Origin of the sequence: Sulfitobacter sp. CW3, from assembly GCF_019392245.1 — a bacterium.
In the GTDB taxonomy this organism is placed as follows: domain Bacteria; phylum Pseudomonadota; class Alphaproteobacteria; order Rhodobacterales; family Rhodobacteraceae; genus Sulfitobacter.
The window spans coordinates 345,535-403,205 of sequence record NZ_JAHXRL010000001.1 but is presented as its reverse complement, the minus strand read 5'-3'; the positions used below and the strand labels follow the sequence as shown (position 1 = coordinate 403,205).

General features: G+C 57.1%; 47 protein-coding genes and 1 tRNA gene (2 of these 48 only partly in view). 36 read left to right on the top strand and 12 right to left on the bottom strand.

Annotated elements, in window-relative coordinates:
- Positions 1–713: the 5' end (the start) of a methyl-accepting chemotaxis protein gene (locus KZZ06_RS01735; RefSeq protein ID WP_257884186.1), read on the bottom strand. 1,867 nt of this gene lie to the left of the window's left edge; 713 of the gene's 2,580 nt are visible here — the first part of the coding sequence; its start codon is at positions 711–713; the stop codon falls past the left edge of the window.
- The gene (locus KZZ06_RS01730) at positions 694–1,272 is read right to left on the bottom strand and encodes a hypothetical protein (protein WP_219578296.1); all 579 of its coding nucleotides are present in this window, start codon (positions 1,270–1,272) and stop codon (positions 694–696) included. Before KZZ06_RS01730 ends, KZZ06_RS01735 begins: the two co-directional genes overlap by 20 nt.
- 322 nt (positions 1,273–1,594) lie before the next feature.
- Here KZZ06_RS01730 and KZZ06_RS01725 point away from each other — a divergent pair, with 322 nt between their 5' ends.
- Genes KZZ06_RS01725 through KZZ06_RS01715 form a run of 3 tightly spaced genes read left to right on the top strand, consistent with a single transcriptional unit; the run spans position 1,595 to position 4,774 of the window.
- Entirely contained in the window at positions 1,595–2,851 is a 1,257-nt protein-coding gene (locus KZZ06_RS01725; protein ID WP_219578295.1) for an efflux RND transporter periplasmic adaptor subunit, read from the top strand.
- A 1-nt stretch (position 2,852) separates the two neighbouring features.
- Complete coding sequence (locus KZZ06_RS01720) at positions 2,853–3,569, top strand: ABC transporter ATP-binding protein (RefSeq protein ID WP_308339990.1); 717 nt, start codon at positions 2,853–2,855, stop codon at positions 3,567–3,569.
- Positions 3,566–4,774 carry an ABC transporter permease gene (locus KZZ06_RS01715; RefSeq protein ID WP_219578294.1) on the top strand — a complete coding sequence of 403 codons (1,209 nt, stop codon included), beginning with the start codon at positions 3,566–3,568 and terminating at the stop codon, positions 4,772–4,774. Before KZZ06_RS01720 ends, KZZ06_RS01715 begins: the two co-directional genes overlap by 4 nt.
- A 31-nt stretch (positions 4,775–4,805) precedes the next feature.
- Here KZZ06_RS01715 and KZZ06_RS01710 read toward each other — a convergent pair whose 3' ends face one another.
- Both KZZ06_RS01710 and KZZ06_RS01705 read right to left on the bottom strand, forming a co-directional pair.
- Positions 4,806–6,851, bottom strand: a complete 2,046-nt coding sequence (locus tag KZZ06_RS01710; RefSeq protein ID WP_257884151.1) for an ATP-binding protein — start codon at positions 6,849–6,851, stop codon at positions 4,806–4,808.
- Between the two features lie 512 nt (positions 6,852–7,363).
- The gene (locus KZZ06_RS01705) at positions 7,364–8,692 is read right to left on the bottom strand and encodes an ATP-binding protein (RefSeq protein ID WP_219578292.1); all 1,329 of its coding nucleotides are present in this window, start codon (positions 8,690–8,692) and stop codon (positions 7,364–7,366) included.
- Between the two features lie 45 nt (positions 8,693–8,737).
- Here KZZ06_RS01705 and KZZ06_RS01700 point away from each other — a divergent pair, with 45 nt between their 5' ends.
- Entirely contained in the window at positions 8,738–9,649 is a 912-nt protein-coding gene (locus tag KZZ06_RS01700; protein ID WP_219578291.1) for an MBL fold metallo-hydrolase, read from the top strand.
- An 81-nt stretch (positions 9,650–9,730) separates the two neighbouring features.
- A tRNA-Asn gene (locus tag KZZ06_RS01695) sits at positions 9,731–9,805 on the top strand.
- 505 nt (positions 9,806–10,310) lie between these two features.
- Here KZZ06_RS01695 and KZZ06_RS01690 read toward each other — a convergent pair.
- Positions 10,311–11,033, bottom strand: coding sequence for a hypothetical protein (locus tag KZZ06_RS01690; RefSeq protein ID WP_219578290.1), 723 nt, complete (start codon positions 11,031–11,033; stop codon positions 10,311–10,313).
- Positions 11,034–11,472: 439 nt separating this feature from the next.
- Here KZZ06_RS01690 and KZZ06_RS01685 point away from each other — a divergent pair, with 439 nt between their 5' ends.
- The 10 genes from KZZ06_RS01685 to cysG all read left to right on the top strand — a co-directional run bounded on the left by KZZ06_RS01685 (position 11,473) and on the right by cysG (position 25,316).
- Positions 11,473–12,057, top strand: a complete 585-nt coding sequence (locus KZZ06_RS01685; protein WP_219578633.1) for an ANTAR domain-containing protein — start codon at positions 11,473–11,475, stop codon at positions 12,055–12,057.
- Entirely contained in the window at positions 12,054–13,244 is a 1,191-nt protein-coding gene (locus KZZ06_RS01680; protein ID WP_219578289.1) for a CmpA/NrtA family ABC transporter substrate-binding protein, read from the top strand. The genes KZZ06_RS01685 and KZZ06_RS01680 overlap by 4 nt, the downstream gene beginning before the upstream one ends.
- Before the next feature lie 220 nt (positions 13,245–13,464).
- A complete protein-coding gene (locus KZZ06_RS01675; RefSeq protein ID WP_219578288.1) occupies positions 13,465–14,832 on the top strand; it encodes a CmpA/NrtA family ABC transporter substrate-binding protein in 1,368 nt (455 codons plus the stop codon).
- A 70-nt stretch (positions 14,833–14,902) separates the two neighbouring features.
- A complete protein-coding gene (locus KZZ06_RS01670) occupies positions 14,903–15,976 on the top strand; it encodes an ABC transporter permease (RefSeq protein WP_219578287.1) in 1,074 nt (357 codons plus the stop codon).
- A 6-nt stretch (positions 15,977–15,982) separates the two neighbouring features.
- Positions 15,983–17,668 (top strand): ABC transporter ATP-binding protein, encoded by a 1,686-nt coding sequence (locus tag KZZ06_RS01665; protein ID WP_219578286.1) that lies wholly within the window; start codon positions 15,983–15,985, stop codon positions 17,666–17,668.
- A complete protein-coding gene (gene nirB, locus KZZ06_RS01660) occupies positions 17,668–20,097 on the top strand; it encodes a nitrite reductase large subunit NirB (RefSeq protein ID WP_219578285.1) in 2,430 nt (809 codons plus the stop codon). The genes KZZ06_RS01665 and nirB overlap by 1 nt, the downstream gene beginning before the upstream one ends.
- A complete protein-coding gene (gene nirD, locus KZZ06_RS01655; protein ID WP_219578284.1) occupies positions 20,094–20,429 on the top strand; it encodes a nitrite reductase small subunit NirD in 336 nt (111 codons plus the stop codon). Before nirB ends, nirD begins: the two co-directional genes overlap by 4 nt.
- A complete protein-coding gene (locus KZZ06_RS01650; protein WP_219578283.1) occupies positions 20,426–23,005 on the top strand; it encodes a nitrate reductase in 2,580 nt (859 codons plus the stop codon). Before nirD ends, KZZ06_RS01650 begins: the two co-directional genes overlap by 4 nt.
- Entirely contained in the window at positions 23,002–23,943 is a 942-nt protein-coding gene (locus KZZ06_RS01645) for a glycosyl transferase family protein (RefSeq protein ID WP_219578282.1), read from the top strand. The genes KZZ06_RS01650 and KZZ06_RS01645 overlap by 4 nt, the downstream gene beginning before the upstream one ends.
- Positions 23,940–25,316 (top strand): siroheme synthase CysG, encoded by a 1,377-nt coding sequence (gene cysG / locus KZZ06_RS01640; protein WP_219578281.1) that lies wholly within the window; start codon positions 23,940–23,942, stop codon positions 25,314–25,316. Before KZZ06_RS01645 ends, cysG begins: the two co-directional genes overlap by 4 nt.
- 115 nt (positions 25,317–25,431) lie before the next feature.
- On the opposite strand, the gene KZZ06_RS01635 is transcribed toward cysG, so the two are convergent.
- The gene (locus KZZ06_RS01635; protein ID WP_219578280.1) at positions 25,432–26,496 is read right to left on the bottom strand and encodes an alpha/beta fold hydrolase; all 1,065 of its coding nucleotides are present in this window, start codon (positions 26,494–26,496) and stop codon (positions 25,432–25,434) included.
- 145 nt (positions 26,497–26,641) lie between these two features.
- On the opposite strand from KZZ06_RS01635, the gene KZZ06_RS01630 reads away from it, so the two are divergent.
- Positions 26,642–27,655 carry an AraC family transcriptional regulator gene (locus tag KZZ06_RS01630; RefSeq protein WP_219578279.1) on the top strand — a complete coding sequence of 338 codons (1,014 nt, stop codon included), beginning with the start codon at positions 26,642–26,644 and terminating at the stop codon, positions 27,653–27,655.
- 110 nt (positions 27,656–27,765) lie between these two features.
- On the opposite strand, the gene KZZ06_RS01625 is transcribed toward KZZ06_RS01630, so the two are convergent.
- Positions 27,766–29,505, bottom strand: coding sequence for a histidine kinase N-terminal 7TM domain-containing protein (locus KZZ06_RS01625; protein WP_219578278.1), 1,740 nt, complete (start codon positions 29,503–29,505; stop codon positions 27,766–27,768).
- A 777-nt stretch (positions 29,506–30,282) separates the two neighbouring features.
- Between KZZ06_RS01625 and KZZ06_RS01620 the strand changes: the two genes are divergently transcribed.
- The 4 genes from KZZ06_RS01620 to KZZ06_RS01605 all read left to right on the top strand — a co-directional run bounded on the left by KZZ06_RS01620 (position 30,283) and on the right by KZZ06_RS01605 (position 38,123).
- On the top strand, positions 30,283–33,255 hold the full coding sequence (locus tag KZZ06_RS01620; RefSeq protein WP_219578277.1) for an Ig-like domain-containing protein: 2,973 nt from the start codon (positions 30,283–30,285) through the stop codon (positions 33,253–33,255).
- A gap of 136 nt (positions 33,256–33,391) precedes the next feature.
- Positions 33,392–34,786, top strand: a complete 1,395-nt coding sequence (locus tag KZZ06_RS01615) for a TolC family protein (RefSeq protein WP_219578276.1) — start codon at positions 33,392–33,394, stop codon at positions 34,784–34,786.
- Positions 34,783–36,939, top strand: a complete 2,157-nt coding sequence (locus tag KZZ06_RS01610; protein WP_219578275.1) for a type I secretion system permease/ATPase — start codon at positions 34,783–34,785, stop codon at positions 36,937–36,939. Before KZZ06_RS01615 ends, KZZ06_RS01610 begins: the two co-directional genes overlap by 4 nt.
- Entirely contained in the window at positions 36,936–38,123 is a 1,188-nt protein-coding gene (locus KZZ06_RS01605) for an HlyD family efflux transporter periplasmic adaptor subunit (RefSeq protein ID WP_219578274.1), read from the top strand. Before KZZ06_RS01610 ends, KZZ06_RS01605 begins: the two co-directional genes overlap by 4 nt.
- A 78-nt stretch (positions 38,124–38,201) precedes the next feature.
- On the opposite strand, the gene KZZ06_RS01600 is transcribed toward KZZ06_RS01605, so the two are convergent.
- Positions 38,202–38,597, bottom strand: coding sequence for a cupin domain-containing protein (locus tag KZZ06_RS01600; protein ID WP_219578273.1), 396 nt, complete (start codon positions 38,595–38,597; stop codon positions 38,202–38,204).
- A gap of 346 nt (positions 38,598–38,943) precedes the next feature.
- Here KZZ06_RS01600 and KZZ06_RS01595 point away from each other — a divergent pair, with 346 nt between their 5' ends.
- The 10 genes from KZZ06_RS01595 to bcmE all read left to right on the top strand — a co-directional run bounded on the left by KZZ06_RS01595 (position 38,944) and on the right by bcmE (position 45,961).
- A complete protein-coding gene (locus KZZ06_RS01595) occupies positions 38,944–39,120 on the top strand; it encodes a hypothetical protein (protein ID WP_219578272.1) in 177 nt (58 codons plus the stop codon).
- A complete protein-coding gene (locus tag KZZ06_RS01590) occupies positions 39,120–39,431 on the top strand; it encodes a hypothetical protein (protein ID WP_219578271.1) in 312 nt (103 codons plus the stop codon). The genes KZZ06_RS01595 and KZZ06_RS01590 overlap by 1 nt, the downstream gene beginning before the upstream one ends.
- 79 nt (positions 39,432–39,510) lie before the next feature.
- Positions 39,511–40,173, top strand: a complete 663-nt coding sequence (locus KZZ06_RS01585) for a ZIP family metal transporter (protein WP_219578270.1) — start codon at positions 39,511–39,513, stop codon at positions 40,171–40,173.
- A 125-nt stretch (positions 40,174–40,298) separates the two neighbouring features.
- Entirely contained in the window at positions 40,299–40,658 is a 360-nt protein-coding gene (locus tag KZZ06_RS01580) for a carboxymuconolactone decarboxylase family protein (protein WP_308339989.1), read from the top strand.
- A gap of 40 nt (positions 40,659–40,698) precedes the next feature.
- On the top strand, positions 40,699–41,667 hold the full coding sequence (locus tag KZZ06_RS01575; RefSeq protein WP_257884150.1) for a thiamine pyrophosphate-dependent dehydrogenase E1 component subunit alpha: 969 nt from the start codon (positions 40,699–40,701) through the stop codon (positions 41,665–41,667).
- A 22-nt stretch (positions 41,668–41,689) separates the two neighbouring features.
- The gene (locus tag KZZ06_RS01570) at positions 41,690–42,700 is read left to right on the top strand and encodes an alpha-ketoacid dehydrogenase subunit beta (RefSeq protein ID WP_219578267.1); all 1,011 of its coding nucleotides are present in this window, start codon (positions 41,690–41,692) and stop codon (positions 42,698–42,700) included.
- Positions 42,700–43,011: a biotin/lipoyl-containing protein gene (locus tag KZZ06_RS01565; RefSeq protein ID WP_219578266.1), complete on the top strand. Its 312-nt coding sequence runs from the start codon at positions 42,700–42,702 to the stop codon at positions 43,009–43,011. The genes KZZ06_RS01570 and KZZ06_RS01565 overlap by 1 nt, the downstream gene beginning before the upstream one ends.
- 33 nt (positions 43,012–43,044) lie before the next feature.
- Positions 43,045–43,356 (top strand): DUF6506 family protein, encoded by a 312-nt coding sequence (locus tag KZZ06_RS01560; protein ID WP_219578265.1) that lies wholly within the window; start codon positions 43,045–43,047, stop codon positions 43,354–43,356.
- Between the two features lie 41 nt (positions 43,357–43,397).
- Positions 43,398–44,156, top strand: a complete 759-nt coding sequence (locus tag KZZ06_RS01555; protein WP_219578264.1) for a 2-oxo acid dehydrogenase subunit E2 — start codon at positions 43,398–43,400, stop codon at positions 44,154–44,156.
- 293 nt (positions 44,157–44,449) lie between these two features.
- Positions 44,450–45,961: a thiamine pyridinylase gene (gene bcmE / locus KZZ06_RS01550; RefSeq protein WP_219578263.1), complete on the top strand. Its 1,512-nt coding sequence runs from the start codon at positions 44,450–44,452 to the stop codon at positions 45,959–45,961.
- 176 nt (positions 45,962–46,137) lie between these two features.
- Here the strand turns inward: bcmE and KZZ06_RS01545 are convergent, their stop codons facing one another.
- On the bottom strand, positions 46,138–46,905 hold the full coding sequence (locus tag KZZ06_RS01545; protein ID WP_219578262.1) for a DeoR/GlpR family DNA-binding transcription regulator: 768 nt from the start codon (positions 46,903–46,905) through the stop codon (positions 46,138–46,140).
- A 169-nt stretch (positions 46,906–47,074) separates the two neighbouring features.
- On the opposite strand from KZZ06_RS01545, the gene KZZ06_RS01540 reads away from it, so the two are divergent.
- The 6 genes from KZZ06_RS01540 to KZZ06_RS01515 are packed head-to-tail and all read left to right on the top strand — an operon-like array spanning position 47,075 to position 52,848.
- The gene (locus KZZ06_RS01540) at positions 47,075–48,043 is read left to right on the top strand and encodes an ABC transporter substrate-binding protein (protein ID WP_219578261.1); all 969 of its coding nucleotides are present in this window, start codon (positions 47,075–47,077) and stop codon (positions 48,041–48,043) included.
- Positions 48,043–49,746, top strand: coding sequence for an iron ABC transporter permease (locus KZZ06_RS01535; RefSeq protein WP_219578260.1), 1,704 nt, complete (start codon positions 48,043–48,045; stop codon positions 49,744–49,746). The genes KZZ06_RS01540 and KZZ06_RS01535 overlap by 1 nt, the downstream gene beginning before the upstream one ends.
- Entirely contained in the window at positions 49,734–50,777 is a 1,044-nt protein-coding gene (locus KZZ06_RS01530; protein WP_219578259.1) for an ABC transporter ATP-binding protein, read from the top strand. Before KZZ06_RS01535 ends, KZZ06_RS01530 begins: the two co-directional genes overlap by 13 nt.
- Before the next feature lie 51 nt (positions 50,778–50,828).
- Positions 50,829–51,845 (top strand): MBL fold metallo-hydrolase, encoded by a 1,017-nt coding sequence (locus KZZ06_RS01525; RefSeq protein ID WP_257884149.1) that lies wholly within the window; start codon positions 50,829–50,831, stop codon positions 51,843–51,845.
- On the top strand, positions 51,842–52,387 hold the full coding sequence (locus KZZ06_RS01520; RefSeq protein ID WP_219578257.1) for a histidine phosphatase family protein: 546 nt from the start codon (positions 51,842–51,844) through the stop codon (positions 52,385–52,387). Before KZZ06_RS01525 ends, KZZ06_RS01520 begins: the two co-directional genes overlap by 4 nt.
- Positions 52,384–52,848 (top strand): HAD family acid phosphatase, encoded by a 465-nt coding sequence (locus tag KZZ06_RS01515; RefSeq protein WP_219578256.1) that lies wholly within the window; start codon positions 52,384–52,386, stop codon positions 52,846–52,848. The genes KZZ06_RS01520 and KZZ06_RS01515 overlap by 4 nt, the downstream gene beginning before the upstream one ends.
- 552 nt (positions 52,849–53,400) lie before the next feature.
- Here KZZ06_RS01515 and KZZ06_RS01510 read toward each other — a convergent pair.
- The 3 genes in view from KZZ06_RS01510 to fhuB are tightly spaced (at most 31 nt apart) and all read right to left on the bottom strand, a layout consistent with a single transcriptional unit that may run on beyond the window.
- On the bottom strand, positions 53,401–55,098 hold the full coding sequence (locus KZZ06_RS01510) for an ABC transporter ATP-binding protein (RefSeq protein ID WP_219578255.1): 1,698 nt from the start codon (positions 55,096–55,098) through the stop codon (positions 53,401–53,403).
- Between the two features lie 31 nt (positions 55,099–55,129).
- Complete coding sequence (locus KZZ06_RS01505) at positions 55,130–55,894, bottom strand: ABC transporter ATP-binding protein (RefSeq protein ID WP_219578254.1); 765 nt, start codon at positions 55,892–55,894, stop codon at positions 55,130–55,132.
- A protein-coding gene (gene fhuB / locus KZZ06_RS01500; RefSeq protein ID WP_219578253.1) for a Fe(3+)-hydroxamate ABC transporter permease FhuB crosses the window boundary here: on the bottom strand, positions 55,891–57,671 show its 3' portion. Its footprint extends 187 nt past the window's final position; 1,781 of the gene's 1,968 nt are visible here — the last part of the coding sequence; the start codon falls outside the window, past its right edge — the gene reads right to left on this strand; the stop codon is at positions 55,891–55,893. Before fhuB ends, KZZ06_RS01505 begins: the two co-directional genes overlap by 4 nt.

The following is a 57,671-nucleotide window of genomic DNA, read 5'->3' as shown; positions in this document are numbered from 1 at the left end:
TGGCGGGCTGCGCTCACAACCTCTGCCTTGAAATCACCGTGCCGCAAAGCCTCGACCGTTTTGGTTAACGCGGACATTGGCCTGAGAATAATACCGTGGAATGCCAAAAACGTCGCGACGACTGCGATCAGTCCGATAATACCGGTGGCAATCAAGGATTTGAGCTGGGTGTCAGCCAGAAAATCAACCAGCGGATCAGCCGACCACCGCATTGCAAAAGCGCCGACATTTCGCGTCTTTCCAAATAAAAGCGGGAAAGCGATCTCTTGGGTTTGCTTTGAAACCAACCGGGTTTCTGCACCAATTGCACTGCGCGCGAAATCGGCCAAGGCCGCATCTGTGTCGGAGCCATATTCAGCGACGGTTGTGCCATCGGTGCGCACCACCACATAGCTGATAAACGAACCTCCAGTGCCCTCTTCGAATTGACTGAACAAGTCGTTGATATCGCCGTATTTCTGATAAACGACCGGCGCGGGCAACGCAGAGGCCAGTAATTGGCCGCGATCTTCGGCTTGGGTTCCCATGGTTTCATGAGCGAGATGACCAAGCGACGCCGTTTGCAAAATGAGCAACGGCAGCACCACAATTGAAATAGAAAGCACAGCGGCAAGGGCAAACTTGGTCGCAATTGAATGCAGGATACTCACGCGTTTTGGCATCGACATTTTCTTACTCTCACAAACTCGGGAACTAAGGGAATGCGGCGGCATCAACGCCGAAAGTCACTGCGCCGACTGGGGTCCGCATGATCGGGTCAACCAAGGTAGCCGAGATTTGCCGCTGGTAGGTATTGGCAGATTCATCAAATTCGATTTCTCCTTGATGAATTGCCCAAGCCCCTTTTGGGAACGTCTCAAGGAACTTGGCTTCGTCCCCTTGCCAGTAATCGGTGGTGACGTTGCTGATGGCAGCGTTCGATCCTGTGGCATCCATCACAATAATTTCGGTAATCCGGCCTTCGGATTCAGCGACCACTGTACGCAGATAGGCCGAAGCCGCTGTTGCGCTGATGAGGCCGATCAGTTCAGGATCGCTGGTTCCAATTTCTGCGCGCCACAGCTCGTCTTGGGAGAGTATTTCACGCTCGTCCAAATTCATGTTGCGGTAGTTGCTTTTCGCAAGTGCAGCCCAGATCGTCCCTTCGTGTTCAAGGTTAACGATCTGTTTCAGAACATATACCAAAGCATTTTCTTCGGCAGTGTTGGCAGCAAACGCAGCCCCACCGACAAAACCAAAGATCAACGTGAACGCGCGCAGTACAGTCAGCACTAGAAAGGCCTCTTGTTGGTCGACCGACCCAATTGCCGGCCACCCCCTTTAAGAGGAAAAGTCTTTGTAAGCTGTTAAGCCCCGCCACAAGTTCTTGCCGATTTTAAACATTACGCCCCTGATCATTAACGCCTGACACTGACGGTTTTCATATGATCCAGCCCCGCGGCGACGCCAATATGCGCTTGTGGGGTCTATCACCAATCCAGACCATATTTGATGGATCGACCGCCGTGAAATCTGCGCCCGGCTTGATATGCATCAAGGCGGCACGATAGGGCACGGTGTTACGAAGCCTAGGTCCCCTCATCGGAGCGTAACTATGGCCGACAAGCAAAGTGAAATCGAAGCGACACTGGGGGTTGGTGACAGTCGGCATCCGATCCCGCGCTGGATTTACTACATCGCGATTTTGCTCGTCCTTGGGGGTGGCCTATATTGGTGGAACACCGAGGCCGCGACACGGCGCGCCGTTACCTATCAGACCGAGGCCGTGACCCGCGCCGATTTGCAGGTCACAGTTACCGCGACAGGCTCCATTGAACCCACGAACCTGGTCGAGATTTCATCGGAACTGTCCGGGACGATGGAAAAGGTGCTGGTTGATTACAACGATACCGTGGCGGCCGGGCAAATTTTGGCGCAGCTCGACACGACCCAGCTTGAAGCGCAACTGGCTGTGCAAAAGGCATCCCACGCCGTGGCCGAAGCGCAGGTTGCCAATGCCAAAGCAAGTCTGTTGGAAGCTGAATTGAATTACGACACGGTCCGAAAGCTGGATGAACGCGGCGTTACCACACGCACAAACATGAACGCAGCCGAGGCAAAGCTGGCCCGCGCAAAGGCCGATTTGGCCAGCGCAAATGCGAATATGGATTTGACCAAGGCCCAGCTTGATGCGCAACAGGCCGAGCTGGACAAAGCCTGCATCTGTTCGCCAATCAAGGGGCTGGTGCTGCGCCGCGATGTCGATGAAGGGCAGATCGTGGCCGCGATGCTATCCGCGCCTGTCTTGTTCACCATCGCCGAGGATTCGACCAAGATGGAGCTTCAGGTTGACGTATCCGAGGCTGATATCGGCCGTGTCGCACCGGGTGAACTGGCACGCTTTACCGTCGATGCCTATGACGATCAGACCTTTCCGGCGGTCATTTCCATGGTCCGCTATGCCTCTGAAACCATTGACGGGCTGGTCACTTACAAGGCGATCCTGTCCATCGATAATGCGGCCCTGATGCTGCGCCCCGGCATGACTGCGACGGCTGATATCACGGTCGCAGAACATAAAGACGCGCTTGTGGTGCCCAACGCTGCGCTGCGTTTTGCGCCGCCGCAAGTGGTCGAAGACACCGACGACGACAACACCCAAGGCGGCGGCCTGCTTGGCCTGCTTATTCCATCCCGTGACGATGCGAATGCCAACACGGGGTCGACCCGCACCGTTTGGGTGCTGCGCGACGGTGCCGCCATCGAAGTGCCTGTCGAAAAGGGTGATACCGATGGCCAGATGACCCACATCCTGTCAGGCGACATCGTCGAGGGTGATATGGTGATCGTCGACATGAACGAGGGATCGTGACGTGGTCGATGCCGCACCGTTGATCGAATTCCGCGAAGTTGCAAAAATCTATGGCAAAGGCGAGGCCGAAGTCCGCGCCTTGGACGGGGCCAGTTTCAAGATAGAAACCGGAGAATTTGTCGCGATCATGGGCCCTTCGGGGTCGGGCAAATCCACCGCGATGAACCTGATAGGGTGCCTCGACAGCCCTACGTCGGGGGAATACCTGTTCCACGGTGTGCCGGTCGCCAGCCTTGACCGCGAGCAGCGCGCCCTGCTGCGCCGGAACTATCTTGGGTTTGTGTTTCAGGGCTACAACCTGCTGGCTCGGGCCTCGGCGCTGGAAAACGTGGAACTGCCCCTGATCTACAAGGGCGTTGGCCGCGCCGAACGCAAGCAGCGCGCGCTGGACGCGCTCAGCAAGGTCGGCCTGAAGGGGCGCGAGCACCATACGCCCTCTGAACTGTCGGGCGGGCAGCAACAACGTGTGGCCATCGCGCGGGCGCTGATCGGCAATCCGGATGTGATCCTTGCCGATGAACCCACAGGCAATCTTGATACGAAAATGTCACGTGAAATCATGGATTTACTGTGCGGTCTTAATGATAACGAGGGGATGACAATCATCATGGTCACCCACGAAGAAGACATGGCCGAATATGCGCATCGTTTGATCTGGATGGTCGATGGCAAGGTCGAACGAGACGGAAAGCCGACCGGCGGAGGTGGCAAACGATGATCTGGGAAACCATACGGCTGGCAGTTCAAGCGATCTTTCGCAACACAATGCGGTCGGTTTTGACCGTGCTGGGGATCGTTATCGGGGTCGCCGCTGTGATCGCAATGGTCACGGTCGGCGAAGGATCATCAAGCCAGGTCACGGCGGATGTTGAAAAGCTGGGCACCAACATTTTGATGGTCATGCCCGGCGGCATGGATCAGGGACCGGGCACACAATCGGTCGCCAAAGCGTTCAAACTGAAAGATGTAGAAGCGATTATTGACCAGATTGGCAGCGTCGACACCGCTGCCCCCTATGCGCAAACATCGATGACAGCGATCTTTGGACCCGAAAGCACGACGACGCAGGTCGTCGGCACCGACAACCGATACCTTGACGCGGTGGATTGGCCACTGGTGATGGGGCGGCAGTTCCTAAGCACCGAGGAAACCTCGGGCAGAGCGGTCTGTATCATTGGTGAAACCGTGCGCCAGAAACTCTTCGGCAACACCAACCCCGTCGGTGAAACCATCCGCCTCAGCTCGCTAACCTGCGAGGTCGTAGGCCTGCTGGAAGCCAAAGGCGCGTCGTCTTTTGGCACGGATCAGGACGATGTGATTGGCCTGCCGATAAAAACATTCCAGCGGCGTATTTCCGGAAACAGCGACGTCGCGATGATGTTTGTGTCGGTGCAGGATGGGAAATCAACCGACCGCGCCAAGACCGACATCGAAGCGCTGATGCGCGAACGCCGCCGCATCAGCGAAGGCGAGGATGATGATTTCACAGTCATGGACATGAAGCAGATCGCCGCGATGCTGTCGGGGATCACCAATGTGCTGACCGGCCTTTTGTCGGCGGTGGCGGCGGTCAGTCTGCTGGTCGGTGGCATCGGCATCATGAATATCATGCTGGTGTCCGTCACCGAACGTACCCGCGAAATCGGCATTCGCCTGGCCGTGGGTGCGCAATCAGGCCAAGTGTTGATGCAGTTTTTGGTCGAGGCCATCGTTCTGTCGGTGATCGGTGGCCTGATCGGCATCGTTCTTGGTCTGATGCTGGCCATCTTTGCGTCGAACCTGATGGCGATCCCCTTTGCCCCCAACCCCGCTGTTGTGGGTGGCGCGTTCCTGTTTTCGGCGGTGGTCGGGGTGATCTTTGGCTATTTCCCCGCGCGCCGTGCGGCACGGCTCGACCCGATCGAAGCGTTGCGGCACCAGTAACCGCGATCAACGACCGTATCAGCCGCGCGACTTACGCGACGTTTTCGATGGTGATGCTCGTTTCTCCGGCGCTTTTGGTCCCCTCTGCCACGCCTTCGCTGCTTGGCATTTTCAGGGTAAACGTGCTGCCATGACCGATCTTGCTGGTCAGCGACAACGTACCGCCATGCAGTGCCGCCAGTTGTTCCGAAATCGCCAACCCAAGGCCAAGACCGCCGCTTTTGCGCGACATTGATCCGTCAACCTGTTGAAAACGTTGAAATACCCGCTCAAGGTTCTCCTCAGAGATGCCATGACCCGTATCTGTCACATTAAAGACGACCTGCCCGTCTTCTTTGGACATCGCCAGATGGATGGAGCCTTTGTCGGTGAACTTGATCGCGTTGTTGATCAGGTTGTACAGAATTTGCTTGAGCCTGACCTTGTCGGCGATTGCCTCCGCGGTGCTGTCACCTGAATAGGTCAGCTTTAACCCTTTGGCTTTGGCATTGGGTTGCAGATCCTCAACAACAGAGAACGCCAGTTCATCCAGCTTCAAAAGCTGCATATCCAGTTCCAGCTTGCCACGGGCGACTTTTGTCCAGTCCAGCAGATCTTCGACCAGCCGGATCATGTGCTGTGCGGAATCTGCAATCCCCGCCCCCTGCTCCGAGATGAAGTCTTGATATTTTTTGACCGCGCCGGAGATTTCAGCGCTTGGCGTGCCGTCGGCAGCTATCACCGTAGCAAGCTGCTTGGATTGGGGCAGCCGGTCACTGTTACGCATAAACGTCGCGCGGCCAAAAATCACCGTCAAAGGGGTGCGCAGTTCATGCGACACGTTGTTCAGGAAATCGGTCTTTTCGCGGTCTGCCGCCTCTGCGGCGTCTTGCGCGTGCTTTTCAGTACTGACGTCCGTCCAGATGCCGACAGTATACCCGTGTGGCGTCTTGGCCTCGGTGACCTTTAACCAAAGCTCCTCACCGACTTGTTGAATAAAGGATTCACCAGGGTTGCGAAATTTGTCCATCCGCGATGCAATCCATGCCGTTTTTTCCTCGGCATCAAGCGGCGTTGGCTGATGGGCCGCGGCGATGCGTGCCAGTTCATCCATTTTCATTCCGGGGACAACAAGATCGGCAATATCGGAATGGTAATCGAGATATTTTTCATTCACGATCATCAACCGTTCTTTGTCGTCGAAGGCAATAAATCCTTCGCTGATACAGCCGACGGCTTCGGACAGCAGCGCATGCGCATTATCCTTTTTCACCGCAAGCCTGCGATAGGCCAACAACACGACCAACAACACCATGGCCGAGAACAGTGAAAAACCCACCAAATAGCTGCTTTGCGGTGAATAAGAAGGCCAGCCATCGGTGGGCCGAGCCTTTGCCTGCCATCTGTTGCCCAGCATACTGAATTCAACAACGACGGGTTCGAAACGCCACGAAATGTCGCCGTTACCAGCCGACGCCGCAGGCAATCCGGAGGCTGGGATCTCTTTCAGCTCGAACAGATATTTTGATGCATCGCCAAAATCGTGGCGTTCCGCGCTTAACAAGCTGTCCGCCTCGACCACGATCGAAATGATTCCCCAAAAACGATCCAGATCCCGATCCGAGCGGGGCAAAAACACAGGGTAACGCAGGATATAGCCTGCCTTGCCGCCCAGCAGCGAAACAGGCCCGTCGACGACGGCGCTTTGCCCGCGATATGCCCGTGCGACACTGGCCATTTGCTCGGGCACTTGCCAGTATTTCAGGCCGATCGCTGTTTTATCGTCGCCCTGCGGAAAACTGTGGGTGACCTGCAGCCCCGGTGCCAGTGCAACAGCAACAATTGCTGGGGCTTCCTTTTGAAATTCCTCGACCGCCCGGACGATTTTCGCATCAACAACCCCGCCTGACGTGCTGAGTATGATTTCAATTTTCTTAGCGATCAGAACCGTCTCAAAAAAGCGCAACTGAACTTGCTCGGCTGTCGCATACAGCCCGTTTTCAACGTCACGCTTTACGGTTGCTAGATGATTATCACGGTCCAGCTTGATGATCGTATAGCCAATGCCAGACACGCCGCCGATAACAATGACGGCCATCAAAAGAAATGATTTTGACGATAGATAATTTCTGATTCTGCTGATCATATTTTTAGAATTCCCCCGAAGAAACTATGAACACGTAGTCGTCTTGTCTGATGAGCTGACGATCTATTTTTTGTTCCGTAGTCTCCCTCGTTTCACCATCATTGAGGCACGAGCCAAATTGTGGGCGCATTTGTGGCGATTTTCGGACCAGGTCGATAATGCGCATCTCAGTACATTTAACAATCTGTTTTATCGGTATTTTTGCTGTCCCGGCAGATTATCTCCATTGGGTGCTTTTCCCATCCGCGTCTGCACGCGGCGTGAAAAGCACCCCTTGCGTAGCATTGAGAAGCAACTTGGTTAATATTGCAACCAGAACACGAAACGTGCAGATGTCTAGGACAGCTTAAAATCTGCAACCGATGGTGAATTTATAGCATCCAACTGGTCCAACCCCGAAACACATTCAGGCGTTTGGCACCGTTAGCGCGGGACGGATTATTGATATCGAACCTAAGAATCGCCTAGCGCGCGATGACAATGTCAGCCCGCAGGCCGCCCAACCGTTCGGACACACCCAACCGCAACACGCCGCCATGGGCGCGGGTAATGTCGGTCGCGATGGCAAGGCCCAGACCAACGCCGCCTCCGCCTTTGTTCTGGCTTCGGGCGGGGTCCAGTCGCGAAAACGGGCGCACGGCCTCTAGGCGGCGTTCTTCGGGGATGCCGGGGCCATCGTCCTCGACGCGGATGCGCAACGTTTTATCGGTTAACATCACCGAAACTTCGGCTTGGGTTCCATAGCGGACGGCGTTCGAGATCAGGTTATCAACCGCCCGCAAGATCGCCCCCTTGCGCAAACGCACCGTGCCTTCCCCATCCCCTTCCGAGGGTAGCAGCGTCACGTTGCGCCCTGCCCGCTGGGCCTCGGCCACGGCGTTTTTCAACAAGACATGCGGGTCCAGTTTTTCAAATTCGCCCTCGGCGGCCCCTTTGGCGAAATCAAGGAACTCATCCAACATCCGCTGCATATCGCTGACGTCCTGCAACAAGGGGCCGACCTCATCGTCGTCCATCATCGACAGACTTAACCGCATACGTGTCAGGGGGGTGCGTAGATCGTGGCTGACACCCGATAGCATCAATGTACGTTGCTCAATGTGCCGCTCGATCCGGGCGCGCATATCGACAAATGCACTGCCTGCGGCCCGTACTTCGACCGCACCGGCAGGGGTATAGGGGATGTGACGGCCACGCCCGAATGCTTCGGCGGCGCGGGCCAAACGTTTGATCGGGCGCAATTGATTACGCAGATAAACGAACGAAATCAACGTCATCAAAAAACCAAAGGTAAAGGTATAGACGAATAGCTGATGCGGATTCGCCGCTGAAATGCGCCGCCGGTCAAAGCTGATCTTGATCGGGCCACGATCTGTATCGGTGAACAAATGCACCGTCCCCGGGTCGGTCAGATCAAGCGCCAGAAAGCCGGGCAAACGGGCGTTGAACAGCTTGATCATCACACGGCCCGAATAATCATACCATGACAGGCTGTTCTTGTCGGGCAATCCATCTGGCGATACCGACATCACCCCCATCATCAAAGGGGCCAACCGTTCTGTGACCATCGGTGCAATGTCGTCGGGCGACGCTGCATCCTCTGTCACGTCCAACACCAATGCCACCTCGCGCAGCACGGTTTCGGTCATCTGGGTTGTAACCCCTTCATAGTTGCGCTGCGCAAAGATCACCGTCACCACCAGCTGCAAAATCACAACCGGCAACAGCAGGATCAAGGCCGCGCGCCCGTAAATGCCTCGGGGCATATATCGTTTGAGCCAGGTAAAGAACATGTTGTAGACCTTAGCCAGACACCTGCCCCTACGAAAGGCCAAACAATGCTGCCCCCCGATGACTTTGACCCGCCCGTAGGCCTTGCGCAGGATTTGGAACCCGGTTTGCGTAGAATCGTGGCGGACAACCCCTCGCCCATGACCTATCGCGGCACAAACACCTATCTGCTTGGCAACCGCGGCCTTGCGGTCATCGATCCCGGTCCGGCATCGTCGACGCATCTGGATGCGATTCTGGCCGCCGTCGGTTCAGACCAACACATCAGCCATATCATCGTCACCCATACCCACCTCGATCACTCCCCCCTCGCGCGCGATCTGTCCCAAGCAAGCGGCGCACCGATCATTGCATTTGGCGATGCGGCTGCGGGGCGCTCGTCCGTCATGACGCAGCTGGCCAAAGGCGCACAGATCGGCGGCGGCGAGGGCATTGACGAAGATTTCCGCGCCGACCAGATCGTGCAGGACGGCGACCATATCAAAGGCGACAGTTGGTCATTAGAGGTCATCCACACCCCCGGCCATATCGGTAACCACATCAGCCTTGGCTGGCAGGATGCCTGCTTTACCGCCGATCATGTAATGGGCTGGGCTAGCTCGCTTGTGTCGCCGCCCGATGGCGACCTGACCGATTTCATGACCTCGTGCGCGCGGTTGCAAGAACGGAAGTGGCGGGCATTTTATCCTGGCCACGGTGCCACGATAGACGATCCAAAAGACCGTTTGGCATGGCTCGTCGCGCACCGCCAATCCAGAGAGGCGGATATTTTATCGGCCCTTGCCTCTGGCCCGGCAACCGCACATGCGCTTGCGGCACAGATCTATACACAGACACCACCCGCACTTCTGGGGGCGGCCACCCGAAACGTTCTGGCACACCTCGTTGATCTTACTGGAAAAAACCAAGTTGCGCCTGTGGATACCCTATCCGTTGACGCCGAATTTCGGCTGATCTGAAATCAATTTCGAAAAAGCTGTAAAAAACTTCCCTAACCCACTGGACGGCACAAAATACCACTGCTATATCGCCCAGACCGTTCCGACGTAGCTCAGCGGTAGAGCAGTTGACTGTTAATCAATTGGTCGTAGGTTCGATCCCTACCGTCGGAGCCATAAAAAGCCACTAAGCTCAATAGCTTGGTGGCTTTTTTGCTTTTAGCGATCCGCGCGATGGCCAATGAGCTGCAACGACTTCACCTCCGTGGAGATCATTAGAGGCTATTCCAAAAACCCCAAGCATACACGCACAACAGACGGGCCAACTCAGTGACCGTCTCTAAGCAGTTTCACGGCCTCCAACGCGACTGTGGCTCTGAGGTCTAGATGATGCTGCTTGAGCTTCGGCATCTCTGATCTCCATCATGTTAAAAATCAGCAGACAATAAGCTGCAGCGACCGCCAGAGTTCAAACTTTGGCGGTCGCTCGCTGATTGCCCAACCGCCTGCGTTGTTCCGTTTCAGCTCTTTTGCTTCATCGGCAACCGGCGACAGCATGCCGTTGTTTGTGCGCCTTCCTGTCAGGTTGCAAAACATCCCGATGCATCGTTTGCCTGAGCCTAGCAGCGGACCTCTTCTGCGGCAGAAGAACAACGGTGCTGGCTCCGGCGTGATCTGGTGCCTAAAGCGCGGGGATCACACGCTCGGTCAGACTGTCGCTAACGAAGGCCCCGCGCATCGACACAGATCCGATCCTCCAATCCATCGAGCTTTCGGCAAGCTCACTGCTGGGAAAAAGCGTTTGCAGATGAAGGTTGGCTCCATGGCGATCCAGTACAGCATGAACCATGCCAATATCGACAACCGTAACGACCCCCGTGCGCACCGCGGGGATGACCTGCCGCCGCTTAATCGTTTTGATATATGCGCCGGTCTTACTATTGGTGACAACGAAATCGACGAGAGTTTCACTGGCCGGGGTGACGTGGATGTTGGATTCCTGCATCGTCAGGTTGCCGGTCATGTGGCTCAAGGCCTTTAGATTTAAATAGTGAACCGCGATGCGGCGCACCCCAAGATCAAGATTGTTCAGTGCGGCTTGACCGATCCGGGAATTTAGCATCTCGCACAGCAGCATGGACATGTCGCCCTTGCCCAGCCAAACAGAGCTAACATTGCCCGCAGCATCAAGGAACCTGTCGCGAAAATCAGCCGTAGTTACACCGTTGCCCAAGGCACCGGGCGCGCTTGACAACAAGTGCCGTCCAATCGCATGCGCGCCTTTCGAGGGGTCCTCACCGGCGGCGGCCGGGGTTTGCAGGCGCCCATCGCGCACCAGATGATCCTCTGACCTGTTGATTAGTTTTATGGTGTCTGACGGGAACCATTCGCGTTTCAAAGCCATCTCAATCTCCATATCGGGCGGAACCCGCCTCTGTATCGACCGCACGACCCACTGGCGCATGACGCAACGGCATATTCTCGCAATGAGTGTGCAGGCTCCGTGCCATTATGGCAATGCCGAAGACATCCCCACTTGTGAAAAACCAGCCAAGCGCAGTTTCAGTCGCCCTTGTGGATCGGGCGCACAAGCTTCCGAGTTCCAGACATCAGGTCGTGAGCGCGCTGCACCCAAACACATGACTGCTTGTCGGTGTCGGCAGACGCACAAACCCCGCTCGCGTTTAGCGCCTTGTTTAGGCGCTCAGAGCGGCTTTGCGATTTGCCTGAATTTTACCCAGCACCCCGGATTATGCCCGCATTTTAAGCAAGTCATCAAACGATCACGTCGCCGCCGCCATCCCGCTATTGAGAATTGCATGTTCGCAGCAGCAGTAATGACGGTGCACAAAAATCTCAAAATTCTGGTTGTCGAACCTGACCAATCCAAAGCGAAAGACATCATTGATGCGCTTGTCGAGAGCGGGTGGTCCGAAGTGATCGTCATCGCGACTGTCACGCAGCTTGACCGCACGCTTCAACAGCAAAATCCCGACATCATTTTGATCGATCTTGCCAATCCTGACAGGGACACGCTTGAACATATTAGTGTCGTCTCCCAAGCGAAAGAGCGGCCAGTCGCAATGTTTGTGGACCGAACGGACGAGGCCATGACGCAGGCGGCCATCGCCGCGGGTTTAAGCGCTTATGTGGTGAACGGATTGCAAATGGACCGGATTAAACCGGTTCTCGAAACTGCAATCGCGCGCTTTCGGCTTCTGTCGAAAATGCAGTCGGAACTGGACGCGGCCAAGCTTGCCTTGTCAGACCGCAAGACAATTGACCGCGCCAAAGGACTGCTGATGCGGGCGCGCGGGCTGTCAGAGGATGAAGCGTATAAATTGATGCGCAAAACGGCCATGGATCAAGGCCGGAAAGTGATAGATGTCGCTACTTCATTGGTGACTGCGGCGGATCTTTTGCAATGACAAAAAGACATGTCGAATGCGGATATCTACCACTTGTGGACAGCGCGCCCCTGATCATCGCCAAGGAATTGCAATTTGCCGCCGAAGAAGGATTGGACCTTTCATTGGTGCGCCAGCCCTCTTGGTCGGCATTACGAGACATGCTCGCCCTCGGGCATCTGGATTTTGCGCATATGTTGTCTCCGATGCCGGTTGCAATGTCATTGGGATTAGGCGGCATGCCAGCCCAGATTGATGCGCTGATGGTCTTGTCGGTTAATGGAACGGTGATCGGAGTTTCCGCTGACCTGAATGCGAAGATGCAAGCAACGGGCTGGCGCAATACATTCGATAACCCCAGAAAAACAGCAACGGCCCTTTTCGCGTCGCGCAGCAAACCCTTGCGGGTTGGCGTTCCGTTTCCCTTTTCAATGCACCGGTTGCTGCTGGATTACTGGCTGACACGCGACCCTGGCTTTCAATCTGATCATGTTGAGATCATTACCGTGCCACCGCCCCAGATGGCAGCGGCCGTGCAGGCCGGCACGTTGGATATCTTCTGCGTAGGAGAACCTTGGGGCAGTGTTGCCGTGCAACAAAGCGAGGCAGTTCTTATTTTGCCGGGCAATGCGATATGGCAATTCGCCCCCGAAAAGGTACTGGGCGCACGGCACGATTGGGTAGACGAAAACCCCGACATCTGCCGCGCGATGATCCGCGCCGTTTACAAGGCGACGACCTGGCTAGAGCAACCACAAAATGCCCCGCTTGCCATCGAAATACTAACCCGCAGCCAGCATCTTGGGTTGCCCGATCACGCGATTGACCCCGCTTTGACTGGCGACATGACGCTAAAACTCGGCGATGCGCCGAAACAGATCGAGCGTTTTGTGAGGTTTCATGGCGGGGCGGCAAACTTCCCTTGGCGCAGCCAGGCAAGCTGGATCGCGCAATATTTAGCAAGCCTGCATAACCTTGATCCAAAAGATGCTGATACCGTCGCGCGACGGTGTTTTCGCAGTGATCTTTACCGCAGTGCGATTGCAGCCCTTGGCGCTGATCTGCCCGGCGCGTCTGAGAAAGTTGAGGGGGCTTTGGCCCAACCGACGGCAGTTGCGTCCACCCGAGGCGAAATGATTCTGGGGCCTGATACATTTTTTGATGGCGCGGTTTTCGACAACCACCGCTTATTTCCGCCCAAAAAATAGGCGTTTTCTGCATTGCAGCAAAAATTACTGCATGCGCGAATGATTGATGTAGCGCGGTGCGGGTGATTGGGGCACTCTGGAAACAAGGCAAAGATGCCTACTCGGCCAGCAACGATGCCAGCCAAAGATTTCAAGAGCAAAGCCGCTCGATTGTTCATGCATCCTCCTCCCGCATGGATCAATCGTGCGGTTTTTTTCGTTCCAACGGGGAAAAACACAAATGAACACGATCAAATGGCTTCTCGCCTCTTCAGTCTTCTGTGCCAGCCCGGTCATGGCCGAAATGCTGGACCTAGAAAAAGACGAACTGACTTTTGGGTTTATCAAACTCACCGATATGGCCCCCTTGGCGGTGGCCTATGAAAATGGCTACTTCGAAGATGAAGGCCTTTTTGTAACGCTCGAAGCACAAGCAAACTGGAAAGTTTTGCTGGACGGTGTCATCGACGGCCAACTTGACGGCGCGCATATGCTTGCGGGGCAACCGCTTGCCGCGACCATCGGGTACGGCACCCAAGCACATATTATCACACCCTTCTCGATGGACCTGAACGGCAACGCGATCACCGTGTCCAATGACATCTGGGAACAGATGAAGCCACACGTCCCCCTGATGGACGATGGCCGCCCCCAGCACCCGATCAGTGCAGCGGCACTTGCCCCTGTTGTTGAAAGCTACAAAGACAAGGGCATCCCGTTCAACATGGGCATGGTTTTCCCCGTGTCGACGCATAACTACGAATTGCGCTACTGGCTTGCCGCCGGCGGGTTGCAGCCCGGCTACTATTCTCCGGCAGACGTCAGCGGCCAGATTGGCGCAGATGTATACCTAAGCGTAACACCACCGCCCCAGATGCCCTCCACAATGGAAGCCGGCACCATCTTTGGCTATTGCGTAGGCGAGCCATGGAACCAGCAAGCCGTGTTCAAAGGCATTGGCGTGCCGGTGGTCACCGACTACGAGCTTTGGAAGAACAACCCAGAAAAAGTCTTCGGTCTCTCGGCCGAGTTTGCCGAAGCTAACCCGAACACAACCAAGGCCGTGACCAAGGCGCTGATCCGCGCCGCGATCTGGCTGGACGAAAACGACAACGCCAACCGCGAAGCTGCCGTCGAAATTCTGGCGCGCTCTGAATATGTTGGTGCGGATTTTGACGTGATCGCCAACTCTATGACGGGCACATTCGAATACGAAAAAGGCGACGTCCGCGACGTGCCCGATTTCAACGTGTTCTTCCGCTATAACGCAACATATCCGTTTTACTCCGACGCGATCTGGTATCTGTCCCAGATGCGCCGCTGGGGTCAAATCGCTGAACCGCAAACCGATGAATGGTTCATTGAGACCGCGAAATCCGTCTATCGCCCCGACATCTATCTAGAAGCAGCACGGCTTCTGGTTGACGAAGGCATGGCAGACGCGGCGGACTTCCCGTGGGACAGCGATGGCTTCAAGGCAGCGACACCCGCCGAGGATGTTATTGACGGCATCGCCTATGATGGCCGCACACCCAACGCCTATCTTGAGAGCCTGCCAATCGGCCTCAAGGGCACTCAGGTGATCTCGGGATCTAAAATCCAGAACTAAAGCCCTTGCCCGCTGCATGAACTGTGGCGGGCACACTCACTGCAAACCCCTTCTTATCACAGGTTGCGAAATGACTGTCATTGACCCAGATACACTCGAATCCGAAGCCCGGCGCGCCCGCCTTTTCACGCGGATCAACAAAGCTGACGCATGGTTCCAAGTCTTGGGTCTGGCGTGGCTGACCCCGATGCTGAAAGCCGTCGCAGGCGACAATCCCAAGGCACAAATGTCAGAGATCTGGCGGCTGCTTGGCGTACCGCTTTTGGCAATCGCCATTTTTATCGGCGCTTGGGCCACATTGGCCCCCACGGTACAGACATCGCTAGGTGCCATCCCCGGCCCCGTCCAGGTCTGGGAACAAGCCATCAGCCTGAATGCCGACGCGGTGCGCGAACGCGAAAAAGAAGCAGCCTTTTACGAACGCCAAGACGCACGTAACGCCAAGCTGGTTGCCAGCGGTAAGGCCGACAAGGTCAAAGAGCGTGTCTATACCGGCAAGCCCACCTATTACCAACAAATCTGGACATCGATCAAAACGGTTTTCTTCGGCTTCTTGATCGGATCCTTGATCGCCATTCCATTGGGGATTTTGGCCGGTCTATCCGCCACAGCCAACGCCGCAATCAACCCGATTATCCAGATTTTCAAACCCGTCAGCCCACTCGCATGGCTGCCCATCGTCACCATGGTTGTATCCGCAGTCTATGCGACCAACGACGGCATGTTCACCAAGTCCTTCCTTGTATCAGCGATCACCGTAACGCTCTGCTCGCTCTGGCCGACGCTGATCAACACGGCACTTGGCGTGTCCTCGATCGACAAGGATTTGGTCAGCGTTTCCAAAGTTCTCAAGATGAGCACCTATTCCAAAATCACCAAGCTGGTTCTGCCATCCGCCCTGCCCCTGATCTTTACCGGTCTACGCCTCTCCTTGGGTGTTGGCTGGATGGTTCTGATTGCCGCCGAAATGCTGGCGCAGAACCCCGGTCTTGGCAAATTCGTCTGGGATGAATTTCAGAACGGATCGTCACAATCGCTCGCGAAAATCATGGTTGCGGTCTTTACCATCGGCATCATCGGCTTCTTGCTGGATCGCGTGATGTACGCCCTGCAATCCATGTTCACCTTTACAGAGAACCGGTAGGCCAACATGAGCATTCTCAAGTTCGAAAACGTCTCTAAAAGCTTTGGCCAAGGTGCCAGCCACATTGATGTCCTCAAGGACATCAACCTCGAGATCAAAGACGGTGAGTTCGTAGCCATTCTGGGGTTCTCCGGCACCGGAAAATCCACGCTGATGAACCTGATCGCGGGTCTTGAAATGCCGGAAACGGGCCGCGTCACCTTCAAGGGTGCGCCCATCACCGGTCCGGGCCCTGAACGCGGCTTGGTCTTTCAAAGCTATTCCTTGATGCCGTGGCTCACGGTTGGCGGCAATGTCGGCCTTGCGGTTGACGCGGTCTTTCCCAAGTTGAGCCGCACCGAGAGACAAGCGAAAATCGATCACTACGTCGGTATGGTCGGGCTATCCCACGCCACATCGCGCCGCCCGTCCGAGTTGTCCGGCGGCATGCGCCAGCGCGTGTCTGTCGCCCGCGCCTTGGCGATGAACCCGGAAATGCTTTTGCTGGATGAACCCCTTAGCGCCCTGGATGCGCTGACACGCGCCAATCTTGCCGATGAAATTCTGGATATCTGGGAAACCGACAAAAAGACCTGCATCCTGATCACCAATGACGTGGACGAAGCGATCTTGCTGGCCGATCGGATCATTCCGCTGAACCCCGATGGGACTTTGGCTGATCCTATCCCCGTCAACATTTCCCGCCCGCGCGACCGGGCAGCGATGAATGACGACGCCACCTTCAAGGCGCTTCGCGTCAAAGTGACCAACTATCTGATGGACGTGGGCATCGCCGCCAAGGTCGAGGAAACGCACCAACTGCCCAACGTTACACCAATCCATTCCGTACCCGCCGCCGTGGCCAAGGCCCAAGAAAGCGGCATCGAAGAACGGTATCTGACCTTCTCGCAACTGCACAAAATCTACCCGACGCCAAAAGGGCCTTTGACCGTCGTCGAGAATTTTGACCTGAAGGTGAAGAAAGGCGAGTTTATCAGCCTGATCGGTCACTCGGGCTGCGGTAAATCCACGGTTCTGACCATGGCTGCCGGCCTTAACCCCATCTCAAAAGGGGCGATCCGTCTGGATGGCTGGAACGTTGAAGGGGCCGATCCGGAACGCGCTGTTGTGTTTCAATCGCCCAACCTGTTCCCATGGTTAACCGCCAAGGAAAACGTCGCGATTGGCGTCGACAAGGTCTATCCCCGCGCGTCACAAGCCGAGCGTCAGGATGTCATCGAATACTACCTTGAGCGGGTCGGCCTGGCCGACAGCATGGACAAACGCGCGTCTTCTTTGTCCAACGGCATGAAGCAACGCGTCGGGATCGCACGCGCCTTTGCCCTTTCCCCCAAACTGCTGCTTCTGGACGAACCTTTCGGCATGCTTGACAGCCTCACCCGCTGGGAACTGCAAGAGGTGTTGATGGAAGTCTGGTCGCGCACCAAGGTAACGGCCGTTTGTGTGACACATGACGTGGACGAAGCAATCCTCCTCGCTGATCGCGTGGTCATGATGACAAACGGGCCACAAGCAACGATCGGTAAAATCACCGACGTAAACCTGCCGCGTCCGCGCACCCGCAAGGCACTGCTAGAGCATCCTGATTATTACACCTACCGCGCCGAAGTTCTGGATTTCCTTGAGGAATACGAACACGGCGCAAAGCCTAAACCCAAACCGCAACCCCAAACAGCAGTGGCAGCAGAATAATGACACAAAAACTGATCATCATCGGCGCTGGTATGGCGACTGGCCGCGCGCTGGAACATCTTTTGGACGCAGACGGCGACTTTGACGTCACCCTGTTCAACACCGAACCGCGTGGCAACTATAACCGCATCATGCTGTCCCCGGTATTGTCGGGCGAAAAAACCTATGAGGAAATCGTAACGCATACGCCCGAATGGTATGAAGAAAACGGCGTCACCTGCCGGTTTGGCGAAAAGATCAGCCAGATCGATCGCGCGGCAAAAACTGTCACGGCCGATAATGGCGACGTGCTGCCGTATGACAAACTGCTGTTTGGCACGGGCTCGAACCCCTTTATCATTCCCCTTCCCGGTCATGATCTGGAAGGCGTGATCGCCTACCGTGATCTCGAAGACACCCAACGTATGATGGGCCTTGGCAAGGGCAACAAATGCGTCGTCATCGGCGGCGGGCTATTGGGGCTAGAGGCCGCAGCAGGCATGGCCGCGCGCGGTGTCGACGTCACGGTTATTCACATCATGCCCCACTTGATGGAACGCCAGTTGGACGAGGCCGCAGGCTACCTGCTCCGCAAAGCCTTGGTCGATAAAAACATCACCGTGAAATGCTCTGCCAACTCCAAGGAAATCTTGGGCGAGAACGGCAAAGTCAAAGCGCTGTTGCTGGATGACGGAACAGAACTACCGTGTGACCTTCTGGTTATGGCCGTGGGCATTCGCCCCAATACCCAGCTTGCCGCGGACACTGGCTTGGCTGTCGGGAAAGGCATCCATGTTGATGACCAAATGCGCACCTCTGACGATGATATTCTGGCGGTCGGCGAATGTGTTGAACATGACGGGGCGATCTTTGGCCTCGTTGCACCGCTATATGACCAAGCCAAAGTTGTTGCCAAAACCTTGCTTGGCGAAGACGCGGCGTTTGTTCAGAAAGAGCTGTCTACCAAACTAAAGGTCACGGGCTGTGATCTGTTTAGCGCGGGGGATTTTGCCGAAGGTGAAGGCCGCGAAGACATCGTCTTTCGTGATCCGGCGCGCGGTGTCTATCGCCGCCTAGTGATCGAGGGAAACTGCATCATTGGTGCGGTGATGTATGGCGACACAGCCGACAGCAATTGGTTCTTTGGCCTGATCCGCGACAAAACTGACATCGCGGACATGCGCGATACGTTGATCTTTGGACCGGCCTATCAGGGGGGTGGTGCGTCGGACCCGCTCTCAGCCGTTGCAGCCTTACCGCGTGATGCGGAAATTTGTGGCTGTAACGGCATTTGCAAAGGACAGATTGAAGACGCCATCGCGGCCGGGTCCACCGACCTTGCTGCAATCCGTGCAACAACCAAGGCATCGGGGTCTTGCGGGACATGCACCGGACTGGTCGAGCAAGTCTTGGCCGTTACTTTGGGCGATGACTTTGTCATTCCGGCAGCGGCAACTGTGTGCGGCTGCACGGACATGACCCACGAAGACGTACGCCGCATGATCAAAAGCCGCGCGTTAAAATCCATGCCAGCGGTCTGGCAGGAATGCGGGTGGAAAACATCCTGCGGGTGCCACGTCTGCCGCCCTGCCCTGAATTTTTACCTGCTCGCGGATTGGCCACTGGAATACCAAGACGATCCGCAGTCGCGTTTCATCAACGAACGCAAGCACGCCAACATCCAGAAAGACGGCACATTCAGCGTTGTGCCACGCATGTGGGGCGGGATCACCACGCCGGATGAATTGCGTGCGATTGCCGATGCCGCCGACAAATTCGCCGTGCCGACAGTGAAGGTCACAGGCGGCCAGCGCATCGATTTGTTGGGCGTCAAAGGTGAAGACCTGCCCGCGATTTGGGATGATCTGAACAAGGCTGGCATGGTCTCGGGACACGCCTATTCCAAAGGTCTGCGCACGGTGAAAACATGCGTCGGCACCGATCATTGCCGCTTTGGCACCCAAGACAGCACCGGTCTGGGCATCAAGCTTGAGAAAACGCTGTGGGGGTCATGGACGCCGCATAAGCTAAAGCTGGGCGTATCCGGTTGCCCGCGAAATTGCGCCGAAGCCACCTGCAAAGACATCGGCGTCATCTGCGTTGATAGCGGGTATCAGATTAGCATTGGCGGTGCCGCTGGTATGGACGTGCGTGAAACCGAATTTCTGTGTCAGGTGACCACCGAAGAAGAGGTGATTGATGTGATCAAAGCGGTCACGCAATCGTACCGCGAGAACGCCAAATATCTGGACCGCATCTATAAATGGATGGCCAAAGTGGGTCTTGAGTGGATTCAGGAACAGGTGGCTGATCTTGAAAACCGCGCCGCATTGGCTGCCCGTTTCGACCTGTCCCAGACGATCTACCGCAAAGACCCTTGGGCCCAGCATGTCCAAAAAGCTGAAACGTATCAGCCGCTTGCCAATCTTTCCCTGGAGGCCGCAGAATGAGCAACTGGATTGATATTGCCGCCCTTGACGCGGTCCCGCAACGCGGTGCGCGTTTGGTGAAATCGGTTCATGGCTGCGTGGCCGTGTTCCGAACCGGTGCCGACGAGGTCTTTGCCTTGGACAACGCCTGCCCGCACAAACAAGGGCCGCTGGCCGAAGGGATCGTACACGGCAATGCAGTGACCTGCCCCTTGCACAACTGGGTGATCTCGTTGGAAACAGGATTGGTTCAAGGTCCCGATGACGGCCAAGTCGCCACCTATCCAGCAAAGGTAGAGAACGGGCGCATTCTTTTGGATGCAGCGTTCCTGAAACATCGAGCCATCGCATGAGCTTGACGAAAACAGTCTGCCCCTATTGCGGCGTTGGATGCGGCGTGCTCGCGGGGGCGGATGGCACAATCAAAGGCGATCCCGACCATCCGGCGAACTTCGGGCGGCTGTGCTCAAAGGGCTCTGCCCTTGGGGAAACGATCGATCTGGACGGGCGGTTGCTGCGCCCGCAGATCGCCGGGAAAGACGCAGATTGGGATGACGCGCTTGATCTGATGGCTGAAAAATTCAGCGCAGCCATCCGCGATCATGGGCCCGATAGCGTAGCCTTCTATGTCTCGGGCCAGATCCTGACCGAAGACTATTATATCGCGAACAAGCTGATGAAAGGCTTTATCGGGTCTGCGAATATCGACACGAATTCAAGGCTTTGCATGGCCTCTTCCGTTGCAGGCCACAAACGCGCCTTTGGCACTGACACCGTGCCCGGCACCTATGAAGATCTGGAACAAGCCGATCTCATTGTACTCGTCGGCTCGAACCTTGCGTGGTGCCATCCGGTGCTGCACCAACGGATATCTGCAGCAAAAGCGGCGCGTCCCGACATGAAAGTCGTGAACATCGACCCGCGCAAAACGGCAACGAGCGCGCTGGCGGATCATCACTTTCGGATCGTTCCGGATGGCGACATCGCCCTGTTCAACGGCTTGCTTGCCTATCTGGCAGACACGGGCGCGGTGAATACCCGCTACGTGCGCGATCATGTTGCCGGGATGATGTCCGCAGTCGCGCAGGCGCGTTTGGATACCCCCGCCGAATGCGGCCTTACCCAAGAAGAGCTCGCGCAGTTCTATCAGCTTTGGGCTGGCACGCAGAAAGTCGTGACAGTTTATTCGCAGGGGGTGAACCAATCGGTCTGCGGCACCGACAAGGTCAACGCGATCCTGAATTGCCATCTGGCCACCGGACGCATCGGCACCCCAGGCTGCGGCCCGTTTTCAGTCACGGGACAACCCAATGCGATGGGCGGCCGCGAGGTCGGCGGCTTGGCCAATATGCTGGCCAACCACTTGGACATCGAAAACCCGGACCACCGCGACCGTGTCCAAGGGTTTTGGAACAGCCCGACAATCTGCGCGACACCCGGCCTAAAAGCCGTCGACATGTTCCAAGCCTGCGCTGACGGCAAGATCAAGGCGTTGTGGGTGATGTCCACCAATCCCGCGGTAAGCCTGCCAAATGCGCAAGACGTCGCAAAAGCCATCGCGAATGTACCCTTTGTCGCCGTGTCCGACATCATGGCGCGCACAGATACGGGCGATCTGGCCGACGTTCTTTTGCCCGCGACCGGATGGGGCGAAAAGGACGGGACAGTCACCAATTCAGAACGCCGCATTTCGCGTCAACGCGCCTTTCTTCCTGTTCCTGGCGAGGCCCGGCCCGACTGGAAAACGCTGTGCGACGTCGGCAAACGCATGGGCTGGGACGCGGCGTTCAACTTCGAAACACCGGCAGAAATCTTTGCCGAATACGTCGCCCTGTCAGAGGCCACCATGGATTTCGGCCGCGATCTGGACCTAAGCATTTTCGCCGACGTCGATTATGCGAACCTCATTCCGACGCAGTGGCCAAAGGATGGCAAACGCTTCTTTTCAGATGGCCAGTTTTTTCACGCCGATGGCAAGGCGCGGATGCTGCCTGTTTCTGCGCCAGCCCCTGCACCAAATGATGCATTTACGCTGAATACCGGACGCAACCGCGATCAATGGCACACGATGACCCGCAGTGGAAAAGCCCCCCGCCTTGGCGCGCATCTGGCGGAACCTTACGGCGAATTGCACCCCGATGACGCGGCCAAGATGAAGATCCGCGCCGGCGATCTTATTGAGGTACAAAGCAGGTATGGACAGGCCATTCTGCGCGCGTTGATCACAGATCGCGGCCCCAAAGGCCAGATTTTCGCACCCATCCATTGGACCCGCCAACAAAGCAGCGCGGGCACGATCAACACCTTGATCCCGCCTGTGGTTGATCCGTTTTCAGGTCAGCCCGCGACAAAGAATAACGCGGTCACAGCACGCAAATATCGCGCCAGTTGGTTCGGCTTTGCCGCCGCTCTGAACCCTTTGCGACCTGACAGCGCATATGCCGCCGTGGCACGGTCCCTGACAGGGTGGCAGGGCGAATATGCGGGCGTTGAAACACCGGATGACTGGGAAGAATTCGCACGTCGCGTGATGGACGTAGAGGGATGCGTTGCCTCCGAAGTCCGCGACCAATCTGGAAACACCACGCGCCTTGCCTTTTACAACGGCGATACTCTGGTCGGGTTGTTCTTTGCCAGCACCGCGCCGGTATCGCTCGCTCGTAACAGGGCCATTTCGATTATCGGCACATCAACGCCGCCCTTGCAGGCGCTGGCGGGCCGCAACGGCGCGGATCAACCCGATCCGGGAACCACGGTCTGCGCCTGTCTGAATGTGGGGATCAATACCTTGCGCGCAGCGATTGCGGACGGGGCCACAACCGTCGAAGCCTTGGGCGAAGTCACCTGCGCCGGCACCAATTGCGGGTCTTGCAAGCCCGAACTTGCCAGCCTGCTTGCGCAGATGCGCATACCGATGGCCGCCGAATGACCCTGGCCCCCTTTGTTCGCATTGTCGCCCAAGGCAAGGGCCGCGCCCGTCCCCTGACGCAGGACGAGGCACTGCAGGCCATGACGATTATGCTGTCGGGGAATGCGGCCCCCGAAGCGGTTGGCGCGCTTCTTATGGTGCTGCGATTGCGCGGCGAAACCGATGCAGAGATCGCAGGCTTTACCGCCGCTTTGCGCGCCAGCACGACGCATTTGCCCCGCGCCGATCTGGATTGGCCGTCCTACGCCGCGGGTCGCACGCGCGGATCGCCCTTGTTCCTATTGGCCGCCCGGTTGGTTTGTGATGCAGGCTACACCGTGTCGATGCATGGCTGGAATTCGCACCAAAGCGCCTTTGCTGACGTGCGCGGCGTGATGGACAACTTGGGGCTCGCGGGACGGGGTTTGACATACACCTCTCTCGAAAACCTTAACCCGATTGCGTTTGATCTGCTCAGGTTGCGCGACACCTTCGGGCTTCGGTCCTGCATCAATACGGTTTTGCGCATGTTCAACCCGTCTGGGGCCAAGGCATCGGTGCAAGGCGTGTTCCACCCGTCCTATCGAGGTTTGCAATCGCGGGCGGCAGCATTGCTTGGCGACGAAAACCTGACCGTCATCAAAGGTGGTGGCGGAGAGTTTGAGCGCAACCCGGCGAAAGATGCGGCCCTGTTTGGTCTGCGCGCGGGTGTTGAGCTTGATGCCGTTGCGCGCGCGCTCGTCAGCGATACGCGACGCCTGCACGAGCCAAAGCACGACATTGATTTAAAGGCGCTGTGGAACGGTGATCTGGACGATCCTTTTGCGACGGCCACCGTCACCGGAACAGCCGCCCTAGCGCTTTGGACGTTGGGGGCGTGCCCGAATGTGCGCGACTGCGAAGACATGGCCAAAACCCTTTGGTTCGAGCGTCTTACACCCGAAAGGAGACTAGCATGAAAACCTTTCCCATGTTCCTTCAAATGCGAGGCCGGCGCGTTGTCATTGCAGGCGGCGGCGAACAGGCCGCGCAAAAATGCCGCCTGATCCTCAAGACAGAAGCCAAGATCACGATCCTCGCGGTGGCGCTGGATCCCGAGCTTGCTGATCTGCATGCAACCGGTCGCATCGACTGGCAAACAGGGCCCATCACGCCGGACAGTTTCGCCGACACCGCTTTGGTCTTTATTGCCAGCGGTTGTCCGGGTCTTGACGCCAGCCTGCACAAGCTGGCCAAGGCTGCGGGCGCGACTGTCAACGTCGTGGATCAGCCAGACCTGTGCGACGCGCTGACGCCCTCGATCGTGGACCGCAGTCCGGTCGTTGTCGCGATCGGCACCGAAGGCACAGCGCCCGTTCTGGCCCGCCAAATCAAAACCAAACTGGAAACTCTGCTGGAACCACGTCTGGGTGATCTTGCCTCGATCGCGGGCCGCCTAAGAGACCGCGCCGCGATGCGTCTTGGGGCAAGGGATCGCCGTGATCTGTGGCGTTGGGTTTTCAATGGCCCCGTTCGCGACGCCCATGCAACCGGAGCAGAGCGTAAAGCAGCGATGATGATAAAAGAGGCCATTGACACAGGCAGCTTCAAAGAACCCCAGACAGGATCAGTCGCGTTGGTCGGTGCCGGGCCCGGTGCGAAAGATTTGATCACCTTGCGCGGTGTCAAGCGTCTGCAAGAAGCAGATGTGATTTACTATGACCGGCTTGTTGATCCCGAAATCCTTGATCTCGCACGGCGCGATGCGGAACGTGTTTACGTGGGCAAGGCCCCGGGCTGTCATCACTGGCCCCAAGACAAGATTTGCAACGTCATCGTCTCGGCCGCGCAACAGGGCAAACGCGTTGTGCGCTTGAAATGCGGCGATCCGGGGGTGTTTGCCCGCGGCCGCGAAGAAGCCGATGCGCTGAATGCAGCCAATATCCCCTATGAAATTGTCCCCGGTGTGACATCCGCCAGTGCGGCGTCGGCAGCAATTGGCGGCTTCCTTACCGAGCGCGGAACCTGCGACACACTTGTTTTCGCAACAGGCCAGTCCGAAGACCCGAACAAGGCACCCGGTTGGGTCGCGACCTTGCGCCCCGGTACGCGTGTAGCTGTCTACATGGGCGTCGGTTCGGCGGAAAAGATCGTGACCCATTTGCAGGCCGCGGGCCTTGCGAACCGCATAGAGGTGGACATTGTTGCCAATGCCCAGAGGCCAGAACAAGTTGTCGCACAATGCCGCGTCAACACATTGCTCGCCACTCTAGCCCGCGATAGCATTTCCAGCCCTGCGATCCTTTTCCTGACGTGGCCATCGCAACCAGCCCTGCGGGTGGCAATCTCTTAGGGTCTGCGAAAGGGAAACGATGGTAACGTTGTATCCTTGCTCCAGCGCCTTCTCTAGCCGCCGTTTGAGAAACCGCACAGGAGCAAATAGACACACGGCCCCTGTTCGTGATCGTTCAATCTATGGCCCAAGCCTGCAGGTACCCTGTAATCAGGGTCACAAGCGTTTCATGGATATCAGCACGGCTTTGCCCGCCCGCATCGTCGCATAACGGATCCATCTCGCCTTCGTTCTCTAATATTCGGGCACCTGCCGCTTTGCATTCAGCGAGGAAGCTGAAATGCGTCGCGTCAGGGACGATGGCATATGTCGACCCCGCGATCTGTTCTGCGGCGGGGCGGGCGTAGACGCCTGCGGGCACTTTATCTTCGTCGCCCAGATTTATCATCAGCATCGGGATATCGATCGCGGCCAAGCTGGTGTTGGTGAGGGTGCTGACAATACCCGGGTCGATAACCACCGCGTTTGATATCCTTGGATCACGCAAATCCTGCGATGCGGGTGACAGATCCATCGCATGCAGATCAACCCCGAAATGCGCAAGAAAGGCGCAATCGGACATGCCGTGATCCGTGTCATCGCAAAACCCCTGCAACCGGTCCGGATCAACCCGCGCACCGGACACAGCCAGTGCCGTATACCCCCCGGCCGAAAACCCGAGCATCGAAATGCGGCCCGTGTCGATATAGGGATAGGCATCGCTGTTGGTGGTGATCTCGTCCAGAACAGCAGAGATATCCGCCGGACGTTCCCAAACGCGCACAGCCGCCTGCGCCGAGGCATTACCCGTCGTCGTGCCGGGATGGTTGGGCAGGACAACAACAAACCCCGCCTGTGCCAGTTCGGACGCGATCCAGCCAAATTGCCCGGCATTGCCGCCCGCCCCGTGGGATATGATAACCAGCGGAAACGGCCCCTGTTGATGCGGTGCACGACGCCCCGCTGGCGTTCCATAGAACACGCCGTTGCCACCAACCGTGACCGCTTTTCCGCCCGATGTTGCGGGGTACCAGATGTGGAACGAAATCGTATCCTCGCGGACCGGCGCATAGGCTTTGCCATAGGTGATCCCGGCGTTGCCGTCATAGGCAGGGCGCAGCACCTCATAGGTCCCCCATCCGGCGAGGCCAAGCACGGCGGCGCAAGCGGTGGCTTTGAGAATGGTTCTGAACTTTGACATCGGGGCTCTCCGGCTTCTGAGTTTGTGATGCACCAGATATGGTACACCCGCCCGGAACCCGCGTCCTGAAACGCGATAGAGGTCGTCCTGATACGCGATCAAGTATATCGTCGGGCCTATCTGAAACGATCGAAGTCCAGACAATATGCTATTCGTCCCCCTGCCCTTGTTCGCCACGCTGGTGCTGGTGTTCGTGTTCGCGCGCTTTGTGTCGAGCCGCGATATGACCGCACGCCCGCATCAGCTGTTCGCGGGGTTGATCGCGCTTTATGCCATACAATCACTGCTCACCTCACTACGCTGGGGCTATGGCATCAGTGGCGCGGCAATCGTAATGGCCGTGCTTGCACCGGTTCTGCCAGCGGTGGCTTATCTGGCATATCAAACACTGTCGGGGCGGCAGCGGGGCCTGCAATGGTGGCCCTTGGCGGTTGTTGCCGTCAATTGGGCCGTGTTGGCCGTCGCGCCATCCCTCGCTGATCCGTTGATCCTGATGACATATCTTGGCTTTGGGGCGGTGTTGTTGCGGCTTTATTGGCGGGGCGAAGACCAGCTGACACTGTCCCCGATCAATGATGCGCGTGAAATCTTGATGGCGATGGGGCTGACGGGGGCCATGCTCATCGCCTCGGGGCTGACGGATGTCTATGTGATCTATGATTTCATCAAAACCGACGGGCGTAATGCCGGCCTTGTTTTGACTTTTGCCCAAACATTCTTTGTTCTGGTGATCGGCGTGTCAGCATTGTTTGGCAAGGCTGCTGCTGCCCCCGACAAGGAAATAGAAACGCCCCAGTTGCCAACGCAGGATGTGACGGAGGCGGATGAAGAGATTTTGAAACGTCTCGAAACGCTTTTTGACCGCGACCGGCTGCATACCACCGAAGATCTCAGCCTGCGACGGTTGTCCCGGCGTCTTGGCGTTCCGGATCGGCAGGTCTCGAACGCCGTGAACCGCATCAAACACATGAGCGTTTCGCAATTTGTTAACGAGTACCGGATCAAGGAAGCCTGCAGCCTACTGCGCGAGACAGACGAAACCGTTCTGGCCATTTCGCTGGCGGCAGGATTTGCGACGAAATCCAATTTCAACCGCGAATTTGCACGTGTCACCGGGCAAACACCGTCGCAGTGGCGGTCAGCAAACAAAGCATGCTGACAGATCGGCACAGCCCCTTGGCCGCGGATCAACTGTTCAAGCAAGCAGTTCTGAGCGCGTAGACGTTATTCACATCCCCGTGCCCCATTTACCTATGCGTTTTTCGGGCTTTATGCTGTGTCATCTACCAGCTCGAATTCAACATGAAACGTTGAGCCGACACCGACTTGGCTGTCATAGAAAACATCCCCCGACATCTGTTGGGCCAGCTTTTTCGAAATGTGCAGGCCAAGCCCGGACCCCTGGGTCGAGAACTGCCCGCCATTTTTCACCTGCTCGAAGTGGCCGAAAACCTGGCTTTCCATCCCTCCGGGAATACCGCGACCTGAATCCTTGATCGACAGTCTGGCGCGCCCATTTTCAATCGCCAATGCGCCTTCGACCACGCCGTTTTCCTTTGAAAACTTGATGGCGTTCGAAACAAGGTTGTCAACGATCTGACGCAGGGCAAAGGCGTCGCCCACAATGATCGCCGAGCTATCGATTTTTGCGGTGACAAAACGCACGCCCCGCGTCGATGCGAACATCTTGTTTTCCTCAAGGCTCTCATCCAGCAGATCGCCCAGATCCACGGGTTTTTCGTCCAAGGGCAACGCGCCAATATCGATTTTCTGGGCCAAAAGGATGTTATCCACCAACCGCGACAGCCGGACCCCGTTCCTGTGCGCGATCTCAAGCAAAGATTTCATAGGGGCAGAGACATCGCCGAAACGGTCACTCAGCGCCAGCGCCAAACCACCGGTAAGCGAGGTCAAAGGTGTCCGCATTTCATGGCTCACCACCGAGATAAACTCGTCTTTCGCTTGGTTCGCCTCGTCTGCCGCTTGAAGCGCTGTCTCTAACGCCGCGCTGATCGCCATGCTCTCTGTGATGTCGACGAAAGTGACGCTCCATCCCAGAATGGCACGATCGGGATCAAGGGGGTTTGCGACTTCCTGCGTTCTTGCTTCGTAAAACCGCTGGCCGATCTTGAAATTCCCAACTTTTGCCGAGGCATTGGATCGGTCGATATTCTTCAACACCTCGCTTAACAGGTGCCCTGCCCCATCGTGCAATTCGCTGTTTTTTGCCGCTGTATTCATCTGTACGATATTGTGCGCCCGGTCGATCAAAACGACAGGTTCGCTCATTGTGTCGAACAGGATCGACGGCCCGACAGTGGCCATATCCAACGTTTTGTTCATCACCAGCAACGAACTAAAGGCGATGACGGCAACTGTGAACATAAACGCCGTGGGATCGAGGCCGAAAATCGTGAAACCCACGGTGACATAGGCCGCGTTCGTCGCAAGCGGGGTTATGGTCACCACGACCAACGTCCCCAGCAACGGCCAAGCTGAGTAATTTGAGCGCAGAAAGGCCCGGAAAAGGCACCAAAGGGTCGCGATCACGAAAGAGTATAAGGTCGCGATGATCGCATAAAACCCCGGCCCGTGAACATAGGTGACATGGTTTTGGCCCGGCAACATGCCTGTCGCTTCATCGTAAACAAGGTGGTGCCACTGGTTTGTCGCCGCAAAGGTAAAGACCGCGACAGTGACGATGACGGGCACCAAATAAACGCTGCGTTTTTTGGTCCAAGACGCATTGTCGACGTAGCCAAAAACAAAAAAACACCAGGCGACCGGTACTGTCGCGTTGCCCAACCAAGCCAGAATCGCCAATCGGTACTGACATAGAAAACTGTCCGAAGCAGCTTCTGCGCCAACGACAACGAGGGTCCAAATCAACGCCACGAAGGCGATTGCGTAATAGGGTTTCGCGTTAAAACTTTGGTATTTCAGCATCCAGACCATGACAAAAGCAGCCACCGCGCCGACACTCAGAACACCTAAAAAAATAGGGTTCATTAGTATTCCGTCAAAGCATGTTATCATCGTCTCTGCCTAAGCCTCAATTTTACAGGCGATAAAAATCACGCGGTTGTGGTGAAAGTTTGTCCTAACCAAGACGTTAGCAATGCTCTTGCTTGCACGGAAAACTGGTTCGAACGATCACCTCACCGATTGGTCCTAGCATAAGTCGACCAAGTTAACCAAGTTGCAAGCGTTAATAAAATCAATCTGCAGTTGATTTTTTAATATCTCAACATCTGGCGAAAACTGACGCATCCCGTAACGCCGCACGCCAGTCGCGTTGTAGCGCTAACCTTCCGGTCTCACCCGACATCTCATTTTCACGACAACCCAGCTGTGGACAGGTTCCTTAAGGCCAAAAAGCTGACCTGATCAGGCTCCCGTCCGGACGGGTGCGCAGGTCGGCTGGGATGTCCCGTCGAATTCCTTAACGGCTTGCACATAATACGACGCCGCGACGCCCCCTTTGGTTCGCAAATGCCCCGTCGCAACCGCGCTTTTCCCCGGTTCCGGAACTACGAGGCAAAGCCTCTCCAAATCCAAGGGTACCTCAATTTACTGCGGCTTTATCGCTAGGTTTATACGCCGAAAGCTTAACCCGCGATCCAAAAGTATAGGACGATGATACCTACGGGAGCCGTGTCTACGCTCCTGCCGACTTATCCATCCGACTGTTTCAGTACAACTATAAGGACACGCCTCACAGAAAAACGATGAACAACCTACGAGCGCAGAACCGGCGTTCACTTACATGAAACAGGATGACTACCAATGAAGATCACATCGCGCACACCTGACGTGACGGACATCGCCCAAAAGGGCGAGACATCAGTCGTAACCTTTGACGCCGCAGCGACAGAGCATGCGCGCGTAACAATGCATGAAAGCGTTGAAGATATCGCAAAGATGAGACGCAGCGGTACCGCTTTGGTGATCGAGATGCGCAATGGTGAAATTATCTCCATTGAAGACTACTATTCCTCCCCAGAAGAGATCACCATCTACTTCAGAGAAGACGATGGTGCCATTTTCACGCTGGAACTTCTGTCCGCCGGAGGTTTCGCTCTGGTCCCCGCAAGCGAAGCAGTATTGGGCGGCGCAGGCCTCGCCGCGTTGGGCTTGGCCGGGGTTGGCGCTGCAGTAGCAGCTGCCAGTGCGGGTGGTGATGACGCCGCGAGCGGCGCTGCCGCTTCCCAAGACCAGTTAAACACGTTGAGCACGTTGAGCACGGGCACCGGAGGCGGTTCTGCCAACAGCCGTATCATAAGCGGCGATGCCAGTGACGGCGACACGACCGCTCCCCAAGCAACATTAGACGCGTCGAACACCAACGATGCAACACCGGGGCTGACCGGCACCGTTAATGATCCTGCCGCCACTGTCGTCGTAACCGTTGATGGCATCGACTACCCCGCCACCAACAATGGCGACGGTACTTGGACGCTCGCCGATGATACGCTGCCGACCCTTGCCGATGGCGACTACCCTGTCACCGTCACCGTAACCGATGCGGCGGGCAATACGTCGACAAGCGCGCCTTTGACCATCAGCATCGATACAGCGGCCCCCGTTGCCACCGTCGATGCGCTTAGCACCAACGATGCAACGCCCGAGCTGACCGGCACAGTTGATGATCCTGCCGCCACTGTCGTTGTGACCGTCGATGGCATCGACTACCCCGCCACCAACAATGGCGACGGTACATGGACGCTGGCCGATGATACGCTGCCGACCCTTGCCGATGGCGACTACCCTGTCACCGTCACCGCAACCGATGCCGCGGGCAATACGTCCACCAGCGCGCCTTTGACCATCACTATCGATACAGCGGCACCCAATGCCGCGGTCGACGCGCTTAGCACTGATGATGCGACACCGGAACTGACCGGCACAGTCGACGATCCTGCCGCAACTGTGGTGGTGACCGTCGATGGCATCGACTACCCCGCCACGAACAATGGCGACGGTACTTGGACGCTCGCCGATGATACGCTGCCGACACTTGCCGATGGCGACTACCCTGTCACCGTCACCGTAACCGATGCGGCGGGCAATACGTCGACAAGCGCGCCTTTGACCATCAGCATCGATACAGCGGCCCCCGTTGCCACCGTCGATGCGCTTAGCACCAACGATGCAACGCCCGAGCTGACCGGCACAGTTGATGATCCTGCCGCCACTGTCGTTGTGACCGTCGATGGCATCGACTACCCCGCCACCAACAATGGCGACGGTACATGGACGCTGGCCGATGACACGCTGCCGACCCTTGCCGATGGCGATTACCCTGTCACCGTCACCGCGACCGACGCGGCGGGCAATACCTCCACCAGCGCGCCCGAGACGGTGACCATCGATGCCTCAGCCGACAATGACGGTGACGGCGACACGGTATCGATCACAGGTATCTCGGATGATGATGGCGTCGACAGTTCGGATTACGTCACCTCGGACGACACGCTGGTGATTACCGGTACCTTCGACCTTGGGGATGGGAATACCTTGAGTGTCACATTCAACGGGACTACCTACGTTGAAGGCGACCCCTTGTTGACGATTGACCCTGATACAGGGGATTGGACGCTGGATGCGACCGGTTCACCGATCACAGCCGAGGGGACCTATCCCATCGTCGTTACCGCTACGGATACTGCGGGAAACACCTCAACTGCATCCAAGACCATCGAGTATCTGGAAGGATCCGGACCGGTTTCGGCGGTCGGCACGCCCTTGGACCTTACCGGCGTTCCCGGTCAAGATGGGGTAGAAGACCTGGGGCTGGCAAACCAAGCCTTCACGGTCGTCGATCCCGATGGCAACCTGCAATCGGTGGCGGTTGAAGTCCTTGCCATCGCGGACGTGGGTGGATTGCTGGGCAGTGACAGCTTTACCTATTCGGTAGAACTCGCAAATGAGCTTGGCTTGCAAGTGGCCTATTCTGAAGATCCCGGCCTTTTGGGACTTGTGGGTGGTTCCAGCACCCTGACGATCACCAGCATTGATGGTGGCGTCATCGACAACTTGGCTGTCAATGAACTGTTGGGAACATTCTCGGTCGAGGGTGATGTTCTTGGGCTGGGTGTTTTGCCGATCACGACGGTCACCGCGATAGATGACGAAGGAACGGTCTCTACATCCACGTCTGCCGGCCTTCTGGATCTTGACGCGCTCTTGCCCGAGGAAAGCGTCGTCATCGAAGGCACCACTGGCAACGACACGCTGGAGGGAACCGAAGGTGATGATCGTCTATACGGATTTGCAGGCGATGATGTGCTGAACGGCAACGGCGGCAACGACTGGTTGCGTGGCGGTGCTGGCGATGACGTACTGAACGGCGGTGCCGGTGACGATAACATGATCTATCGGGCGGGTGACAACGACACCTATAACGGTGGTGAAGGAACCGACACCCTGTTGCTTGACGGCGAAGCGATCTCTCTCGATTTCGTGGATGCGCTTTCGGCGGATTACGTCAATCCGGCGAATGTGAACGATGTCGAAGTGTTGTCGATCTCGGGCACAGGTGCCAATGAGGTAACCCTTGATCAGGCGTCCATCATCGATCTGACCGACGCGGCAAACGAGCTGTTTGTTGACGGCGACCAGGGCGACACTGTCACCATCTCGGGTGAGGCCACCATCGTTGGCACCACCACTGTCGGGACAACGACCTATGACATCTATGATTTCGGCGGCACTGCGACGCTGAACATCGACGAGCAGGTCAACGTCGACATCATCTAGACCCTCAATCTAGAACCCGGTGCCTGTGCCGTCACGACCAACCTATCTGGTCGTGACGGCAGCGCCCCCCCGCATCGGAACAACACCCCCCGATCGGGTGAATATTTTCCTGAACAGAGGATTAAACTGTGCCGTTTTGAAGAAGTCATTTACCTTTCAAAAATCAGTGCGCACCGTCATTTGTGTGGCATCGACATTGTTTCTCAGCTGTTGTTCAGAAGTCTCTCAGGACGTCCAACGCCTGAAACCGGCCTATGCCACAAGCAATACATCCGGCCCGTCGCTACAGTTCAAGTCCAGCGGCGCATCCGTTCCTGCCCCCAATGTTAAAGGCATGGACGGCCTACCGGCCTTGGTAAAAGGCACGCTGGAAACGCAGTCGGAAATCCTGGCCGCTGCTGAGAATTTCGAAAGCGCTTTGGCGCGGATCGGCGTGGCGCAATCGGGTTACCTTCCGCAATTATCCCTTGGTATTTCGGGCGGTGTTCTTGGTGATGATCAAGCAAAAGTCCGCCCCCAGCTGACCGGAACGCAGTTGCTGTATGATTTCGGCAGAACGCGCCGTGCGGTGTCGCGCGGGGAACTGGCAGCGCAATATGCGCATCTGGAATTTCTGGATACCGTCATCGACAACCTTGCCGAAACAGCGATCGCCCAAGCACGATACAAGGGCCTTGGTGCCGAAGCGACCGAAGCCCAAGAGCGGCTTACCACCATGACGCGGATCAGCACCCTTATCAGCGAACGCGAGAGCGAGGGGCTGGCGGATGTGACCGGTGGTTTGGAAGCAAGACGGCGCGTGCAAACTGCCGAGACGATCTTGCTTCAGGTGCAGGTCGCGCAGAATGCGGCACGGCGTGATCTGGAACGTCGGACGGGCGTATCGCGGGCGCTTTTGAATGTGCCAATGACCAAGACAACACCCGGTTGCGGCACAGCGCCTGCACTGGATCAAATCCCCGCCGTTCTGATGTCGCGCCTCGATTATTCCACCTCGCAAACCGTGATGGAAGACGCGCAGAAATCGCGGCTTCCTGTTATTTCTCTCAAGGCGAGCACAACGCCGGATTCCGGATCGCGTGCCAGCACGCGCGTCGGTGTGAATATCGGCGTTTCCGCCCCCGTGTTTCAGGGCGGTGCCGCGCGGGCCCAGTCGGCTTCGGCGGTTCGTGACATGAACGCCGCCGCCGCCCGAATACAGTCGGAAACCGAAGACGCACGAAACGACTTTGACGACGCGGTGTCAGACGCCGAAGATGCATCTGTCATCATCGGGTCATTGGAACGGCAGGCTGTTTTGCTTGACGATACCCGCGCGCTTTACCAAAGCCAGTACCTGCAACTTGGCAGCCGGTCCCTGAACGATCTTCTGGATGCAGAAGAAGAATACTATCAGGTGCGTCAGGATATTGCGTTTTCACGTACAGACCACGCCATTGCCCAGATTGAATGCCTCAAGGCATCGGGCGCGGTCCTCTCGGCGTTCGGCCTGACCGACCGGGTTCTGTTCGGATTGATCCTTGCGCCATGACATTGGATATCACAACACAAGGGCTGATCGATCAGGCCGCACATGCAGCGGACACGGCCGGCGATAGCATCCTCGCGCTGCGCTATGTTGCACGCAGTTTCCGCCTAAGCTTTTCCGAGCAGGCCGTACGTTCCAGCTTCGCGTGGAGCGCGGAAAATGCATCGGATCATATTGCGACCATTGGTGAACAGGTCGGTCTGGCATTCACGTCGATTGCTGCAAACCCAAAAAAAATCGATGCCTTTGCATGTCCGCTAATCCTGGTGCGCCCTGACGGGCAAACCCTTGTTATCGAAAGCCTTTCCCAAGACGGCACTGCCGAATTCGTCAGCTTTTCGCGGACAGAGACCGACCGGAACGAGATGCCTCTGACCCAGTTGCTGGAACCTGGTGCCCGTCTCTGGAAAGTGCGCCCGCGTCGCAGTCTGCCTGACGCCAGAATTGACGCCTATATCGCGCCAGCCCGGAAAAACTGGCTGCGCAAGATTTTGTTTCCCTCGCTTGCCCCCTATCTCACGGTGATCCTCGCCTCTGTTATGGTGAATATGCTGGGCCTGAGCGGCATCCTTTTTTCGACGCAGGTCTATGACCGCGTCATTCCTGCGCAGTCAATGAACACCCTTGCCGTGTTGTTCGGCGGGGTCGCTATTGCCTATACATTTGAATTCCTGCTGCGCGTGCTGCGCGGGGTCCTATTGGACAAGCTGGGGCAAGACGCCGGTCAATCGCTGTCCAATCTGGTGTTTGGACGCGCGTTGCGGATCAGGTCCGACCGCAGGCCCGCATCGACCGGAAGCTTCATTTCGCAGATGCGCGACATCGACAAAATGCGAGAGGTGCTGACGTCCACCTCGGTCGGCGTGGTGATGGATTTGCCGTTCTTCTTGTTGTTCTGCTTTATCTTCTGGATGATCGCCGGACAGCTTATCGTGATCCCCCTTGTCGCGCTTTTGGTGATCCTTGTGCCCGGTCTTGTGTTGCAGCCAAAGCTGAAAAGCGCCGCCCAACAGGCCCAGCGGGAAAGCGCGCTGCGCAATGCCGTGCTGGTCGAGGCGATCCAGGGCATTGATGATATCAAGGCGCTTCAGGCCGAAGAACGGTTTCAGGGCATCTGGCGACAGACCTCTGCCGTGACGGCGAAACAGCAATCACGGGAGCAACGACTGATTTCGGGCCTGATGTCCTGGACCCAGATTGTGCAGCAAAGTGTCTATGCAGGCGTTGTCGCGCTTGGTGCCCCGCTCGTTATGGCCGGCGACATCACCACAGGTACATTGGTCGGCGCATCGATCTTGGGCGCGCGGATGATGGCCCCGATGAGCCAGATTTCATCGGTGCTTGCCCGAGTACAACAAGCGCGGATCGGGGCTGCGGGGCTGAAAGGTATTGTGGATCTTCCCCTTGATTACGCCGAAGACGAAACACGTGTCAGCCTGTCGCGGATCAACGGCGACTATGTATTCGAGAACGCCGTTTTCAAACACCGGCCCGACCTTCCCGAGGCGCTTAACGTTGCGGGGCTGCAAATCAACGCCGGCGAACGCATCGGTATCCTTGGGCGGAATGGTGCGGGAAAATCTTCGCTGTTGGCGGCGATGTCAGGGCAAATGCAGGCCGAAACAGGTCAGCTGCGGCTGGACAGTATTTCCATGAATACCCTTGATCCGGCAGATTTGCGTCGCGATGTGTCCCTCCTTAGCCAGACCTCTCACCTGTTTTACGGGACCCTGCGCGAAAACCTGTTGATGGGAAATCCCACCGCCACGGATGATGAGTTGAACCTAGCGCTGAATGCTGCGGGCGGGGACGGGTTTTTGAACCGGTTCGCGAAAGGTTGGGATTATCAAATACTTGAAGGCGGCGCAGGGATGTCCGGCGGCCAGCGGCAGTCCATCCTTCTGGCGCGCATTTTGATCCGGAACCCATCGGTGCTTTTGCTGGACGAACCGACGTCGGCGATGGATTCAACGACTGAAAAGCAGTTCATCGCCCATCTGGCTTACGCCTCCACAGGCCGGACCCTTGTCATCGCGACCCATCGCCAAAGCGTGCTGCAACTCGTCGACCGCCTTCTGATTGTCGATAAGGGGCGCATCATTCTTGACGGCCCGCGTGACGATGTCCTGCGGAAAATGCAGGAGCAAAAACAATGACATTCTATTTCGGAGAGACCGGCCGATTATCCGGCGAAGCGCACCAAAGCACTTTCCGCCTGCAAAGCCTTGCCGTCTGGCTGATCGCTGCATGTTTTGCGAGCTTTGGTGTCTGGGCATATCTTGCCAAGCTGGACGAGGTAACAAGCGCTCAGGGGCAAGTCGTGCCAATCCTGCAAGAGCAGACGATCGAGTCGCTCGAAGGTGGTATTCTGAGCAACCTTCATGTGCGCACCGACCAGATCGTAGAGGCGGGGCAAATCCTTGCAACGCTTGATCAGACCGGAACTGCTGCGGCGGTGGATGAAACCAGTGGCAGGCTGCGTGCGCTATTGGCCAAAGTCGCGCGTTTGCAGGCAGAAGTGACAGATGGCGCGTTGGCGTTCAGCCCGTCCCTGTCAAACTATCCAGACCTGACCAAATCGGAAACGGCGTTGTTCGAGGCACGGAAAAACAGCCGCACCAATTATCTGGCCCTGATCGAACAATCTCGCAATCTGATCGAGGATGAACTCGCCAAGGTCAAAAGGTTGAACCTGTCTGGCGCGTCCTCAAGCATCGAAGCGTCACGGTTAGAGCAGCAGATTATCGATCTAAACATGAAGCGAGAAGACATCAGGCACGAACATTACGTTCTGGCACGCGAGGACCTGACCGAGACGCTTTCCGAGATCGACGCATTAAGCGCCGAGCAAAGAAGGCTTCAGGACCGGCTTGATCGAATGACGATCCGGTCCCCCCTTCGCGGTATTGTAAAGAATATCGAAGTCGCCACAAAAGGCGGCGTCCTGCCGCCCAACGGCGCTTTGATGACGATCATCCCCCTCGACGATCTTTTGTTGGTCGAAGCAAGGATAGAGCCGCGCGACGTCGCATTCATTCGGCCGGGGTTGCGGGCCGTGGTGACAATCAGCGCCTATGATCCGGCGATCTATGGAACGCTCGAGGGCAGCGTCCGGTCAATATCTGCAGATACGATCCGCGACGAGCTGAACCCCGAAATCATGTATTACAGAGTTTACGTAGAAAGCGAAAACTTTGAACTCAAAGACGGCAAAGGCGGCAGCTTTCCGATTTCACCCGGTATGGTGACCACTGTTGATATCCACACGGGGTCACGGACGGTGATGCAATATTTCATGAAGCCGTTTAACAAAGCCGGTGAAGCGCTGCGCGAAAGGTAATGGATGCGTGTTCTTGCTAGCTGTGAAAGCTGGGGCAAGATCACCATCCAAGATGGCCATTCGCGCAGCGCTGTTAGCTCATTCCGTTGTACGTCCGTCGAAATGTTCGTGTGACGCATCCGCGTCCGCTTTCGACTTGTGAATGGTCCCATCAAGATGCTCTGGCGGGCCATAGATCGTGTAGAGCCGTAGTGGCGTTGATCCCGTATTTACGACGTTATGCAAGGCACCTGCGGGCACGATCACACCATCATCAGCGCTTACCTGATTGGCGACACCGTCAATTCTGACTTCACCGGTGCCCTGCTCGAAACGAAAAAACTGATCGCGATCTTCATGAACTTCTTCGCCGATGTCTTCTCCCGGTTGGAGCGCCATTAAAACCAGCTGGATATTCTGACCCGTATAGAGAACTTGTCGGAAGTTGTTGTTTTCCTCAGTCAGCTTTTCGATGTTGTCAGCAAAGCCCTTCATTTGATCGTCTCCTTTAGTTTGCGCGAAGTGGTCTGATTGAAATCGTCATCCCTGACTACTGCATGAAAACATCGGCCTCATGACATGGATCAATTTCCAAGGGGTCCAGCGGTCGAATTCAGGCGGCTGTTTTCGGTGTGATGGCGGGTTTCATCCTGAGCCGCCAAGAACCTGCACGATCAGCACTGGTACGGTGCCGATATGGATCGTTCAGAGGTCAGCCAATTGAGATACATCAATACCGTCTTTCCCGCAGCGACGTATGAGAAGGTGCGGCAGTGCATCAGCCAGATTTGGCCCTGTGAATGCCCGCAATAGAAACAAGCCTTGGAGAAGGAGAGCGGCGATGAATAAGGTCACGTACAAAGGGACTGGGCAGATGTTGGGCTCCCTAAACGGCGAGACGTTTTCTGCCATTAAAGCATCTGGGACACCTTTCAGTGGTATTGCTGGCCAAGGTGACCGGGAACGTCGTGGAACGGCAAATACAGCCCTGTTCCCTCTTTCAAGCGAGGCACTGTAATGGACCAAGATCTCCTGAAAAAAGCCCTGCTTGATCCGCCCGCTGTTTTCCCTTCGCCTGCGACTGTATTGGCTGATCCGACGTTGACGGACCCGCAAAAGGTCGAAATCCTTCGCCGGTGGGAATATGACGCCTGCGAAGTCAGCGTCGCCGAGGAAGAAGGCATGCCCGCACGAAACGGCGCGATGCTGCAACAGATATTGCAGGCATTGGATACGCTTGTCGGGGACATCGACACCGACAAAACGCCGCCAACAAAACAAGGTGGTCTTGGACGTGACGCGCTGACACCACCAAAGCAACGTAAGTAAGCCATTGAACGCGGTTTCATTAGTACCGGCGGCAGTCTGGGTCAGTCTCCTTGCGGGGCTGGTTACGACGGTGGGCATTATGATCGCACGACGTTTCAGCGACTGGGGTCGCCAGAACGCCGTGTATTTTGCATGCTTCGCCGCCGGCGTGCTGATTGCGGTCTCGTTTTTGCACCTGATGCCCAAAAGCATCGAGCTGAGCAGCCAAGGCCCGGTTCTGATGCTGGCCGGATATCTGGTGATGCATTTCTTGAACCGGTTTCTGACAACACAGGTTTGCGACAAGCCGACGACGGCAGATTATGCAATCGGCCTTGTCACCATGCTGGGCATCGGATTTCATTCGCTGATTGACGGCGTGATGTATTCGATCACCTTTACCGTTAGCTTTTTCACCGGGGCGTTATCAGCGATAGGGATGGTCCTGCACGAATTCCCCGAAGGCATCATCACCTATGTTCTACTACTGAAAAGCGGGTTCAGCGACAAACGCGCCTTCTGGCTTGCCTTTGGTGCGGCCGCTGCGACAACGCCAATCGGCACGCTGTCATCCTATTGGTGGATCACCTCCGCCGGTAAACCTTTGGTGGGAAACCTGCTGGCACTGTCAGCGGGTGCCCTGTTCTATGTTGGCGCGACGCACCTTCTACCGATGGCAGAACGCGAACCACGCAAACTCTCCCTTATTGCATTGGGTGCAGGCGTCGCGACAGCGTTAGGCATCACGCTGAGTATGCGATAGCGCGCCGACCGCAGGATGTTGCGCCCGGCACCGTCCTGCCCCCCTCAGAGCCCTTGATCGATATCAATTCAAGACGCCCAGTCATGTGCTTTTGTTCCTTTAGTGGAAACAATCGGAGCACGACCGTGAAAGACTATTCTACAATCGCAAGTGAGTATCACAGCGGCTTTGGCAACCTGGCCAAGGCCATCCCCGGCCCCGCTTCCAGCTTTCAGGATTTGATGGTTGCGGCGACCAAGGACGGCGTCCTTTCCACCAAAACAAAAGAGCTGATCGCATTTGCCATCGGTATCACAGTCCGCTGCGACGGCTGTTTGGCACATCATGCCCAAGCCGTCCTGAAAGCGGGTGCGACCCGTGAGGAAGTGGCCGAGATGATTGCCGTTACGCTGTTGATGGGGGGAGGCCCCTCGTCCGTTTATGGCGTCGAAGCGATGCGCGCCTATGACGAATTTGCGGCCAAACAGACCGCCGCCGCTGAATAACCCCCAATTCGCAGAAACACCGGAGAAGGAAGACGTGACCATGAAAATCGATAAACAAGGACTGCTCGAAGGCTACCGCACCATGCGCACCATTCGCGAATTCGAAGAGCGTGTGCACAAAGAATTCATGACGGGTCAAATCCCCGGTTTCGTCCATCTGTACGCAGGTGAAGAAGCGTCCGCGACAGCGGTTTGCCAGCAGCTTGGCGAGCACGACACCGTTGCCAGTACCCACCGCGGTCACGGCCATGCCATCGCCAAAGGCTGCGATGTCAAAGGCATGATGAAAGAGATTTACGGGCGCGCTGACGGTCTTTGTGCCGGCAAGGGCGGCTCAATGCACATTGCTGATCTGGACGTTGGCATGCTGGGTGCAAACGGTATCGTCGGTGCCGGGTCGCCCCTTGCTTGCGGTGCGGCGCTCAGCGCTAAGACACTGAAAACCGGTGGTCTTTCGGTTTCATTCTTTGGGGATGGCGCGTTCAATCAGGGAACGACGGCTGAATCGATGAACTTTGCCCGCGTCTATGACCTGCCGGTTCTATTCGTTCTCGAAGACAACGGTTATGCGGAATCCACGTCAAGTTCATGGTCAATCGGCGGCAACAATCCGGTCCGCCGCGCCGAAGGGTTCGGGATCGAAGGCACGCGCGTTGATGGCCACGATTACTTTGCGGTTTACCGCGCTGCGCAAGAGGCTGTCGAAGCCATTCGCAGCGGTACTGGCCCGCGCTTTATCCATATCGAATTCACCCGCTACTACGGCCATTTCGAGGGCGATGCGTCGTCCTACAAGCCATTGGATGAGGTCAAGGACGAGCGCCGATATCTGGATGCGCTAAAGTTCTTTCGAGCGCGCACAACTGGCGGCGGCATGCTGAAAATCGAAGATCTCGATGCGATCGATAAAGAGGTGGAAACCCTGATTGACGCGTCCGTCAAAGAGGCCAAAGCCGCCCCGCCCCCGGACCTCTCAACTCTCACCACTGACGTCTATTTGTCTTATTGATCTTGGAATTCGGAGAAACATTATGTCTGTAAAATCATTTCGCGAAGCCCTCAATGAAGCCATGCGTGACGAGATGCGTCGCGACCCCACAGTTATCCTACTGGGCGAAGACATTGCCGGTGGTATGGGATCGGGTGGCGAACAAGATGCTTGGGGCGGTGTGCTTGGCGCGACCAAAGGGTTGATGCCTGAATTCGGCCGCGAGCGGGTGCTGGACACCCCCATTACTGAAAGCGCTTTCATTGGTGCAGCGGCAGGTGCCGCGCTGACCGGTTTGCGTCCCGTCGCTCAGTTGATGTTTATCGACTTCTTCGGGGTTTGCGGCGACCAGATCATGAACCAGATGGCCAAATTCCGCTATATGTTTGGTGGCAAAGCGAAAACGCCTTGTGTGGTGCGCACGCTTTATGGTGCGGGTTTCGGTGGCGCGAGCCAGCACAGCCAAAGCCTGTATCCCATGCTGACCCATATACCGGGGCTAAAGGTTGTCATCCCCTCCTCCCCCTACGAGGCCAAGGGCCTGATGACGCAGGCGATCCGGGATGATGATCCGGTCATCTTTTTCGAACACAACACGATGTTTGACGACAAAGAAGAAGTGCCAGACGAGCCCTATACAATTCCATTCGGCCAAGCGCGCACTGTCCGCGAGGGCAAGGATGTCACCATCGTCGCGATTGGGATGATGGTCGGACGTGCCAAGGCCGCAGCAGACGAGATGGCCAAGGACGGGATCGAGTGTACGTTGCTGGACCCCCGCACGACATCGCCCCTTGATGAGGAAGCGATCATCGCGTCGGTGAAAAAGACCGGACGGTTGATTGTTGTCGACGAGGCATCGCCGCGCTGTGGCATGGCCTCCGACATTTCGGCAATCGTTGCGGAACATGCCTTTGACGCGCTCAAGGCCCCGATCAAACGGGTAACGCCGCCACATGCGCCGGTGCCGTTCGCGCCAAATCTCGAGAAAGCGTATCTGCCGAGTGTCGATGGCATTCAGACTGCAATTCGTGCGGTTATGGGGGTAAAGTAATGGCGGGTCAGGAAATCATCGCAATCGTCATGCCGAAACTGGGCATGACGATGACCGAAGGAAAAGTCGTCGACTGGCAGGTGAAAGCCGGTGATGAGGTCCAAGAAGGCGACGAGGTGGTCGGCATCGAAACCGAGAAAATCACCAATTCCTGCGAGGCACCAGCCGACGGCATCTTTCGTCGCCGCGTTGCCCACGAAGGCGATACGCTTTTGGTTGGGCACCTGATCGGCATCATTGCCAAGGCCGACACAAGCGAGGCTGACATCGACAGCTTTATCGCCAACTTCAAACCCGAGGAGGAGGTGTAATCGCCTTATGGCGATGCCTCTTGATGTGATTATATGACTCTGAAAGCAGCATTTATTTTTCTGGCAGACGGTGCCAATTCCGCGACGGACCGCCAGATCGTGACAACGCCAAGCGTTGATCTAACAGTCGTCGGAACGGCCAACTATGCGGACGCCGAACAAGTGGTTCAAGCATTGGTCGCTGACGGCATTCAGGCAATCGAACTATGCGGCGGTTTCGGTACGTCTGGTGCCGCCAGAATGGCCACAGCCGCCGCGGGCAAAGCCGCAGTTGGTGTGGTCCGGTTCGACAACCATCCCGGCCTGGACGGCAAAAGCGGCGATACCATTTTCGCTGGTGCCTAAGGTCGAGCAGCGCAAATAACCCGTTTAGAGTGGACAGTATCATGCCCAAGTCAGACACCACCAAAGACCAACGCCTGAGCGTGCCATCATATGACTATAGCTTGTTCGGCGATGTCGACACACAGCCGTTGGACAATATCCGGCAGATCATTGGCCGTCGCATGGCCGCAAGCTGGCAGAATGTTCCGCATGTCACCCATCACGAACAGGTCGACATTACCGATCTCGAAGCGCTCCGGCACAAGATGAATGACGATAGCGGTGAGAGCGGGCAAAAACTGTCGACGCTGTCGTTTATCATCAGGGCGTGTCTGCTCGGGCTCAAGGAATATCCGGACGTCAATTCGTCGCTCGGAGAGGACGGTAAAGAGCTGTATGTGAAGCGATATTACAACATCGGTATGGCCGTAGACACGCCCGCTGGTCTGATCGTGCCGGTTCTTAAAGGCGCGGACAAACTGGACCTGACGCAAACCGCAGCGGCGGTTGCCGATCTGGCCGGCAAAGCCCGCACCGGCAAGTTGGGATTTGCGGATGCCGAAGGCGGGACCTTTACAATCACCAGCCTTGGCAAGATCGGCGGCACAGGCTTTACCCCGATCATCAACGCCCCCGAAGTTGCCATTCTGGGCGTGTCATGTGCGCGGCAAAATCCCGTTGAATTCAAAGGCAAGATCGCATTGCGCACCATGCTGCCTTTGTCGTTATCTTATGATCACAGGGTGATTGATGGCGCAAAAGCCGCGCGGTTTGTCGGGTATGTTCGGGACGCATTACAAAGCCCCAAGGGCCTGATCTGAAAATCACTGTTGGCATGACCACGTGAGCCACTTCACAAGTTAGCCCTCCGATTTCACCCCATTCAACCAAGCACCACGCGCGCCCTCTCCGGGGGCGCGTATTCAATTGCGGATTAGCGCAAATGAATAACCTCATTTTGCAGGGGCTGATCACGCTTGGCTGAGGGTCAAGCGTCCCTCGTGAAGCCCTGATCAATCCAATAACGTTATGGAAACGTTGACGGGCTGAGTGGTCGGTGGCATATTCAACCTACGGTTTAATTTTATTTATACATTTTTTTGGAGGAATTTTAATGCGTATTTTCGGCTTTTCATTTCCTATTCTCATGGCAGGGTTAACTTGCACCGCGCAGCCTGCGCTGGCGAATACCTGCGATACCAAATGCACAACGGGCCAGCAGAATTGCGTCACAGCGGCGCTTTACCCCTATGTTCCAAATATCGAAGACTTCGCCACTGCAATCTGTTCGGCCTGGACGGCAGACGCCCCCGGTCAACAGCTTTACCTGATCAAAGATGGAAACGTCTGGGACGGGGGATATACCTCAAACCCCGTTTACACAGACGGGAGCGGCAACCAAACGCCCATCGATGTGTTCACATATGATGCGATGTATCTGCAATACTGGGAAACCCAAACCGCGCCCATCGCGGCAAATTACATCACTGACGCCAGCGATTTTGCTGACTACGCGACTGCGCGGCTTGGCACGGCGAGCGGGGCAATGACAGCTTTGCCGATGCTTGGGTGCACCAACTTGATGTTCTACCGGTCAGGCGATGCCGCGCTGGATGGCGTCAGCACATTCACAGAATATCTGACCACCAACGGATCAAACATCTTTAAAAGCCCGGTACCCTTTGATGAAACGGGCGTGATGTACGACATGAGCGGCAAGACCACAGCCGGGGTCGACTATATGATTTATGCCTACATGAACGGCGGCACCTACCCTGCCCTGACAGACCCGCTTGATCCGACGATCATTTCAGCCTTAACACAGCTTTCCGAACGGTCGAGCTATTACAACGCATTGACCGGCGCGATCCCTCCTTTGCCTGGCGTTGAAGATGCCTATATCCGCGCCGGATATCTAAGCGAAGGTTATGGCCGGACAACCATTGGGTTCTCTGAAAGCATGTCCCAAATGACTGATACCACGCGCGACAATATTAAACTCAAGGCGTTTCCATGGAGCACTGCCGCAAGCAGCAAGAACATGTTTTATTCTGATGTGGTCGGCGTGAACACCGCCTCGCCTGCCTTGGGGCAAGGCAATGACGCGCCCTATATGCTGGCCAATGTCATGACACGTGCCGACGTCATGCAGGCCTCGATCGCGCCATCCGCGGCTGACGTATCGTACCTGTTCCCCGCGCGCAAAAGCGTTCTTGCGGACCTCGCCCAGACCTACCCGCCATACGAACAGATGCAGACGGTTTTAAACGACCAACCGACGGAACTGGTCGTCATGCCCACAACTGACCGGACGGCATTCCACAGCTTTGGCGGCACGGTGCGCGATACGGTGAAAACCGATTTCTCTGGCGGATGTGACATCGAGACCTCAACACCCATCTATTCGAATTCCAACGCCGCGCAGGTATGTCCCGCTGTGTGTTCCAGCAGCGGCGGTTGGAGCGGATCATGGACCAATGAAGCACCACCAGCCTGGCCAGATTACACCGCATGCGGCTGCAATACCTGCACGCAGGATTCACCGGTCCCGCCCCAACTGGTGCATAGTTTATCCGTTGTAAAAGACCCCGATCATCCAGTGCACTTGCGGTATCAGCGTAACTAAACAAACAGATCAAGCGGGCGGTGATATCTGGATGACGTCTTAATCGACTGGATCTGACGTCGCTTTTGAACCGCCCCAACCGTTAAACAAGAGCGCCCTAGCGGCGCTCTTGACGTCTGCTGAAACAGGCTCGGGTCGTCCGCGTCTCTACAAGGGATCACTTGCCGCGCCGAGCCCTATACGGAAATGATCTGGCAGGCATAGCGGGCGCAGTTTTGCACGACATCCGCCCTAAGCTCTGCGGTGGTCACGATGAAATCGTATTCCCACAAATGGCCGTGTTGGCAGGCTAAATCCAGATCGGCTTTTTCCATGTCAGCCACTAGAATTGTTGTATTTGCACAGTTGGCAATTGCTTTGCGCGCCAAGACTTCATCGGAATTGTAATCCAGCACCGCGCCCGAAGACGACAAGCCGCCGCAACTGAAAACCGCATAATCCACGCGGTATTTCGCATAGAACTCAAGCGCTGCGGCACCGATCATGTCCAAGTCTCGCATACGCACAGACCCGCCCGCCATTTCAACCGCCACGCCAGATGCGTTTTGCAGGGCGCAAACCGCATGGATGCTATTTGACGCGACAAACAGGTTCTTATGGGATGCCAAAAACAGCGCACAATGTTCAACCGTGGTCCCCGTGCCCAACGCCACGCGGGCACCGTCGGGGATCAGGTTTTTCACCGCCAAAGCGATCCGTTGTTTTTCCTGCCGCGACATCCGTGCGCGTGGGTGGTATCCGATGTTTTCGCTTTGTTGGCGCAACTGCACTCTGCCATTGCGCCGCTGCACCAATGCTGCGTCATCCAAAGCCCGCAAATCCGCTCTTATTGTCTGGACCGACACGGCCAGTCGCTCAGAAAGCTCGGCTGCGGAAAGCGCGCCCTCCTCCGACAAAAGCGCGATAATATAATCGCTTCGTTCGCTCAACTCTTTCCGCATCATGAATTTCTTTCGAAAATATCTCAGGTTGAAACGGACGTTAAGACGTAGGTGGATTTTTCGCAATATACTTAAAAACGTTACGCAATTGTCATGAAACCGTTGCAGAAAGTGGGAATAACGCCCCTGTAGACAGCTTTCGTACGAAAGTACTCACCCTCAGGAGAGCCCCATGAAGACCTTCCTTACCACCACTGCGCTCGCGCTTATCGCCAGCACGTCTTTTGCAGATACGATCACCCTTTACACCTCGCAACCCAATGCCGACGCACAAAAAACCGTTGATGCCTTTATGGCGGCAAATCCGGGTACCGACGTCGACTGGGTCCGTGATGGCACAACCAAACTGATGGCCCGTTTGCGTGCCGAGATCGAAGCCGGCAGCCCGCAGCCGGACCTCCTGTTGATTGCGGATACCGTGACGCTGGAAGGCATGGCCCAAGACGGCCTTCTGACTGCCTATCAATCGCCCGAGGCGACCAACTATGACAGCGCGCTTTTTTCTGCCGAGGGTTTTTACCACTCGACCAAGCTGATCACGACCGGCATCGTCTATAATACTGGTGTTGAAAGTGCCCCGACATCCTGGGGTGACCTGACAGATGCTGCGATCAAAGGTCAAATCGCAATGCCCTCCCCGCTGTATTCCGGTGCGGCGCTGATCCATCTGGCCACGCTGACTGGCGACGACAGCCTTGGCTGGGAATATTACGAACAGCTCGCAGCCAACGAGGCGCGTGCCCAAGGCGGCAACGGCGGGACATTCAAGGCCGTCGCATCCGGTGAAAAACCCTATGGCATGGTTGTCGACTTCCTTGCCATTCGCAACAAGGCAGACGGCTCGCCGGTTGAATTCGTGTTCCCCACCGAAGGCGTTTCCTATGTCACCGAGCCGGTGGCGATCATGTCCACTGCAAAGAATGTCGAAGGAGCCGAGAAATTCGTCGATTTCCTGCTCAGCGAAGCTGGGCAAAATCTTGTGCTCGACATGGGGTATATTCCCGCACGTGACGGCATGGGCGTGCCCGAAGGGTTCCCCGCCCGCGACGAGATCAAGCTGATGGATTTCGATCCTGCGGTTGCTCTTAAGAACGCAGATGCCAACAAAGCGAAATTTGCAGAGCTGTTCGGCGCTGAGTGATGAGCGTTGCGATGCAAAAAGGAGGCAGCCGGTCCGAGGGTCGGCTGCTTCGTGCCATTCTGGTTGTGGCGATCTGCCTGACGCTGGCACCTGTCTTGCGTTTGTTCGTAGAGGGGCTGACGGATCAGGGCACTCTGGGGCTATCGCTAGCCTCAAAGGTGTTGTCCCAGCCTTCGACGCTCAGCGCGCTCAAACATTCCTTGATCACTGCGGGCTTTGGCACGCTGGTGTCTTTGGTACTGGGTGCTGCTTTTGCGTTTCTTGTCGCGATTACAGATTTACGGGCAAAAGGCGCGTTGGTTTTTTGCCTGATGATCCCGATGATGATCCCGCCCCAGATTACTGCGCTTTCTTGGACCCAGATCATGGGGCCGTCTTCTGTGCTTTTGAAAACGCTGGGCGTTGCCCCGCCGATGGGATCTCCGCAACCGCTTTATTCGGCCCAAGGGATCATCCTGCTGTTGGGCATCCAGCATATGTCGATCATTTTCCTGACCCTGCGCGCCGGATTGCGTGCGATCCCGCAAGAAGTGGTTGAAGCCGCGCGGATCAGTGGCGCGCGTGGGCTGCGGACATGGTGGCAGGTGGTCATGCCCCTGACCCTGCCCAGTCTAGCTGCTGGCATCGCGATCACGTTCGTTACGGCCTTGGGCAATTTCGGCATCCCCGCGATGCTTGGCATTCCGGCGGGATACGTGACCTTGCCGACGTTGGTTTACCAAAAGCTTGCAGGACTGGGCACCAGCGTGCTGGCCGAAGTTTCGGTTCTTGCGATGCTGATCGGTGCTGTCGCCGTGATCGGCATTATGGTGCAACGGTTCTTCCAGACCCGACAAAAGGTCTATCTGGTCGGGTCAACGTCACGTCCGCTGGCGATCCCGCTGGGGGCCGCGCGCCTACCCGTCGAAATCTTGCTGTGGGCCGTGGTCTGCACGATCCTTGTTCTGCCGATGTTTGGTCTGCTGGCGACGTCGCTGGTGCCGGCATACGGTGTCCCGCTGCGCCTTGATACAGTGACGCTCGCCTCGTGGTGGGAGGTGCTGTTCCGTCAACCAGTGACGACACGGGCCTTCGTAAACTCCTTTAGCCTCGCGTTCGGTGCGGCCGTTGTTCTTATGATCCTGTGTCTGCCGCTGGCATGGCTGATGGAGCGGAACCCGACACGGCTTTCGCGCTTGTTCGATAGCCTGCTGGACCTTCCCTATGCGTTGCCCGGTGTCGTTTTGTCGATTGCGATGATCTTGTTGCTGATCAATTTACCTTTCACCGACGCCACGCTTTACGGCACGGTATGGATCATTTTCCTTGCCTATCTGGCACGGTTTTTCGCGGTGATGTTCCGCCCGATACAGGCCAGCCTGAAACAGCTTGATCCCGCAATGGGCGAAGCCGCGCAATCGGTTGGTGCGTCATTGTTCCAACGCCTGCGCGATGTGATCGTGCCGCTATCGGCCCCAGCTGCGGCTGCGGGCGCAATCCTTGTTTTTCTGACGGCGTTCAATGAACTGACCGTATCCGCGCTGTTGTGGTCATCGGGCACCGAGACATTGGGCGTGGTCATTTTCAATCTGGATGACAGCGGCGAAACCGCCATGGCCAGTGCGCTGGCGATGACCATCGTGATGGTCGTCATGCTGCTGATGGTCGTGGTTCAGCTGTTGTCGCGTCGCTTCCCGAAAGGAGTAGTTCCATGGCAGACATAACATTGTCTTCGATCGGCAAGACATTCGCAGGCACGCCCGCGGTGCAAGACATCTCCACCCGCTTCGAGGATGGAGAGTTCGTCGCCCTTCTTGGGCCATCGGGCTGCGGCAAGACCACGCTTTTGCGCCTGCTGGCAGGGTTCGAGATGCCCAGTTCCGGTCAGATCCGCATCGGCGCGCGCGATATTGCAGATGGCGTGACAGGCACGATGGTGCCGCCCGAAGACCGGAATATGGGGTTTGTATTTCAATCCTATGCGCTTTGGCCGCATATGAGCGTACGCCGCAATGTTTCTTATCCATTGGAAATACGCAGGTTTTCCAAGGCAGAGATTGCCGCACAGACAGATGTCGCCCTGAACGCGACCGGTCTTGTTGAATACGCCGACCGGATGCCATCCGAACTGTCTGGCGGTCAGCGACAGCGGGTGGCGCTGGCGCGGTGCCTTGTATCCGATCCCGACGCGGTTTTGCTAGATGAACCGCTGGCCAATCTTGACGTGGCGCTGCGTGCCTCGATGCAAGCCGTGTTTACCGACTTTCACAAACGCACCGGTGCCACGATGGTCTATGTCACCCATGATCAATCCGAGGCGATGGCGATGGCGGACCGCATTGCGGTCATGGACCGCGGCCGCATTCAGCAGTTCGACACGCCACAAAACCTCTATGAGCGTCCCAAAAACCGCTTTGTCGCCGAATTTGTCGGGCTTGGCACTGTTGTCCCCCTACGCGGTGTCGAAAAGACGGACGCCGCCGCCCATGGCAATGTTCTGGGCAAGCGGATTGCTGTGCAAAGCACCCACAACAGCCCCAGCCATGTCTGCCTGCGCCCCGAAAACCTGACCATTTCTGAAACCGGCGATCTGCGGGCCAAAGTCGCGCGCGTCACCTATCTGGGCGGGAAATACATGCTCGAATCCGTGTCCGAGTGCGGTACGCGGCTGCTGGCGGAAACCCGCGCCAAATTCGATGTCGGCGCGCAGCTCGGCTTAACCATCACCACCCCATGGGCGTTTCACGAGGACTAAATGCAAAGTGTAAGAATACTCTCCGGCATCGGGGACAAAGGCCCTGCCTGCATGCAACTTAACACAGGCAACCAACGCTGGTTGCTGGATTGCGGTTTTGGCCCCGAAGCCCACGCCCAGTTCAATCCTGCGTGGCTTGACGGGGTTGATGCGGTGTTCATCACCCACGACCATATCGACCACATCGGCGGTGCCTCGCATGTGGTCGAGGCAGGGCTGCCGATCTACGCGACGGCCCAAACCGCCAAGGCCCTGCCCCCAGCGGCTGTGGTGCATATCCTTCCCGAACAGGGCGAAAGCGTGATTGGCGGGGTGCGCCTGACCACGGGCCGCAACGGCCACGCGATGGGCGGCGTCTGGATGCATTTTGCCATGGGCGACGGGCTGTTCTATTCTGGCGACTGGTCCGAGGAATCTGATTGGTTTCCCTTTGATCTGCCCCCTGCCGCGGCCACCGCTATTCTGGACTGTTCCTACAACCTTGATGATGTGCCACAAACCGACCGTTTTGAGGCCCTTGATAGGCTGCTGGACGGGCTCGAGGGGCAAGTCCTCTTGCCTGTGCCCCCGTCCGGGCGGGCTGGCGAAATGGCGCTGCACTTGATCAGACGCTACGGAATATCAAGCGTCATGCTGGACCCTGAATGTCAGGCCACCCTACGCGCCGCATTGTCCAGCACAAGCCTTGGCCCGAATGTGCAAGAAATCGCACCGCTGCTAGAGCGCAGCCCGCTTGAGCAAGCCCGGTTTCTGATCTGCGACACCCCCAATGCAGATGGCGGCGCGGCGTGGGGATATGTACGGGCGTGGCATGAAAGCGAACGACTTGGCCGCGAGGCACATGTTGTCTTTACCGGCCACATGACCGCACATGCGCGCGGTATTTGCAGCGTGCCAGGCGGGTATTTCCGGCGTTGGAACGTGCATCCGCCCCTGCGCGATCAGGTCAAGATGCTCGAACGCCTAGGGGCCAAACGCTTTGCGCCCGCGTTTTGCATCCAGCCCGAAGATTACCTGATCGAAGATCTGGGCGTCGAGGTGTTCATGCACGACCTTATCCGCCTATGACCCGCTGGTCCCTGCCCGCGACAAGCTTTTGTCTGATCCGCCACGGCGAAACCACAGCCAATGCGGATAATATAATCGCAGGCATCACCGATGTGCCGTTAAGCGCGCATGGGCGCAACCAAGCCCAGGCCCTGTCGATCCAAGCGTGGCCAGACCAGATCGCCCTGTTCTCAAGCCCGCTGTCGCGCGCCAAAGACACCTGCACCCTAGCGTTTCCCGATCACGAATATGCGCTGCACGACGGACTGCGCGAACGTGACTGGGGCGTGTTTGAGGGGTGCCCCCTTGCGCAACAACCAAACCGCGATGACACGCCACGCGGCGGCGAAAGCTGGCCTGCGATGCTCGGGCGGGTCCATGCCGCCATCAGCGAAATCTGCGCCCTCCGCCACGGCGCGCTGCCTGTGCTTGTCTGCCATTCGGGCATCATCCGCGCCGCACGCGTGCTTTGGACCACTGGCACTGTCGGCGATCGTCCCCCCAATGCCCGACCGATCCTGTTTGAAATATCAGACCACATTATCGAGGAAAAACAGCTATGACATCAATAACACTCACACCCTGCGTCGTCTTCGATGTCGACGGAACATTGGCCGAATTTGACGCCGATAAACTGGGGCATCTGGTGCATGGGCTCGAAAAGCATTGGGACGAATTCCACTTCGCGATGGCCGAGGCCCCTCTTATTGCGCCTGTCGCCAAATTGATGCGACGGTTGAAAGAAAGCGGCGAAACGATCGTGATTTGCTCAGGACGTCCAAGGGGCTGGGCAGAACACACGATCGCATGGCTGCGCAAGCACGACCTACCGTTTGACGGCGTGTACCTGAGAGCCGAAAATCAGGACGAGGCCAGCGACCCTGACGTAAAGCGCCACGCGCTGGCCGAGATGAAAGCAGACGGCTTTAGACCTTGGCTGGTGGTCGATGACCGGAGCTCGGTCGTCGAAGCCTGGCGCGCCGAAGGAATCGTCTGCCTGCAATGCGCACCGGGGGATTTTTGAAAAAGACTTGCGGCTGTCATGTCGCCGGCTCGACGGACTTCGCCCAACATCAAGATGCTTTGTGGTCGGGTAAAGTGCGATGACTTCGAGCCCCACAGAACGCGGGCTTTTGTCGTGACGGTGTGTTTTGGGGTGGCTGCGGAGACGGTCGGCGCTCTGCCCTCTGGGTCGATCGGCACGGATGGGACAAACCAGACCTTGTCATACGATGCATCTAACGACCATCGCCGACCTATTATGTTGCAAAACTCCGCCGCAGCAAAATTGCCGCCGAAACGTAAAGCGCGGTTCTCGCGATACGTGCCTTGGCAAATGTTGTTTGCTGATGGGTAGGTTCGCGGGACTACATTATGGTGATCTATCCCCTTCAGGCGAAGATGTCAGTTTTCAACACAATAAGCCCGTATCATACCCTCTTCTCCGATAGGAAGGGCGGCATATCGCCGTTCGCTGCTCGCGTCAGGCCCGCCATCCACACCGCGAAAAGGTGGGCAGGACGGCGGGGCTTGGAAGCGCGGCGGACACCTTGCAGTATCGTTTGCATCGTCCGTTTCATGACAGTCGGGCGTAAAGCCCGTTTTGGGCGCGTAGGTCGTTATGTGTTCCCGCTTCAACCTTGTACCCGGCCTCCATTACGATGATCTGATCCGCATGTTTCACGGTTTCGAGACGATGCGCTATGATCAGGGTCGTGCGTCCCTTTGAGAGCTGCTCTAGTGCGTGTTGAATATCGCGCTCCGTCTCGCGGTCCAACGCGGAGGTTGCCTCGTCGAGAATGAGGATAGGCGGATTTTTGAGAAAGGCGCGGGCGATGGCGACGCGTTGTTTCTGACCACCCGACAACATCACGCCACGTTCGCCAACAACTGTGTCGAGGCCATCGGGTAAACGCGCAACAAGTGTGCTCAACTGTGCATTTTCGACCGCCGCATTCAGCTCTGCCTCACTGGCACCTAGCTTGCCGTACAGGATGTTGTCACGCAAGGTGGAGCCGAACAGGAACACATCCTGCGACACCAGTCCGATCTGGGACCGCAGACTGTTCAGCGTCATGTCTGCGATGTCGATCCCGTCGATGGTTATTCTCCCGTCGGTCGGATCATAAAACCTTGGCAACAATGCCAATAGCGTCGTTTTTCCAGCGCCGGATGGTCCGACAAATGCCGCGGTTTCCCCTGCTTTTACTGTGAAAGTAACGTCATGGAGGACTGGCAAAGGGCTGTCGTAAGCGAAGGATACATTCTCGAACCGCACCTCACCGTTTGCAACCGGTACCGCGCGGGCGTCCGGGCGATCGCTTACATCGCATTCGGTTGCCAAAAGCTCAACATATCGCTGAAACCCTGCGATGCCACGCGGATAGGTCTCGATCACGGCGGCGATTTTTTCCAGCGGGCGGAAAAACACGCTTACCAGCAGCAAAAACCCGACAAACCCGCCGGTGGTCAATGTGCCCTGAAGCACAAAGCCCGCGCCTGCGACCATCACCACAACCTGCACGAAACGCAGACCCATATATTGTATAGCACTGGCTTTCGCCATGATGGCGTAGGCCGACAATTTGGTTTCGCGATATGCGGCATTGTCTCGGGCAAACAGCTCTTCTTCGTGGCGCTCGTTGCCAAAGGCCTGCACCACGCGGATGCCGCTGATCGCTTCCTCCAGCCGAACGTTAAAAGAGCCGACGCGCGCATAGATATCCCGCCAAGAGCGGGTCATGCGCGCACCGTAAACGGCAACGACCCAGACCATCAGCGGCACAATCACAGCCGTGATCAGGGCAAGGGTGGGATGCAGGTTCATCATCAGCAAAAATGCCCCGACAAAAGTCATCACCGCGATGAAAAGGTCTTCGGGACCGTGATGGGCCACCTCCCCTATTTCTTCAAGATCGCGGGTGACACGGGCCACCAGTTTGCCGGTACGTGCGCGGTCATACCAAAGCCACGACAACCGCGTGAGATGCGCAAAGGCACGGCGACGCATTTCCGTTTCGATCTCAATACCAAGTCGGTGCCCCCAATAAATCACGATCCCCATCAACAGGGTGTTGAATGCATAAACCATCAACAATCCGGTCGCGGCCAGAACGGTCAGCCCCCAATCGCCAAGCGGCAAAAGATGGTCAATGAACGCGGTGATGGCGAGGGGGAAAGCAAGTTCAAGAAGACCGGAGAGAACGGCAGAACCGAAATCGATCCAGAACAGGCGTGTATGGGGTCGGTAGTAGTCAAGAAACTGGCGAAGCATATGGCTGGCTTTCAGATGAATGTATTTTGGATCAAAGCGGATGAACTACGGGGCTGGGCTGGGCATTGATGACCTGCATGGGCAAGCCATAGATACGCTGAAGGGCCTCGGGAGAGAGCAATTCTTCCACCTTTCCCTCAAGCACGACACGCCCTGCATCGAGCGCAATGACATGATCGCAGAACCGCACAGCCATATTGACGTCATGCAAGACAACAACGGCAGAGAGTGCACCTGTGCGCACCGTCTCACGCAACAGGCCCAGCACTTCGATTTGGTGGGCCACATCCAGCGCTGAAATCGGTTCGTCCAGCAACAAAGTACGCGCGCCCTGCGCAAGCATCATGGCGATCCAAGACCGCTGCTTTTCCCCGCCTGACATGGTGTCAACAATTTGGTCGCGCTTGTCCCTCAGGCCGCATTGAGAAATCGCCGCATCAATCAGGCGGTGGTCTTCGGGGCCGAGACGCCCCAGAGCACCGCGCCATGGATAACGCCCAAGCGCGACGAGTTCGCTTAGCAAAAGCCCCTCGGTTGGGGGCGTAACCTGCGGCAGAAAGGCAAGGTCGCGGGCAAAGTCCCGTGTCTTCCAGTCCCGAAGGTCTTTCCCGGCATACTGGATGGCTCCGGCGCTTGGCCGGGTCTGGGCGGCGAGCATTTTCAGGAGGGTCGATTTTCCCGATCCGTTGCGCCCGACAAGCGCCGTGATCCCTGTCTCGACAGACAGGGACAGGTTATCGACAAGCCGTCTGTCGGGCACATCGAAACTGACGTTATCGAGCGTAAAAAGAGTCATCCATGTCTCCGTCCAAGAAGGGCAATGAACAGCCAGGGCGCGCCGATCAGCGTCGCAAAAAGCCCAAGCGGCAGATCATAAGGGTAGCTGGCGGTGCGTGCGCCAAAAGCTGCGAGGCACATCAACAGCGCGCCAAGACACCAGCTCGCGGCAAGAAAGGGGGCTGGTCGCGACAGGCCAAGACTACGCGCAATATGCGGGGCCATTAGACCGATGAAACTCACTGGGCCAACCAACACACTTGCAGCGCCGGTTGCAAGCCCCGCCCCAAGCACAAGGCCAAGCCGCACCCGCCCGACCGGCAGACCCACACCGCGCGCGACATCTGCACCCAAGGGGAGAATGTCGAACCAACGAGAAACCAAAAGCGCCCCGCCCAGCCCTATCACCGCCATGACCGATAGGGCCAGCGCGCCGGAGACAGTGGCGCGCGCGGCGCTCCCTGCAAGCCAGCCCAAAAGCGACCAGGCGCGCGGATCGCCTGAGGCCATGATGGCGGCCAACAGCGCCGAAGCAAAAGCCCCGACAGCCAAGCCCGCCAGCAATAACCGCGCGGGGGCCATGTCGGCGCGTGTGGCATAGGCAGATAGGACAATCAGCGTCACCGCCGCGCCAGTGGAAGACCCCAATGCGAGGGCAAAGGACGAAGGGGCAGGAAACAGAAACAGGGTGGCTGCATATCCCAACGCCGCCCCCCCCGTGACCCCCAGTACTTCGGGCGCGGCCATAGGGTTGGCGGTCACCCGTTGCAACACCGCACCTGACAGGGCCAACAGTGCCCCGGCAGAGGCCGCCGCCAAAATGGCTGTGGCGCGCAGGGGAAGGAAAGTGGCGGCGATGTCACCTGAGATCATCCCCCAGCCATCCGGCCCGCGGCCACCAAACAGGCTCAGGGCGGTCAAGACGAGCGTCGCACAGGCAAGCAAAGCAACCCGTCGCCATGGGTGTTTGGCGCGCGGCGGGAGGGTATCATTGCGTTCGGTTTCAGGCGGCACGATGTTGCGCAGTTTGGGCAGCAAAGCGATCAAAACGGGCCCGCCGATCAACCCGGTCAATGCTCCGGTTGGCAATGTAGGCCCACCAAAGGCCACAAGCGCCATTAACCCGCTATCAACGACAGACAACAGGACCGCCCCGGCAAGCGGTGACGCCAGCAGCACCTGCGTGACAGAGCGCGCACCAAGACGTCGCACCAGCGCCGGAGCGGCCAAACCGACAAAACCGACGAGACCGACCTCGGCGGAGACCATGGCCGAGAGGATCACCGCAAGCGTCAGTGACGCGATCCGTATAAGGCCAACCCGCGCGCCGAGTGCTTGGGCCGTGGCACCGCCAAGGCTAAGAACCACCAGCGGACGCACCAAAATCGCTGCCCCCGCTCCGCCAAGGATCAAAACACCGATAAGCCGAAACACTCCGTGCCAACTGTCTTGTGACAGGGCACCACCATTCCAGATCACCAGCGACAGAAGGTAATGCCCTTGCCCCAAGGTGAGTGCCGTGGAGATGGCAGAGGCGAGCATCCCCACCAACATCCCTGCGATTGTCACAGTGACGGGCGCAAAGCCACGCCGGGCCGCAAGTGCCATGACGATCAACGCCGCCAGACCACCACCAAACAGCGCCACAGGACCGCGCCCAAGCGCCAGAGCTTCGGGCCAGAGAAGGGTGGCGAAAACCAGCGAAAGCTGGGCACCGGAGGCAACGCCGAGCGTGGTCGGATCGGCGAGCGGATTGCGTAGGACCGCCTGCATCAGAGCCCCGGACAGGCCCAGTA

Coding starts and splice junctions, on each gene's coding strand:
- KZZ06_RS01650 (WP_219578283.1), top strand. CDS start 20,426: ATGAGCTTGACGAAAACAGTCTGCCCCTATTGCGGCGTTGGATGCGGC.
- KZZ06_RS01505 (WP_219578254.1), bottom strand. CDS start 55,894: ATGACTCTTTTTACGCTCGATAACGTCAGTTTCGATGTGCCCGACAGA.
- KZZ06_RS01625 (WP_219578278.1), bottom strand. CDS start 29,505: ATGAACCCTATTTTTTTAGGTGTTCTGAGTGTCGGCGCGGTGGCTGCT.
- KZZ06_RS01675 (WP_219578288.1), top strand. CDS start 13,465: ATGAACACGATCAAATGGCTTCTCGCCTCTTCAGTCTTCTGTGCCAGC.
- KZZ06_RS01700 (WP_219578291.1), top strand. CDS start 8,738: ATGCTGCCCCCCGATGACTTTGACCCGCCCGTAGGCCTTGCGCAGGAT.
- KZZ06_RS01645 (WP_219578282.1), top strand. CDS start 23,002: ATGACCCTGGCCCCCTTTGTTCGCATTGTCGCCCAAGGCAAGGGCCGC.
- KZZ06_RS01510 (WP_219578255.1), bottom strand. CDS start 55,098: ATGCTTCGCCAGTTTCTTGACTACTACCGACCCCATACACGCCTGTTC.
- KZZ06_RS01665 (WP_219578286.1), top strand. CDS start 15,983: ATGAGCATTCTCAAGTTCGAAAACGTCTCTAAAAGCTTTGGCCAAGGT.
- KZZ06_RS01635 (WP_219578280.1), bottom strand. CDS start 26,496: ATGTCAAAGTTCAGAACCATTCTCAAAGCCACCGCTTGCGCCGCCGTG.
- KZZ06_RS01565 (WP_219578266.1), top strand. CDS start 42,700: ATGGCGGGTCAGGAAATCATCGCAATCGTCATGCCGAAACTGGGCATG.
- KZZ06_RS01620 (WP_219578277.1), top strand. CDS start 30,283: ATGAAGATCACATCGCGCACACCTGACGTGACGGACATCGCCCAAAAG.
- KZZ06_RS01710 (WP_257884151.1), bottom strand. CDS start 6,851: ATGGCCGTCATTGTTATCGGCGGCGTGTCTGGCATTGGCTATACGATC.
- KZZ06_RS01545 (WP_219578262.1), bottom strand. CDS start 46,905: ATGATGCGGAAAGAGTTGAGCGAACGAAGCGATTATATTATCGCGCTT.
- KZZ06_RS01610 (WP_219578275.1), top strand. CDS start 34,783: ATGACATTGGATATCACAACACAAGGGCTGATCGATCAGGCCGCACAT.
- KZZ06_RS01705 (WP_219578292.1), bottom strand. CDS start 8,692: ATGTTCTTTACCTGGCTCAAACGATATATGCCCCGAGGCATTTACGGG.
- KZZ06_RS01590 (WP_219578271.1), top strand. CDS start 39,120: ATGGACCAAGATCTCCTGAAAAAAGCCCTGCTTGATCCGCCCGCTGTT.
- KZZ06_RS01670 (WP_219578287.1), top strand. CDS start 14,903: ATGACTGTCATTGACCCAGATACACTCGAATCCGAAGCCCGGCGCGCC.
- KZZ06_RS01595 (WP_219578272.1), top strand. CDS start 38,944: ATGAATAAGGTCACGTACAAAGGGACTGGGCAGATGTTGGGCTCCCTA.
- KZZ06_RS01520 (WP_219578257.1), top strand. CDS start 51,842: ATGACCCGCTGGTCCCTGCCCGCGACAAGCTTTTGTCTGATCCGCCAC.
- KZZ06_RS01525 (WP_257884149.1), top strand. CDS start 50,829: ATGCAACTTAACACAGGCAACCAACGCTGGTTGCTGGATTGCGGTTTT.
- KZZ06_RS01690 (WP_219578290.1), bottom strand. CDS start 11,033: ATGGCTTTGAAACGCGAATGGTTCCCGTCAGACACCATAAAACTAATC.
- KZZ06_RS01535 (WP_219578260.1), top strand. CDS start 48,043: ATGAGCGTTGCGATGCAAAAAGGAGGCAGCCGGTCCGAGGGTCGGCTG.
- KZZ06_RS01630 (WP_219578279.1), top strand. CDS start 26,642: ATGCTATTCGTCCCCCTGCCCTTGTTCGCCACGCTGGTGCTGGTGTTC.
- KZZ06_RS01540 (WP_219578261.1), top strand. CDS start 47,075: ATGAAGACCTTCCTTACCACCACTGCGCTCGCGCTTATCGCCAGCACG.
- KZZ06_RS01560 (WP_219578265.1), top strand. CDS start 43,045: ATGACTCTGAAAGCAGCATTTATTTTTCTGGCAGACGGTGCCAATTCC.
- KZZ06_RS01585 (WP_219578270.1), top strand. CDS start 39,511: ATGATCGCACGACGTTTCAGCGACTGGGGTCGCCAGAACGCCGTGTAT.
- KZZ06_RS01715 (WP_219578294.1), top strand. CDS start 3,566: ATGATCTGGGAAACCATACGGCTGGCAGTTCAAGCGATCTTTCGCAAC.
- KZZ06_RS01530 (WP_219578259.1), top strand. CDS start 49,734: ATGGCAGACATAACATTGTCTTCGATCGGCAAGACATTCGCAGGCACG.
- nirD (WP_219578284.1), top strand. CDS start 20,094: ATGAGCAACTGGATTGATATTGCCGCCCTTGACGCGGTCCCGCAACGC.
- bcmE (WP_219578263.1), top strand. CDS start 44,450: ATGCGTATTTTCGGCTTTTCATTTCCTATTCTCATGGCAGGGTTAACT.
- KZZ06_RS01555 (WP_219578264.1), top strand. CDS start 43,398: ATGCCCAAGTCAGACACCACCAAAGACCAACGCCTGAGCGTGCCATCA.
- nirB (WP_219578285.1), top strand. CDS start 17,668: ATGACACAAAAACTGATCATCATCGGCGCTGGTATGGCGACTGGCCGC.
- KZZ06_RS01515 (WP_219578256.1), top strand. CDS start 52,384: ATGACATCAATAACACTCACACCCTGCGTCGTCTTCGATGTCGACGGA.
- cysG (WP_219578281.1), top strand. CDS start 23,940: ATGAAAACCTTTCCCATGTTCCTTCAAATGCGAGGCCGGCGCGTTGTC.
- KZZ06_RS01605 (WP_219578274.1), top strand. CDS start 36,936: ATGACATTCTATTTCGGAGAGACCGGCCGATTATCCGGCGAAGCGCAC.
- KZZ06_RS01575 (WP_257884150.1), top strand. CDS start 40,699: ATGAAAATCGATAAACAAGGACTGCTCGAAGGCTACCGCACCATGCGC.
- KZZ06_RS01680 (WP_219578289.1), top strand. CDS start 12,054: ATGACAAAAAGACATGTCGAATGCGGATATCTACCACTTGTGGACAGC.
- KZZ06_RS01600 (WP_219578273.1), bottom strand. CDS start 38,597: ATGAAGGGCTTTGCTGACAACATCGAAAAGCTGACTGAGGAAAACAAC.
- KZZ06_RS01570 (WP_219578267.1), top strand. CDS start 41,690: ATGTCTGTAAAATCATTTCGCGAAGCCCTCAATGAAGCCATGCGTGAC.
- KZZ06_RS01725 (WP_219578295.1), top strand. CDS start 1,595: ATGGCCGACAAGCAAAGTGAAATCGAAGCGACACTGGGGGTTGGTGAC.